The organism is Escherichia sp. KCJ4928 (assembly GCF_004352695.1).
Classification (GTDB): Bacteria; Pseudomonadota; Gammaproteobacteria; order Enterobacterales; family Enterobacteriaceae; genus ECMA0423.
In genome coordinates, this window is sequence record NZ_SJWV01000011.1 from 1 (window position 1) to 48,797 (window position 48,797).

A 48,797-nucleotide genomic window follows, 5' to 3' on the forward strand; every position below is an offset into this window, starting at 1 on the left:
GCCAATCGCATTATATGTTCATTGTTTGTTTTTTAAGCTGTTGATATTCATTATTGATATACTTTCTATTTTTTCTAAATACTTATTCCGTATTTTTTAAGGATGTCCTTAAGATAACCTTTCTTCTGTCAATATATTAATTAAATCTACATTTACTCTTTAGTAAAATTAAATTGCATCAGGGGGGTGAAAACATCACTATGCGGCCCCACACCAAAGAATACAATTTTCTACGACCTGTTCTTTTTGGATCGCATGCCGTATTCAATGGCTGGGTATAAACATTGGGTATTGACTGAATCAATGTATTGTAATGTTTATATTTTTTATTATTTATAGTTTAAGGACAAATAATGAGTAAGTTTGTTAAAACAGCTATTGCTGCGGCAATGGTGATGGGCGTTTTCACCTCTACGGCAACAATCGCTGCGGGTAACAACGGTACTGCACGTTTTTACGGCACCATTGAAGACTCAGTGTGTTCTATCGTCCCGGACGATCACAAACTGGAAGTTGATATGGGTGATATCGGTGCCGAAAAACTGAAAAATAACGGCACCACCACGCCGAAAAGTTTCCAGATTCGTCTGCAAGATTGCGTATTTGATACTCAGGAAACAATGACTACTACCTTTACTGGTACCGTTTCTTCTGCAAATAGCGGCAATTATTACACCATTTTCAATACCGATACCGGTGCGGCATTTAACAATGTTAGCCTGGCGATCGGTGACTCTCTGGGTACCTCTTACAAAAGCGGCATGGGTATTGACCAGAAAATAGTGAAAGACACTTCTACCAACAAAGGCAAAGCGAAGCAGACACTGAACTTTAAAGCCTGGCTGGTCGGCGCAGCTGATGCGCCAGATCTGGGTAATTTCGAAGCAAATACCACCTTCCAGATTACTTACCTGTAAGGCATACCCCCATAGCGACACTGCTATGGGGGATTTAAATGGATTTTGACCGAACAAGAATAAAAACGGATAGAAACGTGTATGCCTGACCATTCTCTTTTTCGATTACGGATTCTTCCGTGGTGCATTGCGCTGGCAATGTCAGGGAGTTATAGCAGTGTCTGGGCTGAAGACGACATTCAGTTTGATTCCCGTTTTCTGGAATTAAAAGGCGACACAAAAATTGATCTGAAGCGTTTTTCCAGCCAGGGATATGTTGAGCCCGGAAAATACAATTTACAGGTTCAACTAAATAAACAGCCATTGGCGGAAGAGTACGATATTTACTGGTATGCTGGTGAAGATGACGCGAGCAAAAGCTATGCTTGTCTGACACCGGAACTGGTAGCGCAGTTTGGTTTAAAAGAAGACGTGGCGAAAAATCTTCAATGGAGCCACGATGCTAAATGCCTGAAATCCGGTCAACTGGAAGGCATGGAAATTAAGGCTGATTTAAGCCAGTCCGCATTAGTCATTTCACTGCCACAGGCTTACCTCGAATATACTTATCCCGACTGGGATCCGCCTTCACGTTGGGATGACGGCATCTCCGGGATCGTCGCGGACTACAGCATCAACGCACAAACCCGGCACGAAGAAAATGGCGGTGATGATAGTAACGAGATCAGCGGCAACGGGACGGTCGGGGTTAACCTGGGGCCGTGGCGTATGCGTGCTGACTGGCAGACTAACTATCAACATACTCGCAGTAATGATGATGACGATGAATTCAGCGGCGATGAAACTCAAAAAAAATGGGAGTGGAGTCGCTACTATGCCTGGCGGGCGTTACCATCATTAAAAGCCAAACTGGCGCTGGGCGAGGATTACCTCAGATCCGATATTTTTGATGGCTTTAACTATGTTGGTGGCAGTGTCAGTACTGACGATCAAATGTTGCCTCCCAATCTGCGCGGCTACGCGCCAGACATTTCCGGCGTGGCACACACCACAGCAAAAGTGACCGTCAGCCAGATGGGGCGTGTGATTTACGAAACGCAGGTTCCGGCTGGACCGTTTCGTATTCAGGATCTTGGTGATTCTGTCTCCGGTACGTTGCATATTCGCATTGAAGAACAGAACGGCCAGGTGCAGGAATATGACATCAGCACCGCCTCGATGCCATACCTCACTCGCCCAGGTCAGGTTCGCTATAAGATCATGATGGGCCGTCCGCAAGAGTGGGGACACCATGTCGAGGGTGAATTTTTTTCTGGTGCTGAAGCTTCCTGGGGGATCGCTAACGGCTGGTCGTTATATGGCGGCGCACTGGGAGATGAAAACTATCAGTCTGCGGCGCTTGGCGTCGGTCGCGATTTGTCTACATTCGGCGCGGTCGCGTTTGATGTTACTCACTCGCACACCAAACTGGATAAAGACACCGCTTATGGCAAAGGTTCGCTGGACGGTAACTCCTTCCGTGTGAGTTATTCCAAAGACTTTGACCAGCTCAACAGCCGCGTTACTTTTGCTGGATATCGCTTCTCGGAAGAGAACTTTATGACCATGAGCGAGTATCTGGATGCCAGTGACAGCGGAATGGTACGCACGGGCAACGACAAAGAGATGTACACCGCCACTTATAACCAGAACTTCCGCGATGCGGGTGTTTCGGTTTATCTCAACTATACCCGCCATACCTACTGGGATCGCGAGGAGCAGACAAACTACAACATCATGCTCTCGCACTATTTCAATATGGGCAGTATTCGTAATGTCAGCATCTCGATGACTGGCTACCGTTACGAGTATGACAACCAGGCCGACAAAGGCATGTACATTTCGCTCAGTATGCCGTGGGGCGACAACAGTACCGTTAGCTATAACGGTAACTATGGCAGTGGGACGGACAGCAGTCAGGTCGGTTATTTCAGCCGTGTCGATGACGCGACTCACTATCAGTTGAACGTCGGCACCAGTGACAAACACACCAGCGTTGACGGCTATTACAGCCATGATGGTTCGCTGGCGCAGGTTGACCTCAGTGCGAACTACCATGAAGGGCAATACACCTCTGCGGGCTTGTCGTTACAGGGCGGCGCAACGCTTACTGCCCACGGTGGCGCACTTCACCGTACCCAGAATATGGGCGGGACACGATTGTTGATTGATGCCGATGGCGTTGCCGATGTTCCGGTGGAAGGTAACGGGGCTGCTGTTTATACCAATATGTTTGGTAAAGCCGTCGTTTCTGACGTCAATAACTATTACCGCAATCAGGCGTATATCGACCTCAACAGATTGCCTGAAAACGCTGAAGCAACCCAGTCGGTGGTGCAAGCCACGCTAACTGAAGGTGCCATTGGCTACCGTAAATTTGCTGTCATTAGCGGACAAAAAGCGATGGCGGTGCTGCGCCTGAGCGACGGCAGCCATCCTCCGTTTGGCGCAGAAGTAAAAAATGATAACGAGCAGACAGTGGGCCTTGTCGATGATGACGGCAATGTTTATCTGGCTGGGGTGAAACCTGGCGAACACATGAGTGTGTTCTGGAGTGGTGTTGCGCATTGCGATATCAACCTGCCGGACCCGCTGCCTGCCGATCTGTTTAACGGCTTGTTACTGCCATGCCAGCATAAAGGCAATGTAGCACCTATCACTTCGCCGGCGGTCAAACCGGCGATTCAGGAACAGACACAGCGGGTGACGCCAACGGAACCTCCGACTTCAATTTCAGTAAACCAGTAACGTGATTAAGGAATGATCCATGTTTAATCTGACTAACACTGCAAAAATCGTTGTCCCGGCACTGGCGCTGCTGGCGACAGCGGTCAGTTTCTCCAGCCACGCTTCGGTGACGCCCGACAGGACACGGCTGGTGTTTAACGAAAGCGACAAGTCCATCAGCGTCACGCTGCGCAACAACGATCCCACACTGCCTTATCTGGCGCAGAGCTGGATAGAGGATGCAAAGGGCAACAAAATCAGCTCGCCGCTTGCGGTGCTTCCGCCAGTGCAGCGCATCGATGCGATGATGAACGGCCAGGTGAAGGTGCAGGGGCTGCCGGATATCAACAAACTGCCGGCCGACCGCGAGAGCGTGTTCTATTTCAACGTGCGCGAAATTCCGCCGAAATCAAATAAACCGAACACACTGCAGATTGCGCTGCAGACGCGTATCAAACTGTTCTGGCGACCGAAGGCGCTGGAGAACACCAGCATGAAAAGTCCGTGGCAGCATAAGGTGACGCTCATCCGTAACGGCCAGGACTTCACCGTCAATAACCCGACGCCGTACTACGTGATCATCAGCAACGCCAGCGCTAAAAAAGGCGGCAACCCGCCGGCGGGATTCACACCGCTGATGATGGAGCCGAAAACCTCCGCACCGCTGAATGCGAAGATGGACAGCGTGCCGGTGCTGACTTACATCAACGACTACGGCGCGCGGATGCCGCTGTACTTCATATGCACCGGCAACAGCTGCCAGGTGGATGAAGAGCAGAGCCGCAAAGGCTGATGCCGGGAGGGACTTATGAGTCACAAGTTTGTAGCGGGCGCAGGGTTGCTGGTGCTGGCCGGATGGGGCATCAGCGGTTTGGCTGTTGCTGGCAGTGATATCAAACAGGTGGATCTGACGCTGCGAATCCTGGTCGATGGACCGCCGCCTTGCTCCGTGAAGGGAAGCGCTGTGAAATTTGGCAATGTGATAATCAACAGGATCGATGGTACCAATTACCAACAGGATGCGAAATACACCCTCAACTGCGGTAATAAAGTCAGCGATGACTTACGGATGCAGCTCAAAGGCAATACCGCCGTGATCAACGGAGAAACGGTTCTCAGCACGGATATCGCCGGCCTGGGGGTGCGGATAGAAAACGCCGCCGACAACTCCCTGTTTGCAGTTGGTGAAAATAACTGGACGCCTTTTAATGTCAACACTCAGCCTCAGCTGAAAGCGGTGCCGGTAAAACAGAGCGGGGTGCAACTGACGCCGTCGGAGTTTAACGCCACGATGACCATGGTGGTGGATTACCAATGAAAAAATTCCTGCTCCTTTTACTGTGCGCTGGTTGCGGGGCTGTGCTGGCGGCGGAAGATGACATCACATTCCACGGTACGCTGATGTCGCCGCCCGCCTGTAGCATCAGCGGCGGGCAAACCATCGAAGTGCAATTTCGCGATCTTATTATCGACAGCATTGATGGCAATTATGGTCGTCAGAAAGTGGACTACGAACTGAGCTGCGACTCGGATGTCCGCGATCCCGAGTGGAATATGACACTCTCCTGGACGGGGACTGCCACCTCCTACAACGACTCTGCTATTGAGACGGATGTACCGGGCTTCGGAATTGAGCTTCAGCATGACGGTCAGCGTTTTAAGCTCAACGAGCCGCTTTCCATTAACGCCACCGATTTTAGCCAGAAGCCAAAGCTGGAGGCGGTACCGGTCAAAGCGGCTGATGCGGTGCTGACGGACACGAATTTTTCTGCTTACGCAACCTTACGGGTGGATTACCAATGAAAACAGCACACATTTATTCACCCGGTTATGCGCTGTTAGCAGGCCTGCTGCTGACCGCCAGCACGGGGGCTCGGGCAGTCGATAACAACCTGCATTTTTACGGCAACCTGCTGAGTAAATCCTGCACGCTGGTGGTGGATGGTGCCAATCTGGCGGAAATTCATTTTCCCACCGTCAGCAACCGGGATTTGATGGTCGCCGGGCAGTCCGCGCATCTGCCGGTTGTGTTTAAGCTGAAAGACTGCAAAGGGCCGGCGGGATACAACGTCAAAGTCACCCTCACCGGAACGGAAGACAGCGGTCAGCCGGGTTTTCTGGCAGTCGATGACACCTCCACCGCGCAGGGCGTGGGGATAGGGATGGAAACGCTCGACGGCAAGCGGGTGGATATTAACAACACCACCGGGGCGACTTTTGCGCTTACCAACGGCAACAATGATATTAATTTCCGGGCCTGGATCCAGGCGAAAAGCGGTCGTGATGTAACCATCGGTGATTTCACCGCCAGCCTGACAGCTACGTTTGAGTATATATAAAATGCATAAAATACGTCATGTTATATGTTTATTGGTGCTGGCTCTGTGCGCTTCTGGGATACAGGCTGCGACAAAGATCGCCACACTCTATGTACCCGCGGGGACGACCAGCGTTGTTGCAAAGTATCGTTTTCATCTTTCAGTCCTGACCCCTCAATCAGTTGAATATGGCACGTATGAATCTAATTCAACTGCGGCAGCAAGTTTGCCTTTAGTTAGTTGGACCGGGAGTCCTCCCGGCCCTGAACTCAGGATGGAGCGCAATAATACAACCTTACCGGATTCTACCTGCCCCGGATTAGAAGAGTATGATGCTCTCTCTCCAGTAACGGCCTGGTCATGTAATGAATTAGTACTTGGCGTTTATTACGATGGAGATTTACACGGTTGTCCCTGGATTGTGTCGTCTTATGTTGAAAGCGCCAGTACTATGGATCAGCGTTTCGGGGCCGGAATTTTTATAGGACCAACAAAAGTTAGCTCTGACTGCCCGACAGAGTCCCTGGCACCGTATGATGTTTCCTGGAATGAAAATTATGTTGTACATAACAAAGTCGTCAGGTTGCAGTCAACAGGTGGTGTTATTGAGCAAACACTGCCCACTTTCCTGATGGAAAACGGCAAACTGTGTGATGGCAGTAATTTTGACGAGCGTGGAGCCTACTGCCGTTTTGTCGCACAGCAGATGACCTTCTCGACTTCCGGCTGTGATAATGCCAAAGTGACGGTGACGCCAGAGCCGCAACCGATCACGTCCAGGCAACTGCATGATATGAAGCTACGCGTGGACACGACATCTCGACAGCCCATAGATTCTACCTGCCGATTCACTTACATACTGAATATGTATTAGCGCACCTTTTCTCACCTGGCAGGGTCATTCGCCCCTGCCATTCCGCGCTCCTGGCACAACACGCTCAACTCCTCAGGGCAACTCCGGCGGCAACCACTCTTCCACTTCAATCAACACCAACAAAGCCGCATCACCGCCGTACTCTTTCGGTGCCTGGTGAAATGCCATCACATGCGGATGTTGTGCCAGCCACAGCGGTGTTTGTTGCTTCAAAATATGCTTCCCGTGCCCATGCATCACGCAGGCACAAAACACATGTTCGCGGCGACAGGCGGCAATCAACGCGCCCAGTTCCTGCTTGGCCTGCAGCTGCGTCAGACCGTGTAAATCCAAAAACAATTCCGGTGAATAATCGCCGCGGCGCAGTTTCTTCGCCTCAAAATGGCTGACATCCGGGCGAACATATTTCACCGGACCTTCGGTATTTAATAACGGCTGAAACTCATCGGAGAAATAATGGCTGGCATCAGCCTGCTCCTGGATCAAGCGTTTCACCGGCACTTCGCTGATTTTTTTACGCTGCGGTCGGTGGACAATCGTGTCCTGCTTAATCTTGCGAGTCCCCGCCATCAACTGGCGAAACAGAGCCTGGTCCTCCTCGCTAAGTGTTGTTTTCTTTTTCATTTATCTGTCTCTATTTCTAATTTTCCTACAGTTTACCCGACTCGTAGCACAATCGATCGTTTTAAACGTATTTTTCCTCACTCACCGCGCGTGAATGCTGATTTATCGTCATCTTCATGGCAAACTAGCCGCCGAAATTATTGCGATCATGCCCTGGAGGAATACGTGGATAAAATTTTCGTTGATGAAGCAGTAAATGAGCTGCAAACCATTCAGGACATGTTGCGCTGGTCGGTAAGCCGCTTCAGCGCGGCAAATATCTGGTACGGTCACGGCACCGATAACCCGTGGGATGAAGCCGTACAGCTGGTGTTACCATCGCTCTACCTGCCGCTGGATATCCCGGAAGATATGCGCACCGCGCGTCTGACCTCCAGCGAAAAACACCGTATTGTTGAACGCGTGATCCGCCGCGTCAACGAGCGCATTCCGGTGGCTTACCTGACCAACAAAGCCTGGTTCTGCGGTCATGAATTTTACGTCGATGAACGCGTGCTGGTGCCGCGCTCGCCGATTGGTGAACTGATCAACAATAAATTTGCCGGACTCATCAGCAAGCAACCGCAGCATATTTTAGATATGTGTACCGGTAGCGGCTGCATCGCCATTGCCTGTGCTTATGCCTTCCCGGAAGCGGAAGTCGACGCGGTAGATATCTCTCCCGACGCGCTGGCGGTTGCCGAACAGAACATCGAAGAACACGGTCTGATCCACAACGTCATTCCGATTCGTTCCGATCTGTTCCGCGACTTGCCGAAAGTGCAGTACGATCTGATTGTCACTAACCCGCCGTATGTCGACGCGGAAGATATGTCCGACCTGCCAAACGAATACCGTCACGAGCCGGAACTGGGCCTGGCATCTGGCACCGACGGCCTTAAACTGACGCGTCGCATTCTTGGAAACGCGGCAGATTACCTTGCTGATGATGGCGTGTTGATTTGTGAAGTCGGCAACAGCATGGTACATCTTATGGAACAATATCCGGATGTTCCGTTCACCTGGCTGGAGTTTGATAACGGCGGCGATGGTGTGTTTATGCTCACCAAAGAGCAGCTGCTGGCGGCCCGTGAATATTTCGCGATTTATAAAGATTAAGTAAACACGCAAACACAACAATAACGGAGCCGTGATGGCTGGAAACACAATTGGACAACTCTTTCGCGTAACCACCTTCGGCGAATCGCATGGGCTGGCGCTCGGCTGCATCGTCGATGGTGTTCCGCCAGGCATTCCGCTGACGGAAGCGGACCTGCAACATGACCTCGACCGTCGTCGCCCTGGGACATCGCGCTATACCACCCAGCGCCGCGAGCCGGATCAGGTCAAAATTCTCTCCGGTGTTTTTGAAGGCGTTACTACTGGCACCAGCATTGGCTTGTTGATCGAAAACACTGACCAGCGCTCTCAGGATTACAGCGCAATTAAAGACGTTTTCCGCCCAGGCCATGCTGATTACACCTACGAACAAAAATACGGTCTGCGCGATTATCGCGGCGGTGGACGTTCTTCCGCCCGCGAAACCGCCATGCGCGTGGCGGCCGGGGCGATTGCCAAAAAATATCTCGCCGAGAAATTTGGTATTGAAATCCGCGGCTGCTTGACCCAGATGGGCGACATTCCGCTGGAAATCAAAGACTGGTCGCTGGTTGAACAAAATCCGTTCTTCTGCCCGGACCCGGACAAAATCGACGCGTTAGATGAACTGATGCGCGCGCTGAAAAAAGAGGGCGACTCCATCGGCGCGAAAGTCACCGTTGTTGCCAGTGGTGTCCCCGCCGGACTTGGCGAGCCGGTCTTTGACCGCCTGGATGCCGACATCGCCCATGCGCTGATGAGCATCAACGCGGTGAAAGGCGTGGAAATTGGCGACGGTTTTGACGTAGTGGCGCTGCGCGGCAGCCAGAACCGCGACGAAATCACCAAAGACGGTTTCCAGAGCAACCATGCGGGCGGCATTCTCGGCGGTATCAGCAGCGGGCAGCAAATCATTGCCCATATGGCGCTGAAACCGACCTCCAGCATTACCGTGCCGGGGCGCACTATTAACCGCTTTGGCGAAGAAGTTGAGATGATCACCAAAGGCCGTCACGATCCCTGTGTCGGGATCCGCGCGGTGCCGATCGCTGAAGCGATGCTGGCGATCGTTTTAATGGATCACCTGCTACGGCAGCGGGCGCAAAATGCCGATGTGAAGACTGATATTCCACGCTGGTAAAAAATGAACAAAACCGCGATTGCGCTGCTGGCTCTGCTTGCCAGTAGCGCTAGCCTGGCAGCGACGCCGTGGCAAAAAATAACCCAACCTGTGCCGGGTAGCGCACAATCGATAGGCAGTTTTTCTAATGGCTGTATTGTCGGCGCTGACACGTTGCCGATACAGTCCGAACATTATCAGGTCATGCGTACCGATCAGCGTCGCTATTTCGGTCACCCGGATCTGGTGATGTTTATCCAGCGTCTGAGTAGCCAGGTGAGCAATCTGGGCATGGGTACGGTGCTGATTGGCGATATGGGGATGCCCGCTGGTGGGCGTTTCAACGGCGGTCATGCCAGCCACCAGACCGGACTGGATGTCGATATCTTTCTGCAACTGCCGAAAACTCGCTGGACCTCCGCGCAGCTCTTGCGCCCGCAAGCACTGGACTTAGTTTCCCGCGACGGTAAACACGTTGTTCCGACGCTGTGGAAGCCAGAAATTTTCAGCTTGATCAAACTCGCCGCCCAGGACAAAGACGTCACACGCATTTTTGTTAATCCGGCGATTAAACAACAACTTTGCCTTGATGCGGGCACCGATCGCGACTGGTTGCGCAAAGTGCGACCCTGGTTCCAGCATCGCGCGCATATGCATGTACGATTACGTTGTCCTGCCGATAGTCTGGAGTGTGAAGATCAACCTTTACCGCCACCAGGCGATGGTTGCGGGGCAGAACTGCAAAGCTGGTTTGCACCTCCAAAACCGGGAACAACAAAGCCTGAGAAGAAGACACCGCCTCCGTTGCCGCCTTCCTGCCAGGCGCTACTGGATGAGCACGTGATCTAATGGAAACGTTTAATAGCCTGTTTATGGTTTCCCCGCTGTTGCTGGGAGTTCTCTTTTTTGTCGCCATGCTGGCGGGATTTATCGACTCGATTGCCGGTGGCGGTGGGTTACTCACCATTCCGGCATTGATGGCAGCGGGAATGTCTCCCGCTAACGCGTTGGCAACCAATAAACTGCAAGCCTGCGGCGGCTCTATTTCCGCCACTATCTACTTTATTCGCCGCAAAGTGGTTAGTTTAAGCGATCAGAAACTCAATATTGCCATGACCTTTGTCGGCTCAATGAGCGGCGCACTGTTGGTACAGTACGTTCAGGCTGATGTCTTACGGCAGATTTTGCCCATTCTGGTGATTTGTATCGGCCTCTATTTCTTGCTGATGCCAAAGCTGGGTGAAGAAGATCGCCAGCGCCGGATGTACGGTTTACCCTTCGCGTTAATTGCCGGTGGCTGCGTCGGTTTTTATGACGGATTCTTTGGCCCGGCTGCCGGATCGTTTTACGCGCTGGCCTTCGTTACGCTGTGCGGATTCAACCTCGCCAAAGCCACGGCTCACGCCAAATTACTCAACGCAACGTCAAACATTGGCGGTCTGCTGCTGTTTATTCTCGGCGGCAAAGTGATTTGGGCGACGGGCTTTGTGATGCTGGTGGGGCAGTTCCTCGGCGCGCGCATGGGTTCACGGCTGGTGTTGAGCAAAGGACAAAAGCTGATCCGCCCGATGATTGTTATCGTCTCGGCGGTGATGAGTGCCAAATTACTTTACGATAGCCACGGACAGGAGATCCTCCACTGGTTGGGGATGAACTAATGAACAGTACACACCACTATGAGCAGTTGATTGAAATTTTTAATAGCTGCTTTGCCGATGAATTTAATACCCGTCTGATTAAAGGCGACGACGAACCGATCTATCTTCCTGCTGATGCGGAAGTACCGTATAACCGAATTGTCTTTGCCCACGGCTTTTATGCCAGCGCAATTCATGAGATTTCGCACTGGTGTATTGCCGGAAAAGCGCGCCGTGAGCTGGTTGATTTCGGCTACTGGTATTGCCCGGATGGGCGTGATGCCCAAACGCAAAGCCAGTTTGAAGATGTTGAAGTGAAGCCGCAGGCACTCGACTGGTTGTTCTGTGTGGCGGCGGGATATCCGTTTAACGTCAGTTGCGACAATCTGGAAGGCGACTTCGAACCGGATCGTGTGGTGTTTCAACGGCGGGTACATGCGCAGGTGATGGATTACCTAGCAAACGGCATTCCTGAACGCCCGGCACGCTTCATTAAAGCACTACAAAATTATTATCACACGCCGGAACTTACGGCGGAACAGTTCCCGTGGCCGGAAGCGCTCAACTAAAGCCAGCGCCACGTTTTACAATGAGGAAAGAAGATGATCGCGGAGTTTGAATCACGCATTCTGGCATTAATCGACGGTATGGTTGACCATGCCAGTGATGATGAGTTGTTTGCCAGTGGGTATTTGCGTGGCCACCTGACATTAGCCATCGCAGAACTGGAAAGTGGTGATGACCACTCCGCTCAGGCGGTGCATACGACCGTTAGCCAGAGTCTGGAAAAAGCCATTGGTGCCGGTGAATTGTCGCCGCGTGACCAGGCGCTGGTGACCGATATGTGGGAAAACCTGTTTCAGCAGGCGTCACAGCAGTAAGTTGCGGCGTCTGGAGCACCATGCCTGATGCGACGCTTATCGCGTCTTATCAGGCCTACACGTCACACGTAGGTCGGATAAGGCGTTCACGCCGCATCCGGCAAACACTGCGAGAGCAGATTACCCCGCCTTAACCGCTTTACCCTTCAACAATTTCCGCACCCATAACCGATTCGGGTTTAACGCCGCCAGCGTACTGGCATCCATCGGAATCGGTTCGTCGCTCATCTGCGCCGCCAGAATCTCGGCACACAGCGGGGCAGAACACAAACCGCGAGAACCTAAAGCCGCAAACATAAAGAGATCGTCAAAAACCGGCGCGCTTACCGCCTCATCTTTCTGCTCCGCCAACGACGCATATTCCACGAGTGTTGCCTCATAATCGGGAACATTGCCTACCATTGGCAGATGATCGCGGGTGGCACAACGCACACCGCAGCGCGCCTCTTTATCACTGACATCAACCTCTTTTGCCCACTGTGCCTGCGGGAAACAATCAATCAACCGCTGGCGATTCTGCTGCTGATCGTCCTCACTGTACGCCGTATCTTCGCTGCCGCGATGATAACTGGCACCAATACAATGATGTTGATTCGCCGGATTTTGTGGCGTGAGATAACCGTCATAGCACAGCACCTGCTTCAGCTCTGCCAATTCCGGCGTTGTCGGAATATGGCTGACCTGCCCGGCAACCGAATACACCGGGAGAGTCGACGTATGGCTGAATCGGCTGATTTGATGCCCGTTCGCCAGTACCACTACGCTGTGTGTTGCTTGCTGATCTCCTGCAAAATTCAACAACCAACAGTCATCCTTACGGGATAAATTCTGTAACTGATATTGATAATAAATCTGCAAACCCTGCTGTTGCGCCAGTTCCAGCACATTACGGGTCAGTTCTGCTGGGCACAGCCAACCACCTTGCGGATAAGTAATGCCGCTGCAATTTGTCGCAACGCCCGTAATTTGTTCAACCGCATTTGCCTCAACGGCTACAGCCAGTTCTGCGGGTAAATCCATTGACAACATCTGTGCGATTTTATGCTGGCTTTTCTCATTCCAGCCTAACTGCGTGACGCCGCACCAGTCATGATCAAATTTAACGGGTAATTGGTCGTAAAACCGACGAGCAAAAGTAAACGCATTAGAGAAAAAGCGGTTTAGCGCCTCATCGTGTTTGCTTAATAACGGATACAGCGCCCCCTGGCGATTGCCGGAAGCACCCAGTGCGGGGGCCTCATCCGCGCAATAAAGCGTTACCTGCCAGCCGCGCCGTAATAGCGCCAGCGACAACAACGCGCTGGCAATACCACCGCCGATAATCGCCGCTTCCCGTTTGCTGCTGCCCGTGCGGTTAAACCACGGCGCGGAGCAGGGGAGCGGTAATGTCTGTTCCATCACCCCGCAAAGCATTTCCCGTTTGCGCCCAAAGCCCTTACGTTTTTGCATCGTGAATCCGGCGTCCTGCAAACCGCGGCGGACAAAACCGGCAGACGTAAATGTCGCCAGCGTGCCGCCCGGACGCGCCAACCTTGCCATGGCGTTAAACAGATTTTGCGTCCACATATCCGGGTTTTTCGCTGGCGCAAAGCCGTCCAGAAACCAGGCATCTACTTTTTGATTTAGCGAATCGTCCAGTTGGCTGGTCAGTTCGTTAATATCGCCAAACCATAAATCCAGCGTCACGCGGCCTTCATCGAGCAATAAACGATGGCAACCGGGCAAGGACATTGGCCACTGCGCCTGAAGTTGTTCTGCCCACGGAGCCAGTTCCGGCCAGTGTTGATGCGCTAAGGCTAAATCCGCACGGGTGAGGGGAAATTTCTCAAAACTAATGAAATGTAAGCGTTGTAATTGCGCTTGCGGATGCGCTTCGCGAAACTGATCAAATGCCTGCCATAGCGTCAGGAAGTTTAATCCGGTGCCGAAGCCGCTCTCTGCTATCACAAACAGAGGATGTGGATGCTCAGGAAAGCGTACCTCTAATTGGTTGCCTCCCAGAAAAACATAACGCGTCTCTTCCAGCCCGTTATCGTTGGAAAAATAGACATCGTCAAAATCTCGGGAAACAGGTGTACCCTCAGCATTAAATTCGAGGTTGGCAGGTTGTATGGAGTAGTGTTTCACGTAAGTTACTCGTCTTACAGGCGGTGGCTCGATCTTAGCGATGTGTGTAAGGCTGCGCAAATTTCTCTATTAAATGGCTGATCGGACTTGTTCGGCGTACAAGTGTACGCTATTGTGCATTCGAAACTTACTCTATGTGCGACTTACAGAGGTATTGAATGAAACGTGCAGTGATTACTGGCCTGGGCATTGTTTCCAGCATCGGTAATAACCAGCAGGAAGTCCTGGCATCTCTGCGTGAAGGACGTTCAGGGATCACTTTCTCTCAGGAGCTGAAGGATTCCGGCATGCGTAGCCACGTCTGGGGCAACGTAAAACTGGATACCACTGGCCTCATTGACCGCAAAGTTGTGCGCTTTATGAGCGACGCATCCATTTATGCATTCCTTTCTATGGAGCAGGCAATCGCTGATGCGGGCCTCTCTCCGGAAGCTTACCAGAATAACCCGCGCGTTGGCCTGATTGCAGGTTCCGGCGGCGGCTCCCCGCGTTTCCAGGTGTTCGGCGCTGACGCAATGCGCGGCCCGCGCGGCCTGAAAGCGGTTGGCCCGTATGTGGTCACCAAAGCGATGGCATCCGGCGTTTCTGCCTGCCTCGCCACCCCGTTTAAAATTCATGGCGTTAACTACTCCATCAGCTCCGCGTGTGCGACTTCCGCACACTGTATCGGTAACGCAGTAGAGCAGATCCAACTGGGCAAACAGGACATCGTGTTTGCTGGCGGCGGCGAAGAGCTGTGCTGGGAAATGGCTTGCGAATTCGACGCAATGGGTGCGCTGTCTACTAAATACAACGACACCCCGGAAAAAGCCTCCCGTACTTACGACGCTCACCGTGACGGTTTCGTTATCGCTGGCGGCGGCGGTATGGTAGTGGTTGAAGAGCTGGAACACGCGCTGGCGCGTGGTGCTCACATCTATGCTGAAATCGTTGGCTACGGCGCAACCTCTGATGGTGCAGACATGGTTGCTCCGTCTGGCGAAGGCGCAGTACGCTGCATGAAGATGGCGATGCATGGCGTTGATACCCCAATCGATTACCTGAACTCCCACGGTACTTCGACTCCGGTTGGCGACGTGAAAGAGCTGGCAGCTATCCGTGAAGTGTTCGGCGATAAGAGCCCGGCGATTTCTGCAACCAAAGCCATGACCGGTCACTCTCTGGGCGCTGCTGGCGTACAGGAAGCTATCTACTCTCTGCTGATGCTGGAACACGGCTTTATCGCCCCGAGCATCAACATTGAAGAGCTGGACGAGCAGGCTGCAGGTCTGAACATCGTGACCGAAACGACCGATCGCGAACTGACCACCGTTATGTCTAACAGCTTCGGCTTCGGCGGCACCAACGCCACGCTGGTAATGCGCAAGCTGAAAGATTAATTCGCAGTAGGTCGGAGTAGTCGGAGTAGTCGGAGTAGGTCGGATAAGACGCGCCAGCGTCGCATCCGACGTTACGCGCCAATGCGGCCTCCGGCACTAACGCAAAAGGGAACCTGATGGTTCCCTTTTTCACATCATTGACAATCGCCGCCAGTTCCAGGCAAACTTCCCGCTTTGTCGATTTCCTTCTGAAAAGACGTACGCGTTAAATCCTGCCAACGCACTGTAACCCTGAAACCAGAGAGATGAGACGGGGATACTCCTCGCCTTGCGCTGCATTCTGGAGTAATGCATGACTGCTGTAAGCCAAACCGAAACACGATCTTCTGCCAATTTTTCGCTCTTCCGCATCGCTTTTGCGGTTTTTCTCACCTACATGACCGTAGGGCTGCCGTTGCCGGTTATCCCGCTGTTTGTTCATCATGATCTGGGCTATGGCAATACCATGGTCGGGATTGCCGTCGGGATTCAGTTTCTGGCTACGGTGCTGACGCGTGGCTATGCCGGGCGACTGGCCGATCAATATGGTGCAAAACGTTCGGCGCTTCAGGGGATGTTAGCTTGTGGTCTGGCTGGCGGCGCGTTGCTGCTGGCGGCGATTTTGCCTGTCTCCGCACCGTTCAAATTTGCCCTGTTGGTCATCGGGCGTTTGATTCTTGGGTTTGGTGAAAGCCAGTTACTGACAGGCGCTCTGACCTGGGGGTTAGGCATCGTAGGGCCAAAACACTCTGGCAAAGTGATGTCATGGAATGGAATGGCGATTTACGGTGCCCTCGCTGTTGGTGCTCCGCTTGGCCTGTTGATTCATAGCCATTACGGTTTTGCCGCACTGGCGATCACCACAATGGTATTACCCTTACTGGCGTGGGCCTGTAACGGCACAGTGCGCAAAGTACCGGCCCTGGCGGGAGAACGTCCATCGCTGTGGAGCGTTGTCGGGTTTATCTGGAAACCAGGGTTAGGGCTGGCACTACAAGGCGTTGGTTTTGCGGTTATCGGGACTTTCGTTTCGCTCTACTTTGCCAGCAAAGGATGGGCGATGGCGGGCTTTACTCTTACCGCGTTTGGCGGCGCATTTGTCGTGATGCGCGTCATGTTTGGCTGGATGCCGGACCGTTTTGGCGGCGTGAAAGTGGCGATTGTCTCTCTGCTTGTAGAAACGGTGGGCTTGTTGCTGCTCTGGCAAGCCCCAGGTGCGTGGGTCGCATTAGCGGGCGCGGCGTTAACCGGAGCCGGATGTTCGCTTATCTTTCCTGCGCTGGGCGTGGAGGTGGTTAAACGCGTCCCCTCACAAGTTCGCGGCACCGCACTGGGCGGTTACGCCGCGTTTCAGGATATCGCCCTCGGCGTCTCCGGGCCGCTGGCGGGAATGCTGGCGACCACGTTTGGTTACTCTTCGGTATTTCTTGCCGGGGCGATCTCTGCGGTGCTGGGAATTATTGTCACGATACTGTCATTTCGTCGGGGCTAACGAACCAGCCAGACCAGCATCAGGATAATCGCGACTAACAGTATCCACAGCGCGGGACGCGTTGCCATATTTTGCAACGTGTCCATCATCGGTGGAAAAGGATTAAGCAGCGGTTGCATATCACGCGGATCAATCCCTTTAACCCGCCGTTGATAAAGCTGATTAAGAATATCCTCGGCCTGGGCAGAAGAAAGCGATGATTGCGCAGAAAGGCCATATTTTTGCTGGATATATGCCGATAACGCCGCCAGTTCACTGGCATCTAAAGGTTGTTTTAGCGCCATCTGTAGTGATTCCAGTGTCGGCGTATTTTGCTGGCTTAGCGTCTGGCGCGCCTGCAACCAGGTCACCAGATGGTTAAACAGTTTCGCTGGAATTAACTCGCCATCTTTCACCCCGGATAGTTCCAGCATCGATTGCCAGATCTGCTTGCTGGGTTCCCCCGTTGCCGCCGCAAGTTTGGTCACCAGCTGTTTGAGCGCATTGTGCTCCGCCGGTAATAAAGGACGGTCGGTCGCCTCGCGCTGCTGCGGTTGCGGAATAACCATCTTCCCTTCCTGCAACAGGGTGAGAATGGTTTTTAATTGCTCCGGTGAGAGCTGATTCAGCGGCGTCTGACCAAAGTTATGACGGATATAATCCGTGACCGCCTGACGATTATTCCCCAGACGTAAATACTCCCCTAATTGCGCTAAAAGCTGGCGGGCAGAATGGCTTTTTTGCGCGGCCAGCAGACGTTGCGCCAGGTTGTGTTCAGCGGCAGGGAAGTGACGCGAAAGCAGCGGTGAATCTCCCGACAGACCAATATCGTGCCTGATACCCGCCCACAGTTCTGCTCTTTGCTGTTGCGTCAGTGAGGTCACTTTCGTCATTAAGCTTTCCAGCGAAGTACGTTGCTGACTGGATAAAGGCTGATTGCCCGCGCCAGACGGCAGGTTATCTCCCTGACCTGGTGGTTGCCCAGGAGGAGGGCCGGAAATAGGTTGTATCATTACGTATCCTTATACCTGAAATCTTCGCAAGTATGCCTGGCCGCGAGATTATGGCACACTTGTCCGGTTAACTCTCGTCTCATACAGGTAACACAAACGTGAAAATCCTTGTTGATGAAAATATGCCTTATGCCCGCGACTTATTTAGCCGTTTGGGTGAGGTGACCGCGGTTCCCGGGCGTCCAATCCCCGTCGCTCAACTGGCAGACGCGGATGCGCTGATGGTGCGTTCGGTCACGAAAGTGAATGAATCTTTGCTGGCAGGAAAACCCATTAAATTTGTTGGCACTGCCACCGCGGGGACCGACCATGTCGATGAAGCATGGTTAAAGCAGGCGGGAATTGGTTTTTCCGCTGCACCTGGCTGTAATGCGATTGCGGTGGTGGAATATGTTTTCTCCTCACTACTGATGCTTGCCGAACGCGATGGATTTTCACTGCACGACCGTACGGTGGGGATCGTGGGCGTTGGTAACGTTGGACGTCGATTGCAGGCGCGACTGGAAGCGTTAGGGATTAAAACATTGCTTTGCGATCCGCCTCGCGCTGACCGTGGGGATGAGGGTGATTTCCGCTCGCTGGATGAATTAGTTCAGCATGCGGATATTCTGACTTTCCATACGCCACTCTTCAAAGATGGGCCGTACAAAACGCTGCATCTGGCGGATGAAAAACTGATCCGTAGCCTGAAGCCGGGAGCGATTCTGATTAACGCCTGCCGTGGCGCAGTCGTCGATAATACTGCGTTGCTGACCTGCCTGAATGAAGGCCAGAAGTTAAGCGTAGTGCTGGATGTCTGGGAAGGCGAACCGGAACTTAACGTGGAGTTGCTGACAAAAGTGGATATCGGCACGCCGCATATCGCAGGTTATACCCTGGAAGGTAAAGCACGCGGTACTACGCAAGTGTTTGAAGCCTATAGCAAGTTTATTGGGCATGAACAGCACGTTGCGCTGGATACATTACTGCCCGCGCCAGAGTTTGGTCGCATTACGCTGCATGGCCCGCTCGATCAACCGACGCTGAAAAGGCTGGTGCATTTGGTGTATGATGTGCGCCGCGATGACGCACCGCTGCGTAAAGTCGCCGGGATACCGGGTGAGTTCGATAAACTGCGCAAAAACTATCTTGAGCGCCGTGAATGGTCATCTCTGTATGTAATTTGTGATGACGCCAGTGCGGCATCATTGCTGTGTAAACTGGGTTTTAACGCCGTTCATCATCCGGCACGTTAATCTCTTCTTCATGCTCTCTGCTGTAACATTGGCAGGGAGCTTTGCTATTTCTGGAGTAAACCACCATGTCTGAAGGCTGGAACATTGCCGTCCTGGGCGCAACTGGCGCTGTGGGCGAAGCCCTGCTTGAAACGCTGGCTGAACGTCAGTTCCCGGTTGGGGAAATTTATGCACTGGCACGTAACGAAAGCGCAGGCGAACAACTGCGCTTTGGTGGTAAGACAATCACCGTGCAGGATGCCGCTGAATTCGACTGGACGCAGGCGCAGCTGGCATTTTTTGTCGCAGGCAAAGAAGCTACCGCTGCCTGGGTTGAAGAAGCGACCAACTCAGGTTGCCTGGTGATCGACAGCAGTGGATTGTTTGCTCTCGAACCCGACGTACCGCTGGTGGTGCCGGAAGTAAACCCGTTTGTACTGACAGATTACCGGAACCGGAATGTCATCGCCGTACCAGACAGTCTGACCAGCCAGCTGCTGGCGGCACTGAAACCGTTAATCGATCAGGGCGGTTTATCACGTATCAGCGTTACCAGCCTGATTTCAGCCTCCGCCCAGGGCAAAAAAGCGGTCGATGCGTTAGCGGGGCAGAGTGCGAAATTGCTCAACGGCATTCCGATTGACGAAGAAGATTTCTTCGGGCGTCAGCTGGCGTTCAACATGCTGCCGTTACTGCCGGATAGCGAAGGTAGCGTGCGTGAAGAACGTCGTATCGTTGACGAAGTACGCAAAATCCTGCAGGACGAAGGGCTGATGATTTCGGCTAGCGTCGTCCAGGCACCGGTATTCTACGGTCATGCCCAGATGGTCAACTTTGAAGCTCTGCGTCCACTGGCAGCAGAAGAAGCGCGTGATGCGTTTGTTCAAGGCGAAGATATTGTGCTCTCTGAAGAGAACGAATTCCCAACTCAGGTAGGTGATGCTTCGGGTACGCCGCATCTTTCTGTTGGCTGCGTGCGTAATGACTACGGTATGCCGGAGCAAGTCCAGTTCTGGTCGGTGGCCGATAACGTTCGCTTTGGCGGCGCGCTGATGGCAGTAAAAATCGCCGAGAAACTGGTGCAGGAGTATCTGTACTAATGTCCGACCAGCAACAACCGCCAGTTTATAAAATTGCGCTGGGCATTGAGTACGACGGCAGTAAGTATTACGGCTGGCAACGGCAGAACGAAGTTCGCAGTGTGCAGGAGAAGCTGGAAAAGGCGCTCTCCCAGGTGGCGAACGAACCCATCACCGTCTTCTGCGCCGGGCGTACTGACGCAGGGGTACACGGTACCGGGCAGGTTGTGCATTTCGAAACAACCGCGCTGCGCAAAGACGCGGCGTGGACCTTGGGCGTAAATGCGAATTTACCTGGTGACATCGCTGTGCGTTGGGTTAAAGCTGTACCTGATGATTTTCATGCCCGATTTAGCGCCACGGCTCGCCGTTATCGCTACATCATCTACAATCATCGGCTGCGCCCGGCGGTACTGAGTAAAGGGGTAACCCATTTTTACGAACCGCTGGACGCTGAACGGATGCATCGGGCTGCGCAATGCTTGCTGGGCGAGAATGATTTCACCTCGTTCCGTGCGGTGCAGTGCCAGTCCCGAACCCCGTGGCGCAACGTTATGCATATTAATGTCACGCGTCACGGTCCTTATGTGGTGGTAGATATTAAAGCGAATGCTTTTGTACATCATATGGTCAGGAATATTGTCGGCAGCCTGATGGAAGTCGGTGCCCACAACCAGCCGGAGAGCTGGATAGCAGAGTTGCTGGCGGCAAAGGACAGAACGCTGGCGGCAGCAACGGCAAAAGCGGAAGGGCTGTATCTGGTCGCGGTGGATTACCCTGACCGGTATGATCTTCCAAAACCGCCAATGGGCCCGCTATTTCTGGCGGACTAACGAGAATAATGCTCGGAACATTTCAGGCTGTAGCCAACGTAGTTACAGCCTGAAAGATGACGAGTACAAGGCATAGGCAAATATGGACCTGATTTATTTCCTCATCGATTTTATCCTGCACATTGACGTGCATCTGGCAGAGCTGGTCGCGGAGTACGGCGTCTGGGTTTATGCCATTTTGTTCTTAATTTTGTTCTGTGAAACCGGTCTGGTGGTAACGCCGTTTTTACCGGGTGATTCATTGCTGTTTGTTGCCGGAGCGTTGGCATCACTGGAAACCAACGATCTCAACGTCCATATGATGGTGGTGCTGATGCTGATCGCCGCGATTGTGGGTGACGCGGTCAATTACACTATCGGGCGGTTGTTCGGTGAAAAGTTGTTCAGTAATCCCAATTCGAAAATTTTCCGTCGCAGTTATCTCGACAAAACCCATCAGTTTTATGAGAAACATGGCGGCAAAACGATTATTCTCGCCCGTTTTGTGCCGATCGTCAGAACGTTCGCCCCGTTTGTTGCGGGAATGGGCCACATGTCGTACCGTCATTTCGCCGCTTATAACGTGATCGGCGCACTGTTGTGGGTACTGCTTTTTACCTACGCAGGCTATTTCTTCGGTACAATCCCGATGGTTCAGGATAACCTTAAGCTGCTGATCGTCGGGATTATTGTGGTTTCTATTTTGCCGGGCGTCATCGAAATAATCCGTCACAAACGCGCTGCGGCACGCGCCGCAAAATAAAAAGTAACTCCGCGGTTCGACCACTTTTTTATCCAAAGTTTCGGGCTGTTATGTTTTAATGTGCAACATTCATGGTCTGTTGGGGGCAAAAATGGCATTATGCGTCCCCAAAGATAAAACTGGCATCGAACCAGGTTCAGACAGAAAGGTCCCTAATGAGCTGGATTGAACGAATTAAAAGCAACATTACTCCCACCCGCAAGGCGAGCATTCCTGAAGGGGTGTGGACTAAGTGTGATAGCTGCGGTCAGGTTTTATACCGCGCTGAGCTGGAACGTAATCTTGAGGTCTGTCCGAAGTGTGACCATCACATGCGTATGACAGCGCGTAATCGCCTGCATAGCCTGTTAGATGAAGGAAGCCTTGTGGAGCTGGGTAGCGAGCTTGAGCCGAAAGATGTGCTGAAGTTTCGTGACTCCAAGAAGTATAAAGACCGTCTGGCATCTGCGCAGAAAGAAACCGGCGAAAAAGATGCGCTGGTGGTGATGAAAGGCACTCTGTATGGAATGCCGGTTGTCGCTGCGGCATTCGAGTTCGCCTTTATGGGCGGTTCAATGGGGTCTGTTGTGGGTGCACGTTTCGTGCGTGCCGTTGAGCAGGCGCTGGAAGATAACTGCCCGCTGATCTGCTTCTCCGCCTCTGGTGGCGCACGTATGCAGGAAGCACTGATGTCGCTGATGCAGATGGCGAAAACCTCTGCGGCACTGGCAAAAATGCAGGAGCGCGGCTTGCCGTACATCTCCGTGCTGACCGACCCGACGATGGGCGGTGTTTCTGCAAGTTTCGCCATGCTGGGCGATCTCAACATCGCTGAACCGAAAGCGTTAATCGGCTTTGCCGGTCCGCGTGTTATCGAACAGACCGTTCGCGAAAAACTGCCGCCTGGATTCCAGCGCAGTGAATTCCTGATCGAGAAAGGCGCGATCGACATGATCGTCCGTCGTCCGGAAATGCGCCTGAAACTGGCGAGCATTCTGGCGAAGTTGATGAATCTGCCAGCGCCGAATCCTGAAGCGCCGCGTGAAGGCGTAGTGGTACCCCCGGTACCGGATCAGGAACCTGAGGCCTGATAACTGATAAGGGCAGGGCCACTGGCTCTGCCCTTTTGCTATTCTCACCGTAACGAATCAGCGGATACCATGATTATCAAACGCACTCCTCAAGCCGCGTCGCCTCTGGCTTCGTGGCTTTCTTATCTGGAAAACCTGCACAGTAAAACTATCGATCTCGGCCTTGAGCGCGTGAGCCTGGTCGCGGCGCGTCTTGGCGTCCTGAAACCAGCGCCATTTGTGTTTACCGTTGCGGGTACGAATGGCAAAGGCACCACCTGCCGTACGCTGGAGTCGATTCTGATGGCGGCAGGGTACAAAGTGGGCGTCTACAGTTCGCCTCATCTGGTGCGTTATACCGAGCGCGTACGTGTGCAGGGCCAGGAATTGCCGGAATCGGCCCACACCGCCTCTTTTGCGGAGATTGAATCGGCACGCGGTGATATTTCCCTGACCTATTTCGAGTACGGTACGCTGTCGGCGTTGTGGCTGTTCAAGCAGGCACAACTTGACGTGGTGATTCTGGAAGTAGGGCTGGGCGGTCGTCTGGACGCAACCAATATTGTCGATGCCGATGTCGCGGTAGTAACCAGTATTGCGCTGGATCATACCGACTGGCTGGGGCCAGATCGCGAAAGTATTGGTCGCGAGAAAGCAGGCATCTTTCGCAGCGAAAAACCGGCAATTGTCGGTGAGCCGGAAATGCCTTCTACCATTGCTGATGTGGCGCAGGAAAAAGGTGCACTGTTACAACGTCGGGGCGTTGAGTGGAACTATTCCGTCACCGATCATGACTGGACGTTTAGCGATGCTCACGGCACGCTGGAAAATCTGCCGTTGCCGCTTGTCCCGCAACCGAATGCCGCAACGGCGCTGGCGGCACTGCGTGCCAGCGGGCTGGAAGTCAGTGAAAATGCCATTCGCGACGGGATTGCCAGCGCAATTTTGCCGGGACGTTTCCAGATTGTGAGCGAGTCGCCACGCGTTATTTTTGATGTCGCGCATAATCCACATGCGGCGGAATATCTCACCGGGCGTATGAAAGCGCTACCGAAAAACGGGCGCGTGCTGGCGGTTATCGGTATGCTACATGATAAAGATATTGCCGGAACTCTGGCCTGGTTGAAAAGCGTGGTTGATGACTGGTATTGTGCGCCACTGGAAGGGCCGCGCGGTGCCACGGCAGAACAACTGCTTGAGCATTTGGGTAACGGCAAATCATTTGATAGCGTTGCGCAGGCATGGGATGCCGCAATGGCGGACGCTAAAGCGGAAGACACCGTGCTGGTGTGTGGTTCTTTCCACACGGTCGCACATGTCATGGAAGTGATTGACGCGAGGAGAAGCGGTGGCAAGTAAGTTTCAGAATCGGTTAGTGGGCACGATCGTGCTGGTGGCGCTGGGGGTGATTGTACTTCCAGGGCTGCTGGACGGGCAGAAAAAACATTATCAGGATGAGTTTGCGGCTATCCCGCTGGTTCCAAAAGCGGGCGATCGCGATGAGCCTGATATGATGCCAGCCGCCACCCAGGCGTTGCCGACGCAGCCGCCGGAAGGCGCAGCGGAAGAGGTGCGGGCAGGTGATGCCGCAGCACCGTCGCTCGATCCGGCCACTATTGCAGCCAATAACACCGAGTTTGAACCGGAACCTGCACCGGTCGCCCCACCGAAGCCGAAACCGGTGGAGCCGCCTAAACCAAAGGTTGAAGCACCACCTGCGCCGAAGCCAGAACCGAAGCCGGTCGTGGAAGAAAAAGCTGCACCGACGGGTAAAGCCTATGTTGTGCAACTGGGTGCGCTGAAAAATGCCGATAAAGTGAATGAGATTGTCGGTAAGCTGCGCGGTGCCGGTTATCGGGTTTATACGTCGCCATCCACGCCAGTGCAGGGTAAAATTACCCGTATTCTGGTTGGGCCGGATGCCTCGAAAGATAAGCTGAAAGGTTCGCTGGGTGAGTTGAAGCAACTTTCTGGCTTAAGTGGCGTGGTAATGGGCTATACGCCGAATTAATACGGCCTTGCCTGATGCGACGCTGGCGCGTCTTATCAGGACTGGGCAGGGTTAGAACCGTAGGTCGGATAAGGCGTTTACGCCGCATCCGACACGCATTGCACGATGCCGCAAAGGCATAAAAAGTCGATGGCGTTGAATATTTTTTCAGCGCCATTTTTATTGATGCGCGGGAAGGAAATCCCTACGCAAACGTTTTCTTTTTCTGTTAGAATGCGCCCCGAACAGGATGACAGGGCGTAAAATCGTGGGACACATATGGTCTGGATTGATTACGCCATAATCGCGGTGATTGCTTTTTCCTCTCTGGTTAGCCTGATCCGCGGCTTTGTTCGTGAAGCGTTATCGCTGGTGACATGGGGTTGTGCTTTCTTTGTTGCCAGTCATTACTACACTTACCTGTCAGTCTGGTTTACGGGCTTTGAAGACGAACTGGTTCGAAATGGGATTGCCATCGCGGTACTATTTATCGCTACCCTGATCGTTGGTGCTATCGTGAACTTCGTGATAGGCCAGCTGGTGGAGAAAACGGGGTTGTCAGGCACCGATCGGGTGCTGGGCGTCTGTTTCGGTGCGTTGCGCGGTGTGTTGATTGTTGCCGCCATTCTATTCTTTCTCGACTCCTTTACCGGGGTGTCGAAAAGCGAAGACTGGAGCAAATCACAGCTGATCCCGCAGTTCAGTTTTATCATCAGATGGTTTTTTGATTATCTGCAAAGCTCGTCAAGTTTCTTGCCCAGAGCGTAAGTGCTCTGAGATGTGGCTTAACGAGGAAAAAGACGTATGTGCGGTATTGTCGGTATCGCCGGTGTTATGCCGGTTAACCAGTCGATTTATGATGCCTTAACGGTGCTTCAGCATCGCGGTCAGGATGCCGCCGGCATCATCACCATAGATGCCAATAACTGCTTCCGTTTGCGTAAAGCGAACGGGCTGGTGAGCGATGTATTTGAAGCTCGCCATATGCAGCGTTTGCAGGGCAATATGGGCATTGGTCATGTGCGTTACCCTACGGCTGGCAGCTCCAGCGCCTCTGAAGCGCAGCCGTTTTACGTTAACTCCCCGTATGGCATTACGCTTGCCCACAACGGCAATCTGACCAACGCTCACGAGTTGCGTAAAAAACTGTTTGAAGAAAAACGCCGCCACATCAACACCACTTCCGACTCGGAAATTCTGCTTAATATCTTCGCTAGCGAGCTGGACAACTTCCGCCACTACCCGCTGGAAGCCGACAATATTTTCGCTGCCATTGCTGCCACAAACCGCTTAATCCGCGGCGCATATGCCTGTGTGGCGATGATTATCGGCCACGGTATGGTTGCTTTCCGCGATCCAAACGGGATTCGTCCGCTGGTACTGGGAAAACGTGATATTGACGAGAACCGTACAGAATATATGGTCGCTTCCGAAAGCGTAGCGCTCGATACGCTGGGCTTTGATTTCCTGCGTGACGTCGCGCCGGGCGAAGCGATTTACATCACTGAAGAAGGGCAGTTGTTTACCCGTCAATGTGCTGACAATCCGGTCAGCAATCCGTGCCTGTTTGAGTATGTATACTTTGCTCGCCCGGACTCGTTCATCGACAAAATTTCCGTTTACAGCGCGCGTGTGAATATGGGCACGAAACTGGGCGAGAAAATTGCCCGCGAATGGGAAGATCTGGATATCGACGTGGTGATCCCGATCCCAGAAACCTCGTGTGATATCGCGCTGGAAATTGCTCGTATTCTGGGCAAACCGTACCGCCAGGGCTTCGTTAAAAACCGCTATGTTGGCCGCACCTTTATCATGCCGGGCCAGCAGCTGCGTCGTAAGTCCGTGCGCCGTAAACTGAATGCCAACCGCGCCGAGTTCCGCGATAAAAACGTCCTGCTGGTCGACGACTCCATCGTCCGTGGCACCACTTCTGAGCAGATTATCGAGATGGCACGCGAAGCCGGAGCGAAGAAAGTGTACCTCGCTTCTGCGGCACCGGAAATTCGCTTCCCGAACGTTTATGGTATTGATATGCCGAGCGCCACGGAACTGATCGCTCACGGTCGCGAAGTTGATGAAATTCGCCAGATCATCGGTGCTGACGGGTTGATTTTCCAGGATCTGAACGATCTGATCGACGCCGTTCGCGCTGAAAATCCGGATATCCAGCAGTTTGAATGCTCGGTGTTCAACGGCGTCTACGTCACCAAAGATGTTGATCAGGGCTACCTCGATTTCCTCGATACGTTACGTAATGATGACGCCAAAGCAGTGCAACGTCAGAACGAAGTGGAAAATCTCGAAATGCATAACGAAGGATGATGCCTTCGCTGAGGGTGCCGGTCTGGCACCCTGACTTGCAACTCCCGCCGAAATACTGCAAAGTCTGCCTGCAAGTCTGACAGGGCAACTATTTATGAAACGACTCATTGTAGGCATCAGCGGTGCCAGCGGCGCGATTTATGGCGTGCGCTTATTACAGGTTCTGCGCGATGTCGCAGATATCGAAACGCATCTGGTGATGAGCCAGGCGGCGCGCCAGACCTTATCCCTCGAAACGGGTTTTTCCCTGCGCGAAGTGCAGGCATTAGCTGATGTCACGCACGATGCGCGCGATATTTCCGCCAGCATCTCTTCCGGTTCTTTCCAGACGCTGGGGATGGTGATTTTACCCTGTTCAATCAAAACCCTTTCCGGCATTGTCCATAGCTATACTGATGGCTTACTGACCCGTGCGGCAGATGTGGTGCTGAAAGAGCGTCGCCCGTTGGTGCTCTGCGTGCGTGAAACACCATTGCACTTAGGCCATCTGCGTTTAATGACTCAGGCGGCAGAAATCGGTGCGGTGATTATGCCTCCCGTTCCGGCGTTTTATCATCGCCCGCAATCCCTTGATGATGTGATAAATCAGACGGTTAATCGTGTTCTTGACCAGTTTGCAATAACCCTTCCTGAAGATCTCTTTGCCCGCTGGCAGGGCGCATAACTCCGCTGTTGCCCTGTTTCAGGGCAATTTTGCAACCGCGATCAAATCCTCGACATTTTGTTTCTGCCATTCAATCGAAACGCTGCGATTCAACCGCTATACCTGCTATCTTCAACTTCAGGACAATAATGCAACGTCTTATTAACATATTTAACGTTGAATGTTACTGTTGTCGTCAAGATGGCATAAGACCTGCATGAAAGAGCCTGCAAACACACAACACAATACACAACATAAAAAAGCCATTTTCACTTGAGGGTTATGTATGAAGAAGTCGATTCTCGCTCTGTCTTTGTTAGTCGGTCTCTCCGCAGCGGCTTCCAGCTATGCGGCGCTACCGGAGACGGTACGTATCGGAACCGATACCACCTATGCGCCGTTCTCGTCGAAAGATGCTAAAGGTGATTTTGTTGGCTTTGATATCGATCTCGGTAACGAGATGTGCAAACGGATGCAGGTGAAATGTACCTGGGTTGCCAGTGACTTTGACGCGCTGATCCCCTCACTGAAAGCGAAAAAAATCGACGCCATTATTTCGTCGCTTTCCATTACCGATAAACGTCAGCAGGAGATTGCCTTCTCCGACAAGCTGTACGCCGCAGATTCTCGTTTGATTGCTGCCAAAGGTTCACCGATTCAGCCAACGCTGGATTCACTGAAAGGTAAACATGTTGGTGTGCTGCAGGGATCAACCCAGGAAGCTTACGCTAACGAGACCTGGCGTAGCAAAGGCGTGGATGTGGTGGCCTATGCCAACCAGGATTTGGTCTATTCCGATCTGGCTGCAGGACGTCTGGATGCTGCGTTACAAGATGAAGTTGCTGCCAGCGAAGGATTCCTCAAGCAACCTGCTGGTAAAGATTTCGCCTTTGCTGGCTCATCAGTAAAAGACAAAAAATACTTCGGTGATGGCACCGGTGTAGGGCTACGTAAAGATGATGCTGAACTGACGGCTGCCTTCAATAAGGCGCTTGGCGAGCTGCGTCAGGACGGCACCTACGACAAGATGGCGAAAAAGTATTTCGACTTTAATGTCTACGGTGACTGATACGTCGCTGGGAAGCTGTACCTGATGGAATGATCATCATGGTGCACGCCAGGTTTGTTGCACTATCGTGGTGCATTGAAATGCATACTTAAGCATTTTTAATGAAAAATAATACGTCTAACGGGGCGGGATATTTTGCCTTGATGGTCAATTTTATGGCACGATAAGTGTAACAAACCTGTAAATATTCCCTATAAAAAGACTGTCAGTTGAGGACATTATGAAAAAACTGGTGCTATCGCTCTCTCTGGTTCTGGCCTTCTCCAGCGCAACTGCGGCGTTTGCTGCGATTCCGCAAAACATCCGCATCGGTACCGACCCGACCTATGCGCCATTTGAATCAAAAAATTCACAAGGCGAACTGGTTGGCTTCGATATCGATCTGGCAAAGGAATTATGCAAACGCATCAATACGCAATGTACGTTTGTCGAAAATCCGCTGGATGCGTTAATCCCGTCCTTAAAAGCGAAGAAGATTGACGCCATCATGTCATCGCTTTCCATTACGGAAAAACGTCAGCAAGAAATAGCCTTCACCGACAAACTGTACGCTGCCGATTCTCGTTTGGTGGTGGCGAAAAATTCCGACATTCAGCCGACAGTCGAGTCGCTGAAAGGCAAACGGGTAGGCGTATTGCAGGGCACCACCCAGGAGACGTTCGGTAATGAACATTGGGCACCAAAAGGCATTGAAATCGTCTCGTATCAGGGGCAGGACAACATTTATTCTGACCTGACTGCCGGACGTATTGATGCCGCGTTCCAGGATGAGGTCGCTGCCAGCGAAGGTTTCCTCAAACAACCTGTCGGTAAAGATTACAAATTCGGTGGCCCGTCTGTTAAAGATGAAAAACTGTTTGGCGTAGGGACCGGCATGGGCCTGCGTAAAGAAGATAACGAACTGCGCGAGGCACTGAACAAAGCCTTTGCCGAAATGCGCGCTGACGGTACTTACGAGAAATTAGCGAAAAAGTACTTCGATTTTGATGTTTATGGCGGTTAATCGCCATCGGTGAAAGAAAGCCCGCTCCCTTCGGGTAACCGGAGGGAGACAAGAGGCGGTAATTCACCACACACGACAGGACAGGCAGCATGTTGTATGGGTTTTCAGGTGTTATTTTACAGGGTGCGCTCGTCACGCTGGAGCTGGCTATCAGTTCTGTAGTGCTCGCTGTAATCATCGGTTTAATTGGCGCTGGCGGTAAGCTCTCGCAAAATCGGCTTTCGGGGCTGATTTTCGAAGGGTACACCACGCTGATTCGAGGCGTGCCGGACTTGGTGTTGATGCTGCTGATTTTCTACGGTTTGCAGATTGCACTAAACACGGTGACGGAGGCGATGGGCGTCGGGCAGATTGATATCGATCCGATGGTCGCTGGTATTATTACTCTCGGTTTTATCTACGGTGCTTATTTTACCGAAACGTTCCGTGGCGCGTTTATGGCAGTGCCGAAAGGGCATATAGAGGCGGCGACGGCGTTCGGTTTTACTCGTGGGCAAGTGTTTCGGCGGATCATGTTTCCGGCGATGATGCGTTACGCCCTGCCAGGCATTGGCAACAACTGGCAGGTGATCCTCAAATCTACCGCACTGGTTTCGTTACTCGGCCTGGAAGATGTGGTCAAAGCCACCCAACTGGCAGGCAAAAGTACCTGGGAACCGTTCTATTTCGCCATCGTCTGTGGCGTGATTTACCTGGTTTTCACCACTGTTTCCAATGGTGTGCTGCTGTTCCTTGAGCGCCGCTACTCCGTGGGTGTGAAGAGGGCTGACCTGTGATCGAAATCTTACATGAATACTGGAAACCGCTGCTGTGGACCGACGGTTATCGCTTTACTGGTGTGGCGATCACTCTGTGGCTGCTTATTTTGTCGGTAGTGATAGGCGGAGTCCTGGCGCTGTTTCTGGCGATTGGTCGTGTCTCCAGTAATAAATACATCCAGTTTCCAATCTGGTTATTTACCTATATTTTTCGCGGTACGCCGCTGTATGTTCAGTTGCTGGTGTTCTATTCCGGCATGTACACGCTTGAGATTGTTAAGGGAACCGAATTCCTTAACGCTTTCTTCCGCAGTGGCCTGAACTGTACCGTGCTGGCGCTGACGCTTAACACCTGCGCTTACACTACCGAGATTTTTGCTGGGGCAATCCGTTCGGTTCCGCATGGGGAAATTGAAGCCGCCAGAGCCTATGGCTTCTCGACCTTTAAAATGTATCGCTGCATTATTTTGCCTTCTGCGCTGCGTATTGCGTTACCGGCATACAGCAATGAAGTGATCCTGATGCTGCACTCTACTGCGCTGGCGTTTACGGCCACGGTGCCGGATCTGCTGAAAATAGCCCGCGATATTAACGCCGCCACGTATCAACCTTTTACCGCCTTCGGCATTGCCGCGGTGCTCTATTTAATCATCTCTTATGTCCTGATCAGCCTCTTTCGCAGAGCGGAAAAACGCTGGTTGCAGCATGTGAAACCTTCTTCAACGCACTGAGAATACGATGTCCGAGAATAAATTAAACGTTATCGATTTGCACAAACGCTACGGCGAACATGAAGTGCTGAAAGGGGTCTCACTGCAAGCGAATGCCGGAGATGTAATAAGCATCATCGGATCGTCGGGATCGGGGAAAAGTACCTTTCTGCGCTGCATTAACTTCCTCGAAAAACCGAGTGAAGGGTCGATCGTGGTCAATGGCCAGACGATCAATCTGGTGCGCGACAAAGACGGTCAACTCAAAGTCGCCGATAAAAATCAACTGCGCTTACTGCGCACACGCCTGACGATGGTATTCCAGCACTTCAATCTCTGGAGCCATATGACGGTGCTGGAAAACGTCATGGAAGCGCCGATTCAGGTGTTGGGCCTGAGCAAGCAGGAAGCGCGCGAGCGGGCGGTGAAGTATCTGGCAAAAGTCGGGATAGACGAACGTGCGCAGGGGAAATATCCGGTGCATCTTTCCGGCGGTCAGCAACAGCGTGTTTCTATCGCGCGGGCGCTGGCGATGGAACCGGAAGTTTTACTGTTTGATGAACCTACCTCGGCGCTCGATCCTGAACTGGTAGGCGAAGTGTTACGTATTATGCAGCAACTGGCAGAAGAGGGGAAAACCATGGTGGTAGTGACTCACGAAATGGGCTTTGCTCGCCATGTTTCTACTCACGTCATTTTCCTCCATCAGGGGAAAATAGAAGAAGAGGGCGCGCCGGAGCAGTTATTTGGCAACCCGCAAAGCCCTCGTCTGCAACAGTTCCTTAAGGGATCGCTGAAATAATTTCCTCTCCGGTGGCTAACGCTGCCGGAGTATTTTCATGGGGAATTTGCGAGTCAGCTTCCGCTGAAATGTAAAAGTTGCAGTCCGCTAAAAATACTTCTGAATTCGCTGTCCAAAGATAAAAACTGCCTGCTGCATTGGGTGTTAATCGTGGTTATTGTCGCGTCATCTTAAATTTGAGGGGTGACGGAACGCCATGACAATATCGACAACTTCCACGCCGCATGATGCGGTATTTAAATCTTTTTTACGCCATCCAGACACCGCGCGGGATTTTATTGATATTCATCTTCCCGCGCCGCTGCGCAAACTGTGTGATTTAACGACGCTTAAACTGGAACCAAACAGTTTTATTGATGACGACCTGCGGCAATATTATTCCGACCTCTTGTGGTCTGTGAAAACGCAGGAGGGAGTGGGTTATATTTATGTAGTGATAGAGCACCAAAGTAAGCCGGAAGAATTAATGGCTTTTCGCATGATGCGTTATTCCATTGCGGCAATGCAAAACCATCTTGATGCGGGCTATAAAGAGCTTCCATTGGTGATCCCGATGCTGTTTTATCATGGTTGCAGAAGTCCTTATCCTTATTCACTCTGCTGGCTTGATGAATTTGCTGAGCCTGCGATTGCCCGTAAAATATATTCATCGGCTTTTCCGTTGGTGGATATTACCGTGGTGCCGGATGACGAGATTATGCAACACCGCAAAATGGCGCTGTTGGAGTTAATTCAGAAACATATTCGTCAGCGCGATCTGTTGGGATTAGTCGACCAAATTGTTTCGCTGCTAGTTACAGGGAACACTAATGACAGACAGCTAAAAGCCCTGTTTAATTATGTATTACAAACGGGAGATGCCCAGCGTTTCCGTGCATTTATTGGTGAGATAGCAGAACGCGCACCACAAGAAAAGGAGAAACTGATGACCATTGCTGACAGATTACGTGAAGAAGGGCGGAATGATGGATTAATTCTGGGCAAACGCGAAGAAGCCCTGCGTATTGCTCAGGAGATGCTGGATAGAGGTTTAGACAGAGAGTTAGTTATGATGGTGACCCGACTATCGCCAGACGATCTTATAGCGCAAAGCCACTAACCCTGTAACACCGGGAGTTAACTGGCGGATGTTTGCAGTAAACCACATCAGCGAACGACATCCGCCAGCGCCTCTTCTAAATCGTACCAACGAAACGCAAAACCCGCTTCTTCCAGCCGTTTAGGCAGCGCGCGTTGTCCACCTAATACCAGTACTGAAGATTCGCCCATTAACAGCCGAATGGCGGTTGCGGGGACGCGCAAAATAGCCGGGCGATGCAGCGCATGACCGAGCGCATGGGCAAATTGTTCATTGCGTATCGGGTAGGGCGAAACCATATTAAATGGCCCGCGCAGCTCGTTATCCAGCAGCCAGAGAATGCCGTTGACCATATCATCGATATGAATCCAGGCAAGATACTGCCGACCGGAACCAATCGGCCCGCCCAGGCCAAGACGAAACGGTGGCAGCATTTTACCGAGAATACCGCCGTCCGGTGCCAGTACCACGCCGGTTCGCAGCAGGCACACTCGCGTTTTGTCACTTTGCGCCCGGCAGGCAATCTCTTCCCAGCGGGCGCAGAGTTTATGAGTAAATTCGTTATGCGGCGGTTCCTCTTCGGTAACCACCACTTCACCTAAGTCGCCATAATAGCCCGTTGCCGAGCCGGAAATGAGTACCGACGGCGGCGTGTCGCTGGCATTAATCAAATCGACCAGTTTTTGCGTGATATTCCAGCGGCTTTGGCAGAGACGCTCTTTTTGCTCGTGAGTCCAGCGTTTATCAGCAATCGGTTCTCCGGCCAGGTTGATTACCGCATCAACGCCGTTGAGGTTGCTTTGATCGGCTAGCCCTTGCCATAGCGTCACCCGAGGGCCGAGAACGGAACTGGCTTTCTGTGGGTTACGCGTCACTACCGTGATTTGATGGCCCAGCTCCAGCAAACGCGGAATCAAATGGCGACCAATTAATCCCGTCCCTCCGGTGATCACTATGTTCATGCAGCCTCCCGATATGGCGGTTAACGCTGCCAGCTTAAGGTCATGGATACCGAATCGGCGTAGCGCAGCGCGTGCAGTTTATCGATCTCCACTTCAGCATACGTCACCCAGTGATGTTCACGTGCGATATCGAGCACATCCTGAGTTAATTTTTCCAGCAAAGAGAAACGGTTATTCTCTACATGCTGAATAATGTTTTTCGTTACGGTGCGATAATTCAGCGCATCGTTGATATCTTCGCTAGTGCGCGCTTTATCGGCGGGGTAGTGGATCGTCACATTGATAACAATATCCTGACGGTTGTTAATTTCTTCTTCCTTAATTCCGATAAACGTACGCAAACGAAGGTTCTTTATACGAATAATAGCGGCAGGTTGTGCCATTGCAGGTTCTCCGTTGTTTTACTTAGGATGAAATAATACACGAGAACCTGTTTCTGTTAACTATCCGAACGCTCATCACCGAGTTGTGCTTTTAGCAGTGCCTGCCCGGTGGCAGGGCGCGAACGGATCCGCTCATGCCAGTTCTTGACTGCCGGATACATTGCGAGGTCAATTCGCTGGCGAGTCCAGGCATTAACCCACGGCCAGCAGGCAATATCCGCAATGCTGTAGTTCTCGCCTCCCAGCCAGGGCGAGTTTTCCAGCCGCTTGTTCAGTACATGGTAAAGACGCTGAGTTTCAACCTGATAACGTTCAATAGCGTAAGGAATGGTTTGGGGGGCTGCGTGATTAAAATGATGATTTTGCCCAAGCATCGGCCCCAGTCCGCCTACCTGCCAGAATAACCACTGTAATGTGGCGGCGCGCTCACGCGTTTCATGACTCAAAAAGAGTCCTGTTTTCTCAGCCAGATACAACAAAATGGCACCAGACTCAAAGAGGCTTAACGGTTCGCCGCCATCGGCAGGAGAATGATCAACAATTGCCGGAATTTTGTTGTTGGGCGAAATGCGCAAAAATTCCGGACGAAACTGACCGCCTTTCCCCAGGTCTACCTTAATCAAGCGATAATCAAGCTCTGCTTCTTCGAGAAACAGCGTAATTTTGTGACCATTGGGTGTCGGGGCGAAATAGAGATCGATCATTGCAGCTCCGGTTGTTTAATCATCTGAACACCACAAGTATAGAAAGCGCGGCGACTTACGTGAGTATTCGTCACGTGACAGTGACAAAAAGGCTCTATAGTTTGATAGCCAGCCCCCTTTATTGCCGAGGACATAATGAGTAAACCCGCTATCACGCTTTGGTCAGATGCCCACTTTTTCTCCCCTTATGTGTTATCCGCCTGGGTGGCGTTGCAGGAAAAAGGCCTGTCGTTTCATATCAAGACCATCGACCTCGACAGCGGTGAACATTTGCAGCCGACGTGGCAAGGTTACGGTCAGACACGCCGTGTGCCGTTATTACAAATCGATGATTTTGAGTTGAGTGAATCTTCTGCCATTGCGGAGTATCTGGAAGATCGATTTGCGCCACCGACCTGGGAACGTATTTATCCGCTTGATTTAGAAAATCGTGCGCGTGCACGACAGATTCAGGCCTGGCTGCGCAGCGATCTGATGCCCATCCGCGAAGAGCGTCCGACGGATGTTGTCTTTGCGGGGGCGAAAAAAGCGCCACTAACGGCCGAGGGAAAAGCCAGTGCAGAGAAACTGTTTGCGATGGCAGAACATTTGTTAGTACTGGGTCAGCCGAATTTATTTGGTGAATGGTGCATTGCTGATACTGATCTGGCGCTAATGATTAACCGCCTGGTACTACATGGCGATGAGGTGCCAGAACGCCTGGTGGATTATGCGACATTCCAGTGGCAGCGAGCGTCTGTCCAGCGTTTTATTGCACTTTCGGCGAAGCAATCTGGCTGATAGCAACGACAGAATCCAGTATCATAGCTTACGTTTTTTCGACGAGGAGTGAGTGATGAAACTGATGTTTGCATCGGACATTCATGGGTCGTTACCGGCGACGGAACGTGTTCTGGAGTTGTTTGCCCAAAGCGGTGCCCAGTGGCTGGTGATCCTTGGCGACGTGTTGAATCACGGCCCGCGTAATGCTTTACCGGAGGGTTACGCGCCAGCCAAAGTCGCTGAACGGCTTAATGAAGTGGCACATAAGGTTATCGCTGTGCGCGGCAACTGCGACAGCGAAGTGGATCAAATGCTGCTGCATTTCCCGATAACCGCGCCGTGGCAACAGGTATTACTGGAAAAACAACGTCTGTTTTTGACGCATGGTCATCTTTTTGGCCCGGAAAATCTACCTGCTTTAAACCAGAACGATGTGCTGGTGTACGGTCATACCCATCTGCCAGTGGCAGAACAGCGGGGGGAGATTTTCCATTTCAACCCCGGCTCGGTGAGTATTCCGAAAGGCGGTAATCCGGCGAGTTATGGCATGCTGGATAATGACGTACTTAGTGTAATCGCACTCAATGATCAAAGTATCATTGCGCAGGTCGCGATTAATCCGTAATTTACCCACAACTCAAAATGCGCCGTAAGAGCGCCAGAAAAAGAAGGTTTCCTGATAATGGAACAGCGTCGTTTGGCAAGTACTGAATGGGTGGATATTGTCAATGAAGAGAACGAAGTCATTGCACAAGCCAGCCGGGAACAAATGCGGGCACAGTGTCTGCGTCATCGTGCAACTTACATCGTCGTGCATGATGGCATGGGCAAAATTCTGGTCCAGCGTCGTACCGAGACAAAAGACTTTTTACCCGGCATGTTAGATGCGACCGCAGGCGGTGTGGTTCAGGCCGATGAGCAACTGCTGGAATCCGCGCGTCGCGAAGCGGAAGAAGAGTTGGGCATTGCCGGTGTCCCCTTTGCCGAGCACGGGCAGTTCTATTTCGAAGATAAAAATTGCCGTGTCTGGGGCGCGTTGTTCAGCTGCGTCTCTCACGGTCCCTTCGCCCTACAGGAAGATGAAGTCAGTGAAGTTTGCTGGCTGACGCCGGAAGAAATCACCGCACGCTGCGATGAGTTCACTCCAGACTCGCTGAAAGCGCTGGCGTTGTGGATGAAGCGCAATGCCAAAAATGAAGCCGTAGAGACTGAAACGGCAGAATGAAAAAAGAGCCGCAATTGCGGCTCTTAACATTTTTAGTGGTAGCCCATCAACTGAGCGCCGATCACTACGACGCTGGACATAATAAACAGCAGTCCAAGTAGGGTCGCGCCCACCTTCAGCCAGTTACGGAAGTCCACCCTGCACACACCGAGAGTTGCCATTAACGAAGCTGAGGTTGGGTAAATGATGTGACTGAAGCCATCACCAAACTGGAATGCCAGCACGGTAACCTGACGGTTAACACCGACCAGATCGCCAAGCGGTGCCAGTAACGGCATGGTTAACGCCGCCTGACCAGAACCGGACGTCACGAAGAAATTAAATACCGCCTGGAAGAGCAACATAAACCAGGCCGCGACCGCGTTGTCCAGACCGCTAATGGCATTGGCAATGCTGTTGAGGATGGTATTTAACACGCTGGCATCACCCGCTTCACCATTACCGACCAGCAGCAAAATCCCTTTGGCGAAACCCACCAGCAGGGCAGGGGCGATCATCATTCGCGCCCCTTCGGTAAAGGATGAAGCCATGGTATTAACCGTCATGCCGTTAAGGCGGAAAACAACGCCGATGATGCCAATCACCAGACCCATGGTGAAGAACTGGCTGGCAATTTCTGGAATAAACCAGGCATTAACGATCACGCCCCAAATCACCCAGACCATTACGGCGGTCAGGACAATCAATACCAGCCAGTCACCAAAGGTAAACGGACGTTGTTCAACATCCGCCTGCTTTTCACGAAAGAAGCGGTCGGACTCATGCACGCGTGACAGAAGAGGATTCTTTTTCACTCGTGAGGCGTACACCATGGTAAAGATCAGGCCAATCATAGTGGCGATAACCCACACCACGATGCGCAACCCGGAGCCAGAAAGCACCGGAACGCCGGCAATCCCCTGAGCAACGACCACACAAAACGGGTTCATCCACGAACTGGCAAAACCGATTTGCGTGGCAATATAGGTCACCAGGACGGTGGTAATACTGTCATAGCCCAGCCGGACCATTAGCGGTGCGATGATAATGGCAAAGGCGACGGCCTCTTCTCCCATACCAAATACCGCGCCGCCAAGTGAAAACAGAATAAACAGCGCAGGAATAAAGAGAATTTCATTCCCGCGGGTATGGCGAATAAGCGCCAGGATACCGTTATCAATGGTTCCTGTACGCATCACAATGCCAAACGCGCCGCCAATCACCAGCATAAACATGATGATGCCAACAGCTGTCCCGTATTTCGATCCTGAGGTTAATCCTTCAAACGGGAAGTTCATCAGGCCCGGGCGTTCATCGCCCGTCGTGAACAGCTGTACGCGGTGATACTCAGGTTCGCCTGCTTCGTTAGTCAGAATGCGAAATGAGTGTGGATCTACGACTTTGCGTGTTTTTGTTTGACCATCAACCTGATACTGCACTTCCTGACTGTCAAACATCCCCACCGGAACTACCCAGGTGGCAAGGCTGGTTAAAATAGCAACAAAAAAGATAATCACCAACGTATCGGGCATTGCCCATCTTCTTGTTGGTTTGGATTCAGTGATTGCGGACATAGCGCAAATATTCCCTTGCACAAAACAAAGTGGTAAGTATGCAAAGTGAAATGGCGCAATTCATTGATGCAGCGCAGTTAAGCAAGATAATCAGAAAGGATTAATGCAGATTAAGAGAATAAAAAACCGGAAATAGTGATTATTTCCGGTTCAGATATCCGCAGCGCAAAGCTGCGGATGATGACGAGATTACTGCTGCTGTGCAGACTGAATCGCAGTCAGCGCGATGGTGTAGACGATATCGTCAACCAGTGCGCCACGGGACAGGTCGTTAACCGGCTTGCGCATACCCTGCAGCATCGGCCCGATGGAGATCAGGTCGGCAGAACGCTGTACCGCTTTGTAGGTGGTGTTACCGGTGTTCAGATCCGGGAAGATGAACACGGTAGCGCGACCTGCAACCGGAGAGTTCGGCGCTTTGGATTTCGCAACGTCAGCCATTACCGCAGCGTCGTACTGCAGCGGACCGTCGATCATCAGGTCAGGACGTTTTTCCTGCGCCAGACGAGTTGCTTCGCGAACTTTTTCTACGTCGCTACCTGCACCAGAAGTACCGGTGGAGTAGGAGAGCATAGCAACGCGCGGTTCGATACCGAAGGCCGCAGCGGAATCAGCGGACTGAATCGCGATTTCTGCCAGCTGTTCAGCGGTCGGATCCGGGTTGATCGCACAGTCACCGTAAACGTAAACCTGTTCCGGCAGCAGCATGAAGAACACGGAAGATACCAGGGAGCTGCCCGGTGCAGTTTTGATCAGCTGCAGCGGCGGACGGATGGTGTTTGCGGTAGTGTGAACAGCACCGGAAACCAGACCATCAACTTCATCCTGTTCCAGCATCAGCGTACCGAGCACCACGTTGTCTTCCAGCTGTTCGCGGGCAACGGTTTCGGTCATGCCTTTGTTCTTACGCAGTTCGACCAGACGACCAACATAGCTTTCGCGAACCACTTCTGGATCAACGATTTCAATCCCTGCACCCAGTTCTACACCCTGAGACGCTGCAACACGGTTGATCTCTGCCGGATTACCCAGCAGTACGCAAGTTGCGATACCACGTTCAGCACAGATAGCGGCTGCTTTAACGGTACGCGGTTCGTCACCTTCCGGCAGTACGATACGTTTGCCCGCTTTGCGCGCAAGTTCAGTCAGCTGATAACGGAACGCAGGCGGAGACAGACGACGGCTGCGCTCAGAAGTGGCAGTCAGAGATTCGATCCAGTCAGCGTTGATGTAGTTAGCAACGTATTCCTGAACTTTCTCGATACGTTCGTGATCGTCAACCGGAACTTCCAGGTTGAAGCTCTGCAGGCTCAGAGAGGTCTGCCAGGTGTTGGTGTTCACCATAAATACCGGCAGGCCGGTAGCGAAAGCACGTTCGCACAGTTTAGAAATGCGCGCGTCCATTTCGTAGCCGCCAGTCAGCAGCAGGGCACCGATTTCTACACCGTTCATGGCTGCCAGGCAAGCGGCCACCAGCACGTCAGGACGGTCTGCGGAAGTCACCAGCAGAGAACCGGCACGGAAGTGCTCCAGCATGTGCGGAATGCTGCGTGCGCAGAAAGTGACGGATTTAACGCGGCGAGTATTGATGTCGCCTTCGTTGATGATGGTCGCATTCAGGTGGCGAGCCATATCGATCGCACGAGTCGCGATCAGGTCAAAGCTCCACGGCACAGCGCCGAGAACCGGCAGCGGGCTGGATTCTTGCAGCTTCGCCGGATCAACATTGTTTACTTTAGCTTTGGAAGAGTCGTCGAAAATCTCGGACAGATCCGGGCGAGTACGACCCTGTTCATCAACCGGTGCGTTCAGTTTGTTAACGATAACGCCGGTGATGTTGGTGTTTTTGGCACCGCCGAAGCTGTTGCGGGTCAGTTCGATACGCTCTTTCAGCTGTTCCGGGGTGTCAGTGCCCTGAGACATAACGAAGACGATTTCCGCATTCAGCGTTTTAGCGATTTCGTAGTTCAGAGACTGGGCAAACTGGTGCTTACGTGTCGGGACCAGACCTTCAACCAGAACGACTTCAGCGTCTTTGGTGTTAGCGTGGTAGTTTGCGACGATCTCTTCCATCAGCACATCTTTCTGATTGCTGGAAAGCAGACCTTCAACGTAGCTCATTTTCAGCGGTTCAGCGGCCGTCGTGGTGGAAGAGTTCGCACGCACGATAGTCGTAGTCTGATCGGGCGCATCGCCACCGGTACGCGGCTGAGCGATAGGTTTGAAAACGCTCAGACGAACGCCTTTGCGTTCCATTGCACGGATCACGCCAAGGCTGACGCTGGTCAGACCGACGCTGGTTCCGGTAGGGATCAGCATAATAATACGGGACACGGTTTATCCTCTTTCGTTACCGCCGATTTGGCGGGTTACAAAACAGCACCGCCAGCTGAGCTGGCGGTGTGAAATCAGGCAGTCAGGCGGCTCGCGTCTTGCGCGATAACCAGTTCTTCGTTGGTTGGGATAACCACCGCAGGACGGGTACCTTCTTTGTTGATGAAACCAGATTTGCCGAAACGTGCAGCCAGGTTGCGTTCATGATCAACTTCAAAGCCCAGCACGCCCAGTTTGCCCAGAGACAGTTCACGAACCATCGCGGCATTTTCACCGATACCACCAGTGAATACAACAGCGTCCAGACGACCATCCATCAGCGCAGTGTAGGCACCGATGTATTTCGCCAGGCGGTGGCAGTAAACGTCCATTGCGCGCTTCGCGTCTTCTTTCGTCGCGTAGTTGTCTTCAACATAGCGGCAGTCGCTGGTCACTTCGGTCAGACCCAGCAGGCCAGACTCTTTGGTCAGCAGTTTGTTGATTGCGTCAACGCTCATGCCCAGGGTGTCGTGCAGGTGGAAGATGATCGCCGGATCGATATCACCAGAACGGGTACCCATGACCAGACCTTCCAGCGGGGTCAGGCCCATAGAGGTGTCAACGCATTTACCGTTGCGGATAGCAGAAACGGAACCACCGTTGCCCAGGTGGCAGGTGATGATGTTCAGTTCTTCTACCGGTTTGTTCAGCATTTTTGCCGCTTCCTGGGTTACATAGAAGTGGCTGGTGCCGTGCGCGCCGTAACGACGGATGCCGTGCTCTTTGTACAGGTTGTACGGCAGGGCGTAGAGGTAAGACTCTTCCGGCATAGTCTGGTGGAACGCGGTGTCAAATACAGCAACGTTTTTGTCTTTCAGCTGTGGGAAAGATTTCAGAGCTTCTTCGATACCGATCAGGTGAGCCGGGTTGTGCAGCGGTGCAAAAGAAGCTGCATCTTTGATACCCTGAATAACAGACTCATCGATCACTACGGAGCTGGTATACTTTTCGCCGCCGTGTACGATACGGTGACCGATAGCAGTCAGCTGCGCAGACAGTTCTGGTTTTTGTGCCAGAATAGTATTAACGATAAAGTTGAGCGCTTCGCTGTGAGCGGCACCTGCACCTAAAGCCGCTTCCTGTTTATTGCCGTCCATTTTCCATTTGATACGTGCTTCGGGCAGGTGGAAACATTCGGCTAAACCAGAAAGGTACTCTTCACCATTTACTGCATCGATGATGGCAAATTTCAGTGAAGAACTACCGCAGTTCAGAACCAGTACTAACTTACTCGACATGGAAGTACCTATAATTGATACGTGGCTAAAAAAACGTCAGGGAGCCATAGAGCGTAGCGCATGATGACACCGACATTTATGATTAACATCATGCACTGCAAATTTTTTTTGCATGATGGAAGAAATATCTTGAGTCTATGCCATTTTGCGTAATTTTCAGCCAATGGCATAATGTATATGAATTTGACGACTCAATGAATATGTACTACTTAGGCCTTCAGGCTGCTAAAGGATACCTGATAGTGGGTATGGAAGACAAAATGTTTTGAACGTTGTCCCGCTGAGTTGTGAATTTGCACAAATTTTTGAATCTTTATATGTGAAGTTGAGGTGAAGCATGTCAACGCCGGATAATCGTTCTGTTAATTTTTTTAGCTTGTTTCGCCGGGGACAGCATTACTCAAAGACGTGGCCGCTGGAAAAACGCCTTGCCCCGGTCTTTGTCGAAAATCGCGTTATCAAGATGACGCGTTATGCGATCCGTTTTATGCCGCCGATCGCCGTATTTACTCTCTGCTGGCAGATTGCCCTGGGCGGTCAGCTTGGGCCGGCAGTTGCCACTGCGCTGTTCGCCTTAAGTTTACCCATGCAGGGATTATGGTGGCTGGGCAAGCGTTCTGTAACGCCATTACCCCCTGCTATCCTCAACTGGTTTTATGAAGTTCGCGGTAAATTGCAGGAGTCTGGACAGGTGTTGGCACCCGTTGAAGGCAAGCCTGATTACCAGGCATTAGCTGACACGCTTAAGCGCGCCTTCAAACAACTGGATAAAACTTTCCTTGATGATTTGTAATTGACCCCTGATTACGTATATAAAAGAAGGCATACTCAGCCTTCTTTTTTTTCACCGTAGTAGAGTGATACAGGAGTCAACAATGGAAATGACCAACGCGCAACGTCTTATTTTGTCTAATCAGTACAAGATGATGACTATGCTCGATCCGGCAAATGCTGAACGTTACCGTCGCCTGCAAACAATTATTGAGCGTGGTTACGGATTACAGATGCGTGAATTGGATCGCGAGTTTGGCGAGCTGAAAGAAGAAACCTGCCGCACTATCATCGACATTATGGAGATGTATCATGCGTTGCATGTTTCCTGGTCTAATTTGCAGGACCAGCAATCTATCGATGAACGTCGTGTCACCTTCCTCGGCTTTGACGCCGCCACTGAAGCACGTTACCTCGGTTATGTCCGCTTTATGGTTAATGTGGAAGGGCGCTATACCCATTTTGACGCCGGAACTCACGGTTTTAACGCCCAGACGCCAATGTGGGAAAAATATCAGCGCATGCTTAATGTGTGGCATGCCTGCCCGCGTCAGTACCATTTGAGCGCCAACGAAATTAATCAAATTATCAACGCCTGAGGAAGCCCGCGTGCGGTGCAAAGGTTTTCTGTTTGATCTTGATGGAACGCTGGTGGATTCCCTGCCTGCGGTAGAACGGGCGTGGAGCAACTGGGCCAGACGTCATGGGTTAGCGCCGGAAGAGGTGCTGGCTTTCATTCACGGTAAACAGGCGATCACCTCTTTGCGCCATTTTATGGCGGGCAAATCCGAGGCTGATATTGCCGCCGAGTTTACGCGTCTGGAGCACATCGAGGCCACGGAAACCGAAGGTATTACCGCGCTTCCGGGGGCAATCGCCTTACTCAATCATTTGAATAAAGCAGGTATTCCGTGGGCCATTGTGACTTCTGGCTCCATGCCGGTAGCGCGAGCGCGCCATAAAATAGCTGGGCTTCCCGCACCAGAGGTGTTTGTAACCGCTGAGCGAGTGAAGCGCGGAAAACCAGAACCTGATGCGTATCTGTTAGGTGCGCAGCTGCTGGGGCTTGCGCCGCAGGAGTGTGTGGTGGTGGAAGATGCTCCCGCTGGCGTGCTTTCTGGCCTGGCGGCGGGTTGCCATGTCATTGCGGTTAACGCTCCGGCAGATACCCCGCGCCTGAATGAGGTCGATTTGGTCCTCCACAGTCTGGAGCAAATTACTGTGACCAAACAGCCAAATGGCGATGTTATTATTCAGTGAAACACCTGATCATGATTTAGCCCCGTCTCGTCGGGGCTTTTTTATGGCAGAATCAAGTCATCCCCCTCAATTAACAAGGATAAGTTGTGAACGGTGAATTGATTTGGGTTCTTTCATTACTGGCCGTTGCCATCGTCTTGTTTGCGACGGGCAGAGTGCGTATGGATGCGGTCGCTTTGTTTGTTATTGTCGCGTTTGCATTAAGCGGAACGCTGACGGTCCCCGAAGTATTTTCCGGCTTTTCTGATCCTAACGTTGTCCTGATTGCCGCCTTGTTTATTATTGGCGATGGTTTGGTCCGTACCGGTGTTGCCACCGTAATGGGAACATGGCTGGTCAAAGTGGCGGGCAACAGTGAAATCAAAATGTTGGTTTTGTTGATGCTGACCGTCGCGGGGCTTGGCGCGTTTATGAGTTCAACCGGCGTTGTCGCTATCTTTATTCCCGTGGTGTTAAGCGTTGCCATGCGTATGCAAACTTCGCCGTCACGTCTGATGATGCCGTTAAGTTTTGCCGGGCTGATTAGCGGCATGATGACGCTGGTGGCGACGCCGCCGAACCTGGTAGTCAACAGTGAATTGCTGCGTGAAGGCTATCACGGCTTCAGTTTCTTTAGCGTAACACCTATTGGCCTGGTCGTGCTGGTGCTGGGTATTTTGTATATGTTAGTGATGCGTTTCATGCTGAAAGGGGATACCCAGACCCCGCAGCGCGAAGGCTGGACGCGTCGAACCTTTCGCGATCTTATCCGTGAATATCGACTGACCGGGCGTGCGCGACGTCTGGCTATTCGCCCCGGATCGCCAATGATAGGTCAACGGCTGGATGATCTCAAATTACGTGAGCGTTATGGCGCTAACGTCATCGGTGTTGAACGCTGGCGGCGTTTTCGTCGCGTTATCGTGAACGTTAATGGGGTTTCTGAATTTCGCGCGCGTGACGTTTTGCTTATTGATATGTCTGCGGCTGATGTCGATCTCCGGCAATTTTGTAGTGAGCAATTGCTGGAGCCGATGGTACTGCGCGGCGAGTATTTTTCTGACCAGGCCCTTGATGTGGGCATGGCAGAGATTTCATTAATTCCTGAGTCAGAACTGATTGGTAAATCGGTGCGCGAAATTGGTTTTCGTACCCGCTACGGACTGAATGTGGTGGGGCTAAAGCGCAATGGCGTGGCGCTGGAAGGTTCGCTGGCGGATGAGCCTCTGCTGCTGGGCGATATCATCCTGGTTGTGGGTAACTGGAAACTGATCGGTATGCTGGCCAAACAGGGCCGCGACTTCGTAGCGCTGAACTTACCGGAAGAGGTGAGTGAAGCATCGCCCGCGCACAGCCAGGCACCCCATGCCATTTTCTGTCTGGTGCTAATGGTGGCGTTAATGCTGACAGATGAAATTCCTAATCCTGTTGCCGCTATCATCGCCTGCCTGCTGATGGGGAAATTCCGCTGTATAGATGCTGAAAGCGCCTATAAATCCATTCACTGGCCGAGCATTATTTTGATCGTTGGGATGATGCCGTTTGCTGTGGCATTACAGAAAACGGGAGGTGTCGCGCTGGCGGTGAAAGGGCTGATGGACATTGGCGGTGGTTACGGGCCACATATGATGCTGGGTTGTTTGTTTGTCTTGTCGGCGGTTATTGGGCTATTTATCTCTAATACCGCGACGGCGGTGTTGATGGCTCCGATTGCGCTGGCTGCTGCCAAAACGATGGGGGTGTCGCCTTATCCATTCGCGATGGTCGTGGCGATGGCAGCATCCGCCGCCTTTATGACACCGGTTTCTTCACCTGTTAACACACTGGTTTTAGGTCCGGGAAATTACAGCTTCAGTGACTTTGTGAAGTTGGGGGTACCGTTCACCATTATCGTGATGGCGGTTTGTGTGGTGATGATCCCGATGCTGTTTCCGTTTTGACAAGAGCCTGATGTCGCATCCGGCGCTTATTGCCTGATGCGACGCAGACTCCGGCTGCTTACAGCGGTGAATCCTGGCTAATCTCATCGAGCGAAAGATGGAAGCTGGGAACAAATACTTCCATGAAGTAGTCCATCTCCTGGCTGCGACGCGCTTCAAGCGTCGCTTCCAGTCGCGTTTTTGCCAGCAAGAATTCATTATTTCCGGCCGCGAGTTCTTCCAGACATTTCAGATATGCACACAGTGCATCTGCCTGTTTCACCAGCGATTTTTCTTCATCGCTATATGCATGCTCGTCAATTAACGGCGCAAAGATATCCCGCAGCTCTTCCGGAACCATATCGACCAGTTTTTGCTGAGCGATTTTTTCAATAGCCTTGTACTCCTGAGCGATTTGCGAATTGAAGTATTTCACCGGAGTAGGGAGATCGCCGGTGAGCACTTCTGAGGCATCGTGGTACATCGCCAGTAAAGCGATACGTTCGGCGTTGACATTACCGCCAAATTTCCGATTTTTGATAGCTGCCAGCGCATGGGCGACCATCGCTACCTGCAAACTGTGTTCGGACACATTTTCCGTCCGCACGTTGCGCATGAGCGGCCAGCGGTTAATGAGTTTCAGGCGGGAGAGATGGGCAAAAAAATGGCTCTGTTTCATAGTGACCTTACGTATGATGACATCATCAGGTCATTGTGGCGGGATAACGCTGCCGGATGCAATCTCCGGCAGTGAAATTAAGATTACAGCTGATGATAACCAGAAAGGAAACGCGCGAACTTGCTCAAAGACAGCTCGATATCATCGACACGCGGTAGCGTGACAATGCGGAAGTGATCCGGCCACGGCCAGTTGAATGCCGTCCCTTGCACCAACAGAACTTTTTCCTGCAACAGGAAATCCAGCACCATTTTCTGATCGTCGTGAATGTTAAAGCGTTTGGCGTCGATTTTCGGGAACATATACAGCGCACCACGAGGTTTCACGCAGGAAACGCCCGGAATATCGTTGATCAGTTCCCACGCGCGGTTACGCTGCTCATAAAGACGACCGCCAGGGGTAATAAATTCACTGATGCTCTGATAACCACCCAGCGCGGTCTGAATGGCGTGTTGCGCAGGAACGTTAGCACACAGGCGCATTGAAGCCAGCATTTCCAGACCTTCGATGTAGCCTTTGGCGTGTTTTTTCGGCCCGTTCAACACCATCCACCCCTGACGGAAGCCTGCAACGCGGTACGTTTTCGACAGTCCGTTAAAGGTAATGGTCAGCAGGTCAGGTGCCAGCGGCGCAATTGAGTGATGCTCAGCGTCGTCGTAAAGAATTTTGTCATAAATTTCATCGGCGAAGATAATGAGATTATGCTGACGTGCAATCTCCACAATCTCCATTAAAAGCTCTTTGGAATATACCGCGCCGGTTGGGTTATTTGGGTTGATTATAACGATCCCACGCGTACGAGGCGTAATTTTAGCGCGAATATCATCGAGGTCCGGGAACCAGTCAGAGGATTCATCGCAAAGATAATGCACCGCTTTACCGCTGGAAAGCGAAACCGCCGCGGTCCATAGTGGGTAATCTGGTGCAGGAACCAACATTTCGTCCCCGCTGTTCAGCAATGCCTGCATTGCCTGAACGATAAGCTCCGATACACCATTGCCGATGTAAATATCTTCCACGGTAACATCACGCATGCCACGAGCCTGGTAGTGCTGCATGATGGCTTTACGCGCGGAGTAAAGACCTTTGGAATCGCAATACCCTTGAGCGGTAGGCAGGTTGCGTATCACGTCAACGAGGATTTCATCTGGCGCGTCAAAACCGAACGGGGCTGGGTTGCCGATGTTCAGTTTCAGTACCTTGTTACCTTCTTCTTCCAGGCGTTTTGCTTCTTTCAGCACCGGACCACGGATGTCATAACAGACATTCTCTAATTTGCTGGATTTTTCAATGGGGGACATGAATCTTGACCTTTTTTGCTGTTATCGCCACTCCCTGCCGTGGAAGTCAGCTTAGAACAATGTACTCCCCCAGGACGGTGTTTTGAAGGTCTGCAGAATAAGATTTTGCCAGAGGGGAAGGCTCGATTGTGCTGTTAATAACTTAATAATGACAAAATAATGAGGTGTATATGCTTTACATGCAATGTTATATAGTGAATTGTTCTGATTCTTAATTGCAAGTCTGGTTTTTTTATCTGTAAGATAATTGTGTGAAAATGCCTCATTTAAGAA

At 52.0% G+C, this 48,797-nt stretch carries 49 protein-coding genes; 38 read left to right on the forward strand and 11 right to left on the reverse strand.

Annotated elements, in window-relative coordinates; genetic code table 11:
- Positions 1 to 353: 353 nt before the first annotated feature.
- The 7 genes from E0D98_RS03165 to E0D98_RS03195 all read left to right on the forward strand — a co-directional run bounded on the left by E0D98_RS03165 (position 354) and on the right by E0D98_RS03195 (position 6,815).
- Complete coding sequence (locus E0D98_RS03165; protein ID WP_000033328.1) at positions 354 to 917, forward strand: fimbrial protein; 564 nt, start codon at positions 354 to 356, stop codon at positions 915 to 917.
- A gap of 81 nt (positions 918 to 998) precedes the next feature.
- Positions 999 to 3,644 carry a fimbrial usher protein YfcU gene (gene yfcU, locus E0D98_RS03170; RefSeq protein ID WP_001112824.1) on the forward strand — a complete coding sequence of 882 codons (2,646 nt, stop codon included), beginning with the start codon at positions 999 to 1,001 and terminating at the stop codon, positions 3,642 to 3,644.
- 19 nt (positions 3,645 to 3,663) lie between these two features.
- Positions 3,664 to 4,416, forward strand: a complete 753-nt coding sequence (locus tag E0D98_RS03175; RefSeq protein ID WP_000482748.1) for a fimbria/pilus periplasmic chaperone — start codon at positions 3,664 to 3,666, stop codon at positions 4,414 to 4,416.
- Between the two features lie 15 nt (positions 4,417 to 4,431).
- Positions 4,432 to 4,941 carry a fimbrial protein gene (locus E0D98_RS03180; RefSeq protein WP_000018471.1) on the forward strand — a complete coding sequence of 170 codons (510 nt, stop codon included), beginning with the start codon at positions 4,432 to 4,434 and terminating at the stop codon, positions 4,939 to 4,941.
- Complete coding sequence (locus E0D98_RS03185) at positions 4,938 to 5,426, forward strand: fimbrial protein (RefSeq protein ID WP_000714139.1); 489 nt, start codon at positions 4,938 to 4,940, stop codon at positions 5,424 to 5,426. The genes E0D98_RS03180 and E0D98_RS03185 overlap by 4 nt, the downstream gene beginning before the upstream one ends.
- Positions 5,423 to 5,962, forward strand: coding sequence for a fimbrial protein (locus E0D98_RS03190; protein WP_000844750.1), 540 nt, complete (start codon positions 5,423 to 5,425; stop codon positions 5,960 to 5,962). The genes E0D98_RS03185 and E0D98_RS03190 overlap by 4 nt, the downstream gene beginning before the upstream one ends.
- A 1-nt stretch (position 5,963) precedes the next feature.
- Positions 5,964 to 6,815 (forward strand): StfH/YfcO family fimbrial adhesin, encoded by an 852-nt coding sequence (locus E0D98_RS03195; RefSeq protein ID WP_001315753.1) that lies wholly within the window; start codon positions 5,964 to 5,966, stop codon positions 6,813 to 6,815.
- Between the two features lie 72 nt (positions 6,816 to 6,887).
- On the opposite strand, the gene smrB is transcribed toward E0D98_RS03195, so the two are convergent.
- Positions 6,888 to 7,439: an endonuclease SmrB gene (gene smrB / locus E0D98_RS03200; RefSeq protein ID WP_000730806.1), complete on the reverse strand. Its 552-nt coding sequence runs from the start codon at positions 7,437 to 7,439 to the stop codon at positions 6,888 to 6,890.
- Positions 7,440 to 7,604: 165 nt separating this feature from the next.
- Here smrB and prmB point away from each other — a divergent pair, with 165 nt between their 5' ends.
- The 6 genes from prmB to E0D98_RS03230 are packed head-to-tail and all read left to right on the forward strand — an operon-like array spanning position 7,605 to position 12,154.
- Positions 7,605 to 8,537, forward strand: a complete 933-nt coding sequence (gene prmB, locus E0D98_RS03205) for a 50S ribosomal protein L3 N(5)-glutamine methyltransferase (RefSeq protein ID WP_001295704.1) — start codon at positions 7,605 to 7,607, stop codon at positions 8,535 to 8,537.
- 34 nt (positions 8,538 to 8,571) lie between these two features.
- Positions 8,572 to 9,657, forward strand: a complete 1,086-nt coding sequence (aroC, locus tag E0D98_RS03210; protein WP_000918470.1) for a chorismate synthase — start codon at positions 8,572 to 8,574, stop codon at positions 9,655 to 9,657.
- A gap of 3 nt (positions 9,658 to 9,660) precedes the next feature.
- Positions 9,661 to 10,485: a penicillin-insensitive murein endopeptidase gene (mepA, locus tag E0D98_RS03215; protein WP_001043812.1), complete on the forward strand. Its 825-nt coding sequence runs from the start codon at positions 9,661 to 9,663 to the stop codon at positions 10,483 to 10,485.
- Positions 10,485 to 11,294, forward strand: a complete 810-nt coding sequence (locus E0D98_RS03220) for a sulfite exporter TauE/SafE family protein (RefSeq protein ID WP_000447361.1) — start codon at positions 10,485 to 10,487, stop codon at positions 11,292 to 11,294. The genes mepA and E0D98_RS03220 overlap by 1 nt, the downstream gene beginning before the upstream one ends.
- On the forward strand, positions 11,294 to 11,842 hold the full coding sequence (epmC, locus tag E0D98_RS03225; RefSeq protein ID WP_001089235.1) for an elongation factor P hydroxylase: 549 nt from the start codon (positions 11,294 to 11,296) through the stop codon (positions 11,840 to 11,842). Before E0D98_RS03220 ends, epmC begins: the two co-directional genes overlap by 1 nt.
- 33 nt (positions 11,843 to 11,875) lie before the next feature.
- The gene (locus E0D98_RS03230; protein WP_000559764.1) at positions 11,876 to 12,154 is read left to right on the forward strand and encodes a YfcL family protein; all 279 of its coding nucleotides are present in this window, start codon (positions 11,876 to 11,878) and stop codon (positions 12,152 to 12,154) included.
- A gap of 120 nt (positions 12,155 to 12,274) precedes the next feature.
- Here E0D98_RS03230 and mnmC read toward each other — a convergent pair whose 3' ends face one another.
- A complete protein-coding gene (gene mnmC, locus E0D98_RS03235) occupies positions 12,275 to 14,281 on the reverse strand; it encodes a bifunctional tRNA (5-methylaminomethyl-2-thiouridine)(34)-methyltransferase MnmD/FAD-dependent 5-carboxymethylaminomethyl-2-thiouridine(34) oxidoreductase MnmC (protein WP_047086697.1) in 2,007 nt (668 codons plus the stop codon).
- 158 nt (positions 14,282 to 14,439) lie between these two features.
- Between mnmC and fabB the strand changes: the two genes are divergently transcribed.
- Positions 14,440 to 15,660: a beta-ketoacyl-ACP synthase I gene (gene fabB / locus E0D98_RS03240; RefSeq protein WP_000817178.1), complete on the forward strand. Its 1,221-nt coding sequence runs from the start codon at positions 14,440 to 14,442 to the stop codon at positions 15,658 to 15,660.
- Positions 15,661 to 15,952: 292 nt separating this feature from the next.
- Positions 15,953 to 17,131 carry an MFS transporter gene (locus tag E0D98_RS03245; protein WP_000127749.1) on the forward strand — a complete coding sequence of 393 codons (1,179 nt, stop codon included), beginning with the start codon at positions 15,953 to 15,955 and terminating at the stop codon, positions 17,129 to 17,131.
- Here the strand turns inward: E0D98_RS03245 and flk are convergent.
- Positions 17,128 to 18,123, reverse strand: coding sequence for a flagella biosynthesis regulator Flk (gene flk, locus E0D98_RS03250; RefSeq protein WP_000615813.1), 996 nt, complete (start codon positions 18,121 to 18,123; stop codon positions 17,128 to 17,130). The genes E0D98_RS03245 and flk overlap by 4 nt on opposite strands.
- A gap of 98 nt (positions 18,124 to 18,221) precedes the next feature.
- On the opposite strand from flk, the gene pdxB reads away from it, so the two are divergent.
- The 16 genes from pdxB to rpnB all read left to right on the forward strand — a co-directional run bounded on the left by pdxB (position 18,222) and on the right by rpnB (position 33,436).
- Positions 18,222 to 19,358 (forward strand): 4-phosphoerythronate dehydrogenase PdxB, encoded by a 1,137-nt coding sequence (gene pdxB, locus E0D98_RS03255; RefSeq protein ID WP_000699121.1) that lies wholly within the window; start codon positions 18,222 to 18,224, stop codon positions 19,356 to 19,358.
- 65 nt (positions 19,359 to 19,423) lie between these two features.
- Positions 19,424 to 20,437 carry an aspartate-semialdehyde dehydrogenase gene (locus E0D98_RS03260; RefSeq protein ID WP_001289167.1) on the forward strand — a complete coding sequence of 338 codons (1,014 nt, stop codon included), beginning with the start codon at positions 19,424 to 19,426 and terminating at the stop codon, positions 20,435 to 20,437.
- Positions 20,437 to 21,249 (forward strand): tRNA pseudouridine(38-40) synthase TruA, encoded by an 813-nt coding sequence (gene truA / locus E0D98_RS03265; protein ID WP_001283585.1) that lies wholly within the window; start codon positions 20,437 to 20,439, stop codon positions 21,247 to 21,249. Before E0D98_RS03260 ends, truA begins: the two co-directional genes overlap by 1 nt.
- A gap of 82 nt (positions 21,250 to 21,331) precedes the next feature.
- Positions 21,332 to 21,991: a DedA family protein gene (locus E0D98_RS03270; protein WP_000364335.1), complete on the forward strand. Its 660-nt coding sequence runs from the start codon at positions 21,332 to 21,334 to the stop codon at positions 21,989 to 21,991.
- Between the two features lie 155 nt (positions 21,992 to 22,146).
- Positions 22,147 to 23,061, forward strand: a complete 915-nt coding sequence (gene accD / locus E0D98_RS03275; protein WP_000118404.1) for an acetyl-CoA carboxylase, carboxyltransferase subunit beta — start codon at positions 22,147 to 22,149, stop codon at positions 23,059 to 23,061.
- A gap of 69 nt (positions 23,062 to 23,130) precedes the next feature.
- Positions 23,131 to 24,399, forward strand: a complete 1,269-nt coding sequence (gene folC / locus E0D98_RS03280) for a bifunctional tetrahydrofolate synthase/dihydrofolate synthase (protein WP_000584547.1) — start codon at positions 23,131 to 23,133, stop codon at positions 24,397 to 24,399.
- Positions 24,389 to 25,051, forward strand: a complete 663-nt coding sequence (dedD, locus tag E0D98_RS03285) for a cell division protein DedD (protein WP_000146992.1) — start codon at positions 24,389 to 24,391, stop codon at positions 25,049 to 25,051. Before folC ends, dedD begins: the two co-directional genes overlap by 11 nt.
- 258 nt (positions 25,052 to 25,309) lie before the next feature.
- On the forward strand, positions 25,310 to 25,798 hold the full coding sequence (cvpA, locus tag E0D98_RS03290) for a colicin V production protein (protein WP_000262113.1): 489 nt from the start codon (positions 25,310 to 25,312) through the stop codon (positions 25,796 to 25,798).
- Positions 25,799 to 25,834: 36 nt separating this feature from the next.
- Positions 25,835 to 27,352: an amidophosphoribosyltransferase gene (purF, locus tag E0D98_RS03295; protein WP_000334220.1), complete on the forward strand. Its 1,518-nt coding sequence runs from the start codon at positions 25,835 to 25,837 to the stop codon at positions 27,350 to 27,352.
- A 94-nt stretch (positions 27,353 to 27,446) separates the two neighbouring features.
- On the forward strand, positions 27,447 to 28,016 hold the full coding sequence (gene ubiX / locus E0D98_RS03300) for a flavin prenyltransferase UbiX (protein WP_047086693.1): 570 nt from the start codon (positions 27,447 to 27,449) through the stop codon (positions 28,014 to 28,016).
- A gap of 265 nt (positions 28,017 to 28,281) precedes the next feature.
- A complete protein-coding gene (argT, locus tag E0D98_RS03305; RefSeq protein WP_000748261.1) occupies positions 28,282 to 29,064 on the forward strand; it encodes a lysine/arginine/ornithine ABC transporter substrate-binding protein ArgT in 783 nt (260 codons plus the stop codon).
- A 220-nt stretch (positions 29,065 to 29,284) separates the two neighbouring features.
- Complete coding sequence (gene hisJ / locus E0D98_RS03310) at positions 29,285 to 30,067, forward strand: histidine ABC transporter substrate-binding protein HisJ (RefSeq protein ID WP_000737621.1); 783 nt, start codon at positions 29,285 to 29,287, stop codon at positions 30,065 to 30,067.
- 89 nt (positions 30,068 to 30,156) lie between these two features.
- A complete protein-coding gene (hisQ, locus tag E0D98_RS03315; RefSeq protein WP_000965518.1) occupies positions 30,157 to 30,843 on the forward strand; it encodes a histidine ABC transporter permease HisQ in 687 nt (228 codons plus the stop codon).
- Positions 30,840 to 31,556: an ABC transporter permease gene (locus E0D98_RS03320; protein WP_000569958.1), complete on the forward strand. Its 717-nt coding sequence runs from the start codon at positions 30,840 to 30,842 to the stop codon at positions 31,554 to 31,556. Before hisQ ends, E0D98_RS03320 begins: the two co-directional genes overlap by 4 nt.
- A 7-nt stretch (positions 31,557 to 31,563) precedes the next feature.
- Positions 31,564 to 32,337, forward strand: a complete 774-nt coding sequence (hisP, locus tag E0D98_RS03325; protein WP_001293612.1) for a histidine ABC transporter ATP-binding protein HisP — start codon at positions 31,564 to 31,566, stop codon at positions 32,335 to 32,337.
- 196 nt (positions 32,338 to 32,533) lie between these two features.
- Positions 32,534 to 33,436 (forward strand): recombination-promoting nuclease RpnB, encoded by a 903-nt coding sequence (rpnB, locus tag E0D98_RS03330; protein WP_000156113.1) that lies wholly within the window; start codon positions 32,534 to 32,536, stop codon positions 33,434 to 33,436.
- Positions 33,437 to 33,483: 47 nt separating this feature from the next.
- Here rpnB and E0D98_RS03335 read toward each other — a convergent pair whose 3' ends face one another.
- From E0D98_RS03335 to yfcG, 3 genes are read right to left on the reverse strand one after another with little or no spacing between them, the layout of a single operon-like run.
- Positions 33,484 to 34,377 (reverse strand): TIGR01777 family oxidoreductase, encoded by an 894-nt coding sequence (locus E0D98_RS03335; RefSeq protein ID WP_001028339.1) that lies wholly within the window; start codon positions 34,375 to 34,377, stop codon positions 33,484 to 33,486.
- A gap of 20 nt (positions 34,378 to 34,397) precedes the next feature.
- Positions 34,398 to 34,760 carry a dihydroneopterin triphosphate 2'-epimerase gene (folX, locus tag E0D98_RS03340; RefSeq protein ID WP_000068457.1) on the reverse strand — a complete coding sequence of 121 codons (363 nt, stop codon included), beginning with the start codon at positions 34,758 to 34,760 and terminating at the stop codon, positions 34,398 to 34,400.
- Between the two features lie 56 nt (positions 34,761 to 34,816).
- Positions 34,817 to 35,464: a GSH-dependent disulfide bond oxidoreductase gene (gene yfcG, locus E0D98_RS03345; RefSeq protein WP_000566471.1), complete on the reverse strand. Its 648-nt coding sequence runs from the start codon at positions 35,462 to 35,464 to the stop codon at positions 34,817 to 34,819.
- A 135-nt stretch (positions 35,465 to 35,599) separates the two neighbouring features.
- Between yfcG and yfcF the strand changes: the two genes are divergently transcribed.
- The 3 genes from yfcF to yfcD are packed head-to-tail and all read left to right on the forward strand — an operon-like array spanning position 35,600 to position 37,451.
- Positions 35,600 to 36,244 (forward strand): glutathione transferase, encoded by a 645-nt coding sequence (yfcF, locus tag E0D98_RS03350; protein WP_000042442.1) that lies wholly within the window; start codon positions 35,600 to 35,602, stop codon positions 36,242 to 36,244.
- Positions 36,245 to 36,299: 55 nt separating this feature from the next.
- A complete protein-coding gene (gene yfcE / locus E0D98_RS03355; RefSeq protein ID WP_000772452.1) occupies positions 36,300 to 36,851 on the forward strand; it encodes a phosphodiesterase in 552 nt (183 codons plus the stop codon).
- 57 nt (positions 36,852 to 36,908) lie between these two features.
- Positions 36,909 to 37,451, forward strand: a complete 543-nt coding sequence (gene yfcD, locus E0D98_RS03360) for an NUDIX hydrolase YfcD (RefSeq protein WP_000437935.1) — start codon at positions 36,909 to 36,911, stop codon at positions 37,449 to 37,451.
- 32 nt (positions 37,452 to 37,483) lie between these two features.
- On the opposite strand, the gene yfcC is transcribed toward yfcD, so the two are convergent.
- From yfcC to ackA, 3 genes are all read right to left on the reverse strand, one after another.
- Positions 37,484 to 39,004, reverse strand: a complete 1,521-nt coding sequence (gene yfcC, locus E0D98_RS03365; RefSeq protein ID WP_001274501.1) for a putative basic amino acid antiporter YfcC — start codon at positions 39,002 to 39,004, stop codon at positions 37,484 to 37,486.
- Positions 39,005 to 39,193: 189 nt separating this feature from the next.
- Positions 39,194 to 41,338 carry a phosphate acetyltransferase gene (pta, locus tag E0D98_RS03370; protein WP_000086722.1) on the reverse strand — a complete coding sequence of 715 codons (2,145 nt, stop codon included), beginning with the start codon at positions 41,336 to 41,338 and terminating at the stop codon, positions 39,194 to 39,196.
- A gap of 74 nt (positions 41,339 to 41,412) precedes the next feature.
- The gene (gene ackA / locus E0D98_RS03375; protein ID WP_000095707.1) at positions 41,413 to 42,615 is read right to left on the reverse strand and encodes an acetate kinase; all 1,203 of its coding nucleotides are present in this window, start codon (positions 42,613 to 42,615) and stop codon (positions 41,413 to 41,415) included.
- A 337-nt stretch (positions 42,616 to 42,952) separates the two neighbouring features.
- Between ackA and yfbV the strand changes: the two genes are divergently transcribed.
- The 4 genes from yfbV to E0D98_RS03395 all read left to right on the forward strand — a co-directional run bounded on the left by yfbV (position 42,953) and on the right by E0D98_RS03395 (position 46,565).
- Entirely contained in the window at positions 42,953 to 43,408 is a 456-nt protein-coding gene (gene yfbV / locus E0D98_RS03380; protein ID WP_000106627.1) for a terminus macrodomain insulation protein YfbV, read from the forward strand.
- Positions 43,409 to 43,490: 82 nt separating this feature from the next.
- Positions 43,491 to 43,985, forward strand: coding sequence for a YfbU family protein (locus E0D98_RS03385; RefSeq protein ID WP_000426124.1), 495 nt, complete (start codon positions 43,491 to 43,493; stop codon positions 43,983 to 43,985).
- Between the two features lie 10 nt (positions 43,986 to 43,995).
- Entirely contained in the window at positions 43,996 to 44,646 is a 651-nt protein-coding gene (hxpA, locus tag E0D98_RS03390) for a hexitol phosphatase HxpA (RefSeq protein ID WP_001203389.1), read from the forward strand.
- 86 nt (positions 44,647 to 44,732) lie between these two features.
- Entirely contained in the window at positions 44,733 to 46,565 is a 1,833-nt protein-coding gene (locus E0D98_RS03395) for an SLC13 family permease (RefSeq protein WP_001012899.1), read from the forward strand.
- A gap of 58 nt (positions 46,566 to 46,623) precedes the next feature.
- Here the strand turns inward: E0D98_RS03395 and yfbR are convergent, their stop codons facing one another.
- Both yfbR and alaA read right to left on the reverse strand, forming a co-directional pair.
- Positions 46,624 to 47,223 carry a 5'-deoxynucleotidase gene (gene yfbR, locus E0D98_RS03400; protein WP_000813860.1) on the reverse strand — a complete coding sequence of 200 codons (600 nt, stop codon included), beginning with the start codon at positions 47,221 to 47,223 and terminating at the stop codon, positions 46,624 to 46,626.
- 83 nt (positions 47,224 to 47,306) lie between these two features.
- Complete coding sequence (gene alaA / locus E0D98_RS03405) at positions 47,307 to 48,524, reverse strand: alanine transaminase AlaA (RefSeq protein ID WP_000074527.1); 1,218 nt, start codon at positions 48,522 to 48,524, stop codon at positions 47,307 to 47,309.
- Positions 48,525 to 48,797 lie beyond the last annotated feature (273 nt).

Coding starts and splice junctions, on each gene's coding strand:
- E0D98_RS03165 (WP_000033328.1), top strand. CDS start 354: ATGAGTAAGTTTGTTAAAACAGCTATTGCTGCGGCAATGGTGATGGGC.
- yfcU (WP_001112824.1), top strand. CDS start 999: ATGCCTGACCATTCTCTTTTTCGATTACGGATTCTTCCGTGGTGCATT.
- E0D98_RS03175 (WP_000482748.1), top strand. CDS start 3,664: ATGTTTAATCTGACTAACACTGCAAAAATCGTTGTCCCGGCACTGGCG.
- E0D98_RS03180 (WP_000018471.1), top strand. CDS start 4,432: ATGAGTCACAAGTTTGTAGCGGGCGCAGGGTTGCTGGTGCTGGCCGGA.
- E0D98_RS03185 (WP_000714139.1), top strand. CDS start 4,938: ATGAAAAAATTCCTGCTCCTTTTACTGTGCGCTGGTTGCGGGGCTGTG.
- E0D98_RS03190 (WP_000844750.1), top strand. CDS start 5,423: ATGAAAACAGCACACATTTATTCACCCGGTTATGCGCTGTTAGCAGGC.
- E0D98_RS03195 (WP_001315753.1), top strand. CDS start 5,964: ATGCATAAAATACGTCATGTTATATGTTTATTGGTGCTGGCTCTGTGC.
- smrB (WP_000730806.1), bottom strand. CDS start 7,439: ATGAAAAAGAAAACAACACTTAGCGAGGAGGACCAGGCTCTGTTTCGC.
- aroC (WP_000918470.1), top strand. CDS start 8,572: ATGGCTGGAAACACAATTGGACAACTCTTTCGCGTAACCACCTTCGGC.
- mepA (WP_001043812.1), top strand. CDS start 9,661: ATGAACAAAACCGCGATTGCGCTGCTGGCTCTGCTTGCCAGTAGCGCT.
- E0D98_RS03220 (WP_000447361.1), top strand. CDS start 10,485: ATGGAAACGTTTAATAGCCTGTTTATGGTTTCCCCGCTGTTGCTGGGA.
- epmC (WP_001089235.1), top strand. CDS start 11,294: ATGAACAGTACACACCACTATGAGCAGTTGATTGAAATTTTTAATAGC.
- E0D98_RS03230 (WP_000559764.1), top strand. CDS start 11,876: ATGATCGCGGAGTTTGAATCACGCATTCTGGCATTAATCGACGGTATG.
- fabB (WP_000817178.1), top strand. CDS start 14,440: ATGAAACGTGCAGTGATTACTGGCCTGGGCATTGTTTCCAGCATCGGT.
- E0D98_RS03245 (WP_000127749.1), top strand. CDS start 15,953: ATGACTGCTGTAAGCCAAACCGAAACACGATCTTCTGCCAATTTTTCG.
- flk (WP_000615813.1), bottom strand. CDS start 18,123: ATGATACAACCTATTTCCGGCCCTCCTCCTGGGCAACCACCAGGTCAG.
- E0D98_RS03260 (WP_001289167.1), top strand. CDS start 19,424: ATGTCTGAAGGCTGGAACATTGCCGTCCTGGGCGCAACTGGCGCTGTG.
- truA (WP_001283585.1), top strand. CDS start 20,437: ATGTCCGACCAGCAACAACCGCCAGTTTATAAAATTGCGCTGGGCATT.
- E0D98_RS03270 (WP_000364335.1), top strand. CDS start 21,332: ATGGACCTGATTTATTTCCTCATCGATTTTATCCTGCACATTGACGTG.
- accD (WP_000118404.1), top strand. CDS start 22,147: ATGAGCTGGATTGAACGAATTAAAAGCAACATTACTCCCACCCGCAAG.
- folC (WP_000584547.1), top strand. CDS start 23,131: ATGATTATCAAACGCACTCCTCAAGCCGCGTCGCCTCTGGCTTCGTGG.
- cvpA (WP_000262113.1), top strand. CDS start 25,310: ATGGTCTGGATTGATTACGCCATAATCGCGGTGATTGCTTTTTCCTCT.
- purF (WP_000334220.1), top strand. CDS start 25,835: ATGTGCGGTATTGTCGGTATCGCCGGTGTTATGCCGGTTAACCAGTCG.
- ubiX (WP_047086693.1), top strand. CDS start 27,447: ATGAAACGACTCATTGTAGGCATCAGCGGTGCCAGCGGCGCGATTTAT.
- argT (WP_000748261.1), top strand. CDS start 28,282: ATGAAGAAGTCGATTCTCGCTCTGTCTTTGTTAGTCGGTCTCTCCGCA.
- hisJ (WP_000737621.1), top strand. CDS start 29,285: ATGAAAAAACTGGTGCTATCGCTCTCTCTGGTTCTGGCCTTCTCCAGC.
- hisQ (WP_000965518.1), top strand. CDS start 30,157: ATGTTGTATGGGTTTTCAGGTGTTATTTTACAGGGTGCGCTCGTCACG.
- hisP (WP_001293612.1), top strand. CDS start 31,564: ATGTCCGAGAATAAATTAAACGTTATCGATTTGCACAAACGCTACGGC.
- rpnB (WP_000156113.1), top strand. CDS start 32,534: ATGACAATATCGACAACTTCCACGCCGCATGATGCGGTATTTAAATCT.
- E0D98_RS03335 (WP_001028339.1), bottom strand. CDS start 34,377: ATGAACATAGTGATCACCGGAGGGACGGGATTAATTGGTCGCCATTTG.
- folX (WP_000068457.1), bottom strand. CDS start 34,760: ATGGCACAACCTGCCGCTATTATTCGTATAAAGAACCTTCGTTTGCGT.
- yfcG (WP_000566471.1), bottom strand. CDS start 35,464: ATGATCGATCTCTATTTCGCCCCGACACCCAATGGTCACAAAATTACG.
- yfcF (WP_000042442.1), top strand. CDS start 35,600: ATGAGTAAACCCGCTATCACGCTTTGGTCAGATGCCCACTTTTTCTCC.
- yfcE (WP_000772452.1), top strand. CDS start 36,300: ATGAAACTGATGTTTGCATCGGACATTCATGGGTCGTTACCGGCGACG.
- yfcD (WP_000437935.1), top strand. CDS start 36,909: ATGGAACAGCGTCGTTTGGCAAGTACTGAATGGGTGGATATTGTCAAT.
- yfcC (WP_001274501.1), bottom strand. CDS start 39,004: ATGTCCGCAATCACTGAATCCAAACCAACAAGAAGATGGGCAATGCCC.
- ackA (WP_000095707.1), bottom strand. CDS start 42,615: ATGTCGAGTAAGTTAGTACTGGTTCTGAACTGCGGTAGTTCTTCACTG.
- yfbV (WP_000106627.1), top strand. CDS start 42,953: ATGTCAACGCCGGATAATCGTTCTGTTAATTTTTTTAGCTTGTTTCGC.
- E0D98_RS03385 (WP_000426124.1), top strand. CDS start 43,491: ATGGAAATGACCAACGCGCAACGTCTTATTTTGTCTAATCAGTACAAG.
- yfbR (WP_000813860.1), bottom strand. CDS start 47,223: ATGAAACAGAGCCATTTTTTTGCCCATCTCTCCCGCCTGAAACTCATT.
- alaA (WP_000074527.1), bottom strand. CDS start 48,524: ATGTCCCCCATTGAAAAATCCAGCAAATTAGAGAATGTCTGTTATGAC.